The 57671-nt window shown below is 45.5% G+C and carries 44 protein-coding genes and 5 tRNA genes (1 of these 49 running past the window's edge); 6 read left to right on the plus strand and 43 right to left on the minus strand.

The features are described from left to right. Positions 1-173 precede the first annotated feature (173 nt). Both ACSNJE_RS06145 and ACSNJE_RS06150 read right to left on the minus strand, forming a co-directional pair. Positions 174-947, minus strand: a complete 774-nt coding sequence (locus ACSNJE_RS06145; protein WP_495252216.1) for an ATP-binding protein — start codon at positions 945-947, stop codon at positions 174-176. Between the two features lie 333 nt (positions 948-1280). Next, positions 1281-2495, minus strand: coding sequence for an LTA synthase family protein (locus tag ACSNJE_RS06150; RefSeq protein ID WP_474773358.1), 1215 nt, complete (start codon positions 2493-2495; stop codon positions 1281-1283). 335 nt (positions 2496-2830) lie between these two features. On the opposite strand from ACSNJE_RS06150, the gene ACSNJE_RS06155 reads away from it, so the two are divergent. From ACSNJE_RS06155 to ACSNJE_RS06165, 3 genes are all read left to right on the plus strand, one after another. Then, a tRNA-Asp gene (locus ACSNJE_RS06155) sits at positions 2831-2908 on the plus strand. A gap of 138 nt (positions 2909-3046) precedes the next feature. Beyond that, positions 3047-3132: transfer RNA gene (locus tag ACSNJE_RS06160), tRNA-Tyr, on the plus strand. Positions 3133-3203: 71 nt separating this feature from the next. Beyond that, a tRNA-Gln gene (locus tag ACSNJE_RS06165) sits at positions 3204-3279 on the plus strand. Between the two features lie 69 nt (positions 3280-3348). Here the strand turns inward: ACSNJE_RS06165 and ACSNJE_RS06170 are convergent. Together ACSNJE_RS06170 and ACSNJE_RS06175 are read right to left on the minus strand one after the other, a co-directional pair. Further along, positions 3349-3612: a ferritin-like domain-containing protein gene (locus tag ACSNJE_RS06170; RefSeq protein ID WP_013120037.1), complete on the minus strand. Its 264-nt coding sequence runs from the start codon at positions 3610-3612 to the stop codon at positions 3349-3351. A gap of 252 nt (positions 3613-3864) precedes the next feature. Further along, a complete protein-coding gene (locus ACSNJE_RS06175) occupies positions 3865-4023 on the minus strand; it encodes a hypothetical protein (RefSeq protein WP_157723941.1) in 159 nt (52 codons plus the stop codon). 162 nt (positions 4024-4185) lie between these two features. Here ACSNJE_RS06175 and ACSNJE_RS06180 point away from each other — a divergent pair. Next, positions 4186-4272, plus strand: a tRNA-Leu gene (locus ACSNJE_RS06180). Between the two features lie 139 nt (positions 4273-4411). Here the strand turns inward: ACSNJE_RS06180 and ACSNJE_RS06185 are convergent. The 37 genes from ACSNJE_RS06185 to ACSNJE_RS06365 form a co-directional block, all read right to left on the minus strand. Then, positions 4412-6358: an NAD(+) synthase gene (locus ACSNJE_RS06185; RefSeq protein ID WP_495252217.1), complete on the minus strand. Its 1947-nt coding sequence runs from the start codon at positions 6356-6358 to the stop codon at positions 4412-4414. 304 nt (positions 6359-6662) lie between these two features. Then, positions 6663-7418, minus strand: coding sequence for a sporulation protein (locus tag ACSNJE_RS06190; protein WP_495252218.1), 756 nt, complete (start codon positions 7416-7418; stop codon positions 6663-6665). Between the two features lie 181 nt (positions 7419-7599). Continuing rightward, on the minus strand, positions 7600-7800 hold the full coding sequence (locus ACSNJE_RS06195) for a hypothetical protein (RefSeq protein WP_461568798.1): 201 nt from the start codon (positions 7798-7800) through the stop codon (positions 7600-7602). 218 nt (positions 7801-8018) lie between these two features. Continuing rightward, entirely contained in the window at positions 8019-9311 is a 1293-nt protein-coding gene (gene uraA / locus ACSNJE_RS06200) for a uracil permease (protein WP_052216418.1), read from the minus strand. Between the two features lie 528 nt (positions 9312-9839). Continuing rightward, complete coding sequence (locus tag ACSNJE_RS06205) at positions 9840-10508, minus strand: hypothetical protein (protein ID WP_013120031.1); 669 nt, start codon at positions 10506-10508, stop codon at positions 9840-9842. Positions 10509-10634: 126 nt separating this feature from the next. Then, entirely contained in the window at positions 10635-11753 is a 1119-nt protein-coding gene (locus ACSNJE_RS06210; protein WP_461568804.1) for an HD-GYP domain-containing protein, read from the minus strand. A 157-nt stretch (positions 11754-11910) separates the two neighbouring features. Further along, the gene (locus ACSNJE_RS06215) at positions 11911-12108 is read right to left on the minus strand and encodes an aspartyl-phosphate phosphatase Spo0E family protein (RefSeq protein ID WP_013120029.1); all 198 of its coding nucleotides are present in this window, start codon (positions 12106-12108) and stop codon (positions 11911-11913) included. 187 nt (positions 12109-12295) lie between these two features. Beyond that, the gene (locus ACSNJE_RS06220) at positions 12296-14500 is read right to left on the minus strand and encodes a cell division protein FtsA (protein ID WP_495252219.1); all 2205 of its coding nucleotides are present in this window, start codon (positions 14498-14500) and stop codon (positions 12296-12298) included. A 202-nt stretch (positions 14501-14702) separates the two neighbouring features. Then, complete coding sequence (locus ACSNJE_RS06225) at positions 14703-15476, minus strand: CheR family methyltransferase (protein WP_013120027.1); 774 nt, start codon at positions 15474-15476, stop codon at positions 14703-14705. Positions 15477-15510: 34 nt separating this feature from the next. Then, positions 15511-15759: a hypothetical protein gene (locus ACSNJE_RS06230; protein ID WP_013120026.1), complete on the minus strand. Its 249-nt coding sequence runs from the start codon at positions 15757-15759 to the stop codon at positions 15511-15513. An 86-nt stretch (positions 15760-15845) separates the two neighbouring features. Then, positions 15846-17138: a glutamate-1-semialdehyde 2,1-aminomutase gene (hemL, locus tag ACSNJE_RS06235; protein WP_495252315.1), complete on the minus strand. Its 1293-nt coding sequence runs from the start codon at positions 17136-17138 to the stop codon at positions 15846-15848. Positions 17139-17243: 105 nt separating this feature from the next. Beyond that, complete coding sequence (ahbB, locus tag ACSNJE_RS06240) at positions 17244-17717, minus strand: siroheme decarboxylase subunit beta (protein WP_013120024.1); 474 nt, start codon at positions 17715-17717, stop codon at positions 17244-17246. A 2-nt stretch (positions 17718-17719) separates the two neighbouring features. Continuing rightward, entirely contained in the window at positions 17720-18175 is a 456-nt protein-coding gene (ahbA, locus tag ACSNJE_RS06245) for a siroheme decarboxylase subunit alpha (RefSeq protein WP_495252220.1), read from the minus strand. 2 nt (positions 18176-18177) lie between these two features. Continuing rightward, positions 18178-19173: a putative heme d1 biosynthesis radical SAM protein NirJ2 gene (nirJ2, locus tag ACSNJE_RS06250; RefSeq protein ID WP_495252221.1), complete on the minus strand. Its 996-nt coding sequence runs from the start codon at positions 19171-19173 to the stop codon at positions 18178-18180. 1 nt (position 19174) lies between these two features. Next, entirely contained in the window at positions 19175-20158 is a 984-nt protein-coding gene (gene hemB / locus ACSNJE_RS06255) for a porphobilinogen synthase (RefSeq protein ID WP_013120021.1), read from the minus strand. Between the two features lie 13 nt (positions 20159-20171). Then, complete coding sequence (gene nirJ1 / locus ACSNJE_RS06260) at positions 20172-21347, minus strand: putative heme d1 biosynthesis radical SAM protein NirJ1 (RefSeq protein ID WP_495252222.1); 1176 nt, start codon at positions 21345-21347, stop codon at positions 20172-20174. A 75-nt stretch (positions 21348-21422) separates the two neighbouring features. Further along, complete coding sequence (cobA, locus tag ACSNJE_RS06265; RefSeq protein WP_495252223.1) at positions 21423-22940, minus strand: uroporphyrinogen-III C-methyltransferase; 1518 nt, start codon at positions 22938-22940, stop codon at positions 21423-21425. Positions 22941-22942: 2 nt separating this feature from the next. Next, positions 22943-23875: a hydroxymethylbilane synthase gene (gene hemC / locus ACSNJE_RS06270; RefSeq protein ID WP_052216406.1), complete on the minus strand. Its 933-nt coding sequence runs from the start codon at positions 23873-23875 to the stop codon at positions 22943-22945. A gap of 50 nt (positions 23876-23925) precedes the next feature. Next, positions 23926-25302 (minus strand): glutamyl-tRNA reductase, encoded by a 1377-nt coding sequence (gene hemA, locus ACSNJE_RS06275; RefSeq protein WP_495252224.1) that lies wholly within the window; start codon positions 25300-25302, stop codon positions 23926-23928. Next, the gene (locus ACSNJE_RS06280; RefSeq protein ID WP_013120016.1) at positions 25271-25918 is read right to left on the minus strand and encodes a precorrin-2 dehydrogenase/sirohydrochlorin ferrochelatase family protein; all 648 of its coding nucleotides are present in this window, start codon (positions 25916-25918) and stop codon (positions 25271-25273) included. Before ACSNJE_RS06280 ends, hemA begins: the two co-directional genes overlap by 32 nt. 244 nt (positions 25919-26162) lie before the next feature. Next, positions 26163-27023: a c-type cytochrome biogenesis protein CcsB gene (ccsB, locus tag ACSNJE_RS06285; RefSeq protein WP_474658458.1), complete on the minus strand. Its 861-nt coding sequence runs from the start codon at positions 27021-27023 to the stop codon at positions 26163-26165. Positions 27024-27036: 13 nt separating this feature from the next. Further along, positions 27037-28398 carry a cytochrome c biogenesis protein ResB gene (resB, locus tag ACSNJE_RS06290; RefSeq protein ID WP_474658457.1) on the minus strand — a complete coding sequence of 454 codons (1362 nt, stop codon included), beginning with the start codon at positions 28396-28398 and terminating at the stop codon, positions 27037-27039. A 356-nt stretch (positions 28399-28754) separates the two neighbouring features. Next, positions 28755-30644: a cytochrome c3 family protein gene (locus tag ACSNJE_RS06295; protein WP_495252225.1), complete on the minus strand. Its 1890-nt coding sequence runs from the start codon at positions 30642-30644 to the stop codon at positions 28755-28757. After that, positions 30634-31605: a 6-bladed beta-propeller gene (locus ACSNJE_RS06300; RefSeq protein ID WP_495252226.1), complete on the minus strand. Its 972-nt coding sequence runs from the start codon at positions 31603-31605 to the stop codon at positions 30634-30636. The genes ACSNJE_RS06295 and ACSNJE_RS06300 overlap by 11 nt, the downstream gene beginning before the upstream one ends. A 251-nt stretch (positions 31606-31856) precedes the next feature. Next, positions 31857-34829 (minus strand): LuxE/PaaK family acyltransferase, encoded by a 2973-nt coding sequence (locus tag ACSNJE_RS06305; protein WP_495252227.1) that lies wholly within the window; start codon positions 34827-34829, stop codon positions 31857-31859. 74 nt (positions 34830-34903) lie between these two features. Then, a complete protein-coding gene (gene ccsB / locus ACSNJE_RS06310; RefSeq protein ID WP_495252228.1) occupies positions 34904-35755 on the minus strand; it encodes a c-type cytochrome biogenesis protein CcsB in 852 nt (283 codons plus the stop codon). Between the two features lie 6 nt (positions 35756-35761). Further along, positions 35762-36841, minus strand: coding sequence for a cytochrome c biogenesis ResB family protein (locus ACSNJE_RS06315; RefSeq protein WP_495252229.1), 1080 nt, complete (start codon positions 36839-36841; stop codon positions 35762-35764). 149 nt (positions 36842-36990) lie between these two features. Then, on the minus strand, positions 36991-43269 hold the full coding sequence (locus tag ACSNJE_RS06320) for a multiheme c-type cytochrome (protein ID WP_495252230.1): 6279 nt from the start codon (positions 43267-43269) through the stop codon (positions 36991-36993). A gap of 425 nt (positions 43270-43694) precedes the next feature. Further along, positions 43695-45539: a cytochrome c3 family protein gene (locus ACSNJE_RS06325; protein WP_495252231.1), complete on the minus strand. Its 1845-nt coding sequence runs from the start codon at positions 45537-45539 to the stop codon at positions 43695-43697. 256 nt (positions 45540-45795) lie between these two features. Continuing rightward, entirely contained in the window at positions 45796-46857 is a 1062-nt protein-coding gene (locus ACSNJE_RS06330) for a cytochrome c3 family protein (protein WP_495252232.1), read from the minus strand. 21 nt (positions 46858-46878) lie between these two features. After that, positions 46879-47844: an NHL repeat-containing protein gene (locus tag ACSNJE_RS06335; RefSeq protein ID WP_495252233.1), complete on the minus strand. Its 966-nt coding sequence runs from the start codon at positions 47842-47844 to the stop codon at positions 46879-46881. Between the two features lies 1 nt (position 47845). Beyond that, entirely contained in the window at positions 47846-48490 is a 645-nt protein-coding gene (locus ACSNJE_RS06340; RefSeq protein ID WP_495252234.1) for a tetratricopeptide repeat protein, read from the minus strand. A gap of 43 nt (positions 48491-48533) precedes the next feature. Next, complete coding sequence (locus ACSNJE_RS06345; protein WP_495252235.1) at positions 48534-50060, minus strand: cytochrome c3 family protein; 1527 nt, start codon at positions 50058-50060, stop codon at positions 48534-48536. A gap of 405 nt (positions 50061-50465) precedes the next feature. After that, on the minus strand, positions 50466-51689 hold the full coding sequence (locus ACSNJE_RS06350) for a NapC/NirT family cytochrome c (protein ID WP_052216391.1): 1224 nt from the start codon (positions 51687-51689) through the stop codon (positions 50466-50468). 83 nt (positions 51690-51772) lie between these two features. After that, positions 51773-52819, minus strand: coding sequence for an inner-membrane decaheme cytochrome A (imdcA, locus tag ACSNJE_RS06355; protein ID WP_052216390.1), 1047 nt, complete (start codon positions 52817-52819; stop codon positions 51773-51775). A 208-nt stretch (positions 52820-53027) separates the two neighbouring features. Next, positions 53028-53999 carry a polyprenyl synthetase family protein gene (locus ACSNJE_RS06360; RefSeq protein WP_052216389.1) on the minus strand — a complete coding sequence of 324 codons (972 nt, stop codon included), beginning with the start codon at positions 53997-53999 and terminating at the stop codon, positions 53028-53030. Between the two features lie 150 nt (positions 54000-54149). Continuing rightward, a complete protein-coding gene (locus ACSNJE_RS06365) occupies positions 54150-54350 on the minus strand; it encodes a TatA/E family twin arginine-targeting protein translocase (protein WP_013119998.1) in 201 nt (66 codons plus the stop codon). A gap of 215 nt (positions 54351-54565) precedes the next feature. On the opposite strand from ACSNJE_RS06365, the gene ACSNJE_RS06370 reads away from it, so the two are divergent. Continuing rightward, positions 54566-54662 (plus strand) — tRNA-Sec (locus tag ACSNJE_RS06370). A 250-nt stretch (positions 54663-54912) separates the two neighbouring features. Then, the gene (gene glgP, locus ACSNJE_RS06375; RefSeq protein WP_495252236.1) at positions 54913-56538 is read left to right on the plus strand and encodes an alpha-glucan family phosphorylase; all 1626 of its coding nucleotides are present in this window, start codon (positions 54913-54915) and stop codon (positions 56536-56538) included. On the opposite strand, the gene murI is transcribed toward glgP, so the two are convergent. Together murI and ACSNJE_RS06385 are read right to left on the minus strand one after the other, a co-directional pair. Beyond that, the gene (gene murI, locus ACSNJE_RS06380; protein ID WP_495252237.1) at positions 56535-57347 is read right to left on the minus strand and encodes a glutamate racemase; all 813 of its coding nucleotides are present in this window, start codon (positions 57345-57347) and stop codon (positions 56535-56537) included. The genes glgP and murI overlap by 4 nt on opposite strands. Before the next feature lie 167 nt (positions 57348-57514). Next, positions 57515-57671 carry the final stretch of an efflux RND transporter permease subunit gene (locus ACSNJE_RS06385; protein WP_495252238.1) on the minus strand. It continues 2984 nt past the right edge of the window, so the window shows 157 of its 3141 coding nt (coding positions 2985-3141); its start codon lies beyond the right edge, outside the window; the stop codon is at positions 57515-57517.

Here is a 57671-nt window from a genome sequence, read left to right on the forward strand (position 1 = left end):
AAACTAATTGTGTTTCCTAATAAATGGTATTTGATAAGCCGTTAGGCTATTTTGAGTAGTTACTTTCCGATTTCAAGTTTAACCTCCTTAATAATTTTTTTGGCTTTCCCTTCACCCCTACACATTAAAAAAATAAATAGTGTTATGAAGAAAGTAATTCGCCTTTTGTCCTCCTAATCCCTTCCTTTCGCCACCTCCTGTAATAGTTTTTCTTTAATTTTTTTCATGTTCCGGAGAAGTTCCCCCCCGGGTTCAGCAGCTGGCCCTTTATCCATGGAACTTTCCCAAACGTCATCGTCAAAAGGTATAAAACCCAGTATTTCATCGGCATCGAATTGGTTCAGAACAAATTCCTTTTCTTTTTGGTTCCTTATCTTATTTCCAATAAACCTGACTCTTTCGATTCCTAAATCTTTTGCCAGTTGCTTCACTGTCTTGGCAGTATTTACACTGTTTTTACTTGGTTCAATCACTACCAGCATCACATCAACCCCTCTGGCCGTCCCCCGGGTGAGGTGTTCAATGCCGGCTCCCATGTCCATCACCACGACATCATCTTTATCAAGTAACAGCGCACTCATAACGGCGCTCAAAAAGTTATTTTCCCGACAGTAACAGGCAGAGCCACCCTGCTTGATGGCGCCCATTCTCAAAAACCTGATATTGCCCAATGGAATACTATAATCATCCAGAACATCGTCCACTTTTGGGTTTATGGGATATAAAGCGCCTGTTCCCATCCTTTCATCAATTACTTCCTTTAGTTCAACCAAAGGCTTTACAGATTCGATTTGCTCGTCGTCAATTCCGACTGCTGCAGCCAAACAAGCGTCGGGATCTGCATCAACGGCAAAAACGGTATTATGAGTTTCGGCAAAAAGCCTGACTAGAGTTGATGCGACAGTTGTCTTCCCCACGCCACCTTTTCCGGATATTGCTATTTTCATTATGTCTTCACCCCAATGCTGAAAATTATAGGACACATTGTACATAAAAATATATTGATTAGTCTTTTTTAAATATTCACACATTTTTAACTTTTCTACAAAATTTACTCAATTCCTTCCTTCGATGTAAAGAAAATTTAAAGGGATAATTTTGCGTTATTCAGGTAATTTCTTGCGTTATACTAAGAGGATTTCGACAGAAAATTCTAAATTCCTTCTCGCATGTAAAAAAATATGCAAGTTATTTAGTTCACATTTCCTTACAGAATCACTATGTCCACCGCTTTCGGAAAAATAAAAACCCCGGAGGGGTATCTGGTAAGAGTCTCACCTTTAAAACATAAGAAATTTTCTTCTTAATATATAATATTCTACAATGTAACCAGCTCCAACAACCAGAAGAAACATTATGCCGGTCATTTTAAATGCGTTTAGTTTGAATCTTAACCTGTTCACTTCTTCCTGCTTTCTGTTAATTTTATCTTCAACCTCTCTCTTTTCTTTATTAATTTTCTCCTTGGCAATATTAATGCTGGCTTTTTCGTGGTTCAACCTGTAAATCTCAGTTATCGAATCTATATGGGCAGAACTAAGCTCCGTCAATCTTTTCTTCATTAAATTGGCTTCCGTAAATCCTTCTCCCGCTAGTAAGAAATTCCACAAGACCAACCCATCAGGATGCGGATTTAAATATACTCCTACCAATAAGGCAACAGTTGGAGCAACATCAATAATTCTCGCCGGAGGAGCCTGTATCCCTGTTTTTAGCCCCGGCCCTGTCATGATTAAAGGAAGCATATTGTTTTCAATAGTCCAATCCCCTTGCCCAGCGTCATTATATGTAGCCGAACCTGTAATGACTATCAGACTGTTTTCAAATAATCCCTGGCTGCGTAGTTCCCGCAGGAGCTTACCTACTTGTTCATCTGCTCTGTTTAATGCGACCATAGTTTTCTTAGTCGTAGAATCACGGCTTTTTCGTGTCAGTTCTGTGCCCGGCAAAATTAAGCCCATAAAAAAGGGGTGCTTCTGACTAAATTTATCTATGGCTAAATCCACAACTGCCTGGTCAATTTCTTTTATATTTATTTGTTCTTTTACCCGGTACCGCTTTAAACCTCTAAAAAGCGCATCAAAACTTTTTCTGCCGTCGTCTATAAATACAGAGCTTCTCCCACTGCTATCCAGAAGAGCCGGCAATGACCCAACAGCTAACTGGTCATTCCTGATAGCATTACCCGTATTTACTTCAGGCATTTGTCCTTTTAACAGTGCCACCAGAAAAGCTTCCGTTGTTTCCGGCAGAACCCCAATGGCGGACCCTTGTATTCCGCTGGCGGCAATTCCTGATATGTTTGGCGTATAAGCCGATCTTAGATCTTTACTGGACACTCCTTCTAAAATAATAAAAAAGACATGTTTGAGCACTTTTTCCGTATCTTCGTTTTTTTGTGACTGGCCCTCATCAGCAGCATAGCCGGTACCGCCTAAAATTAGGTTAATTGCAAAACATATCAATACTATAAAAGATAATTGGCGAAATTTCATTGCGGATAACCTCCCCGTTTGTACATCGCTATAATATATTAGGCCAGTCCCTTAAGTATGCAAAGTTTTCCCAGATTACTTATGCAAAACGCCCTAAAAAAATTTTTAAAGTTTTTTGTTCTACCATGTATATTTTTTGTTGAAACGTTAAAACTATAGATACTCCGCTTTGGTGAGTTCTATCTCTCCCCGTCCAGTGTTACACACTGGACCTCTTTTTTTCAGTGACCGGTAACCGGCGATCAGTATATTGGTAACAGCCATAGAAAAATAATAATTGATGCTTGACTAACCCTGGAGATTTGATTATAATGAATTTCGTGGCTCAAAAATGCGGAGCAGTGGTCTAGTCGGTCTAGGATGCCGGCCTGTCACGCCGGAGGTCGCGGGTTCGAATCCCGTCTGCTCCGCCAGTATTTTAGTTAACAGTCAACAGTTTACAGTTAACAGTCAATAGTTTATAGTTAGTACTATCAACTAATAACTGTCAACTAATAACTGTTAACTAATAACTGCCAACTAATAACTGTTAACTAACAACTGCTATTCACGGAGGGATGCCCGAGTTGGTCAAAGGGAGCAGACTGTAAATCTGCCGGCACAGCCTTCGAAGGTTCGAATCCTTCTCCCTCCACCATTTATTAGTTGAAAGTTAACAGTTGGTAGTTAACAGTGCTTACAGCTTACAGCTTACTGATAACTCCACATTGGGGCGTAGCCAAGTTGGTAAGGCACGGGACTTTGACTCCCGCATGCGTTGGTTCGAGTCCAGCCGCCCCAGCCATAAGAATACAAAAACAGGTCTTAAGACCTGTTTTTTTGTCATGGTAGCTTTTTAAACTTTGTGATTAAATTACTTTTTAAGAGTTCTTTGTACCCTAGACCTCGGACGAGCATTTTTGTCCTGTTTATCTTCATCCTGAGCCTTCGCGCAGCTCTTTTCGCAACCTTCTAACAGCCAGGCAAGAAAATCGGCATGTCGTTGTTTTTCCCTACTAATGCGAAGAATAACTCTTCTGGATACCTCGTCAGGCGCATTGGCAGCCAAGTGTAGGTAATCGATAACGGCATTGTTTTCTTCCTGCAGGCAACTGGTCAAGTCCTCTATAAAACTCATATTAAAACCTCCTAACCGGACCCCGCCTTTCATTAGTATACGCATCCTTCAACTTAAATGTGCTTTTTGGCCAAGGTAATTATAAATTAACAATCAGACCGCAAAGATTATTTTATCTTCCATAAATACCTACAAAAAAATAAGCCGTAGAGGAGAAAACTGTTTGTTGCGCCATCCAACCGCAATCTCCGTTCTACAGCCTGTTTTTTATCGATATTAACCAGGATACTCCTGGCTCTATCCCAACTATATTCATTCGTCTCTATAATAGGGCCCGATACCTGATGACCTGGGGGACCTCACCGTTCGATTGGAACGAAGCCTCGCTCCGGTTTGAGTTTTCGGTCCTTTGTAGTCCACACTTTCTTTCTGCATCTCCCTGCTAATTCTGCCCACAACCCGTCTGACCAAGCTATCACCTCCCTGTAATACTGGTGTTTCCAACTTAGTCTTCCACAGGAACCATAAAAAATTCTCGTCCATGAAAAAAATAGTGATAAAAGTTGAACTTACCAGACATCGTTAATATTGACTTTTTGTTTCGTTTGTGCTATTATCGTTTATGTATCAAACGCGGTCGTGGCGGAATTGGCAGACGCGCTAGATTCAGGTTCTAGTGGGCATTGGCCTGTGGGGGTTCAAGTCCCTTCGACCGCACCATTTAGAAAAACAAGGGCTTGCAGCCCTTTTTTTGTTGCCCAAATCATGGGCTGTTTTTTGTTTTTGCACCTTGAATAGCAGTGACCGTTACTATGTCGTAACCAGCACTACAGAAGGTTCGGATGAGGCCGTATCACCATTAGTCTAATTCTGCCAGCCAGAGGCGAACTTCCGCATCACTCGGCATACGCCAGTCGCCCCTCGGTGACAGGCTGACAGTCCCTACCTTGGGCCCATCGGGTAAACATGAACGTTTAAATTGCTGGCTGAAAAACCTATTATAAAAGACCTTTAACCATTTCTTTATTTCTTCCCGGCTATATTTCTCTTTAAAGGCACAATCAGCCAGGAAAAGTACTTTTTTCGGATGCATGCCAAACCTGACTGTATAGTACAGGAAAAAATCATGCAGCTCATAAGGTCCGATAACGTCTTCCGTTTTCTGTGCTATCTTGCCGGAAGCATCCGGCGGCAACAGTTCGGGGCTAATAGGCGTATTCAGGATCTTTTGGAGAACTTCGGCCGTCTGTTCGTTTACTATGTTGTCGGCTACCCACCGCACCAGAAATTTTACCAATGTTTTGGGTATACTGCAGTTTACAGAATACATGGACATATGGTCACCGTTATAAGTAGCCCAACCCAAAGCCAGTTCCGACAAGTCCCCGGTGCCAACGACCAGACCGCCGATTTTATTGGCTATATCCATCAGTATCTGCGTCCGTTCTCGGGCCTGCACATTTTCGTAAGTAATATCCAGGTCCTGCGCATTATGGCCAATGTCTTTAAAGTGCTGCAGGCAGGCCGGTTTAATATCGATTTCCCTGATAGTGACGTGCAGGGCTTTCATCAAATCCAGGGCATTGGTATAAGTAATATCCGTTGTTCCAAACCCCGGCATGGTTACAGCTACAATATTTTCCGCCGGTAAATACAAAGTGTCAAAGGTCTGGGCCGTTACCAAAAGGGTCAGAGTGGAATCAAGACCCCCGGATATCCCCAAAACAACGTGCTTCATATTGGTATGTTGTAACCTTTTGGCCAAACCGGCCACTTGGATGTTAAAAATTTCGCGGCACCTTTCTGCTACAGTCAGCGGGTTACCCGGCACAAAAGGATAAGGCGCCACTGGCCGTTCCAGCCCTATATCTTCCATATCATATTCTTTAAGGAATTCCGTTTCTACAATAACAAAATTTCGAGAGCCGGCATTTATTTCGTAGTTATCCGCATATGTCTTGTTAAGCATCCTTTCTGATGCCAGCCTTTCAACATCAATCTCTGAAATAATCAGGGAACTGTCCCTTTTGAAACGTTCGGATTCTTTTAATAAGATGCCGTTTTCAGCAATCATATTATGTCCGCCAAAAACCAAGTCTGTGGTAGATTCGTAAACCCCGGCCGAAGCATAAATATAGCCGCACATGCACCGTGCGCTCTGTTGAAGTATCAGTTGACGCCTGTAATCGGCCTTACTTACCAGTTCGTTGCCGGCAGACAGGTTGGCTATGATATCAGCGCCATTTAAAGCCAGATAAGAACTGGGCGGGATAACTGCCCATAAATCCTCACAGATTTCCATACCTAACAAAAAGCTTGGTTTTTCTGCTTTTATCATAATCCTTCCACAGGGCACATACTGACCTAACAGGTTAATCTCCGAAACACTTTGTCCGAGAACATGGCCGGAAGTAAACCAGCGCTTTTCATAAAATTCTTTGTAATTAGGTAAATGAACCTTCGGAACCGCCCCCAAGATCCGTCCCCGGTGTACCGCTACCCCGCAGTTAAACAACTTATGTTCCACCATTAAAGGCAGGCCTACAATTGTTAAAACATCCAGCGTTTCCGTTTGCTGCAAAAGTTCGCCTAAAAACTCCACGGCTTTTTCCAACAGAAGTTTTTGCCCGAATAAATCAGCGCAGGTATACCCGGTAATGGACAATTCGGGAAAAACCAAGACCGCTACATTTTTTTCGTCGGCTTCTTTTACGATTTTTAATATTTCTGATATGTTATAGGCCGGATCGGCAACTCTTAGTTTGGGTGTTGCAGCGCCAACCCTGACAAATCCATAATTAGGCATACATGAACCCTCTTTCCTAACAAGTCTTGTTTAGCAAAATAACTTGCACCATTTTTCAATAAAAACCATAACTACTTCCTATTATACCCAAATCCCACGGTAGTGGTAATAGATAAGTGTAAAACTCACCGTCAATCTGAATATTCCCTATTTAATTCGACTTTTCTCGTGGTACTCCTTCCCATTTCTTTAAGAAAAGATATCAGCAATACCTTAACCCCCAATTGCTTTATCAATGCACCCTGCCACAAAATGCAAAAAGCCTTTCCAAAAAACTGGGGAAGACTTTTTGAAGTTGAAAAATCTATAATATTTTTCTATACTCTGATTCAATAGTTTCTCTCAGGAAATTGGCAACTTGAGTTACATCGTTCATTTGACTGTACGGGAGGCGAATTCTTACGTAACGTTCATCCAAATCCAAATCGTCAAGCAGGCTGCTAAAAAGGCCCCTGTTCCTCTTATCGATTTGTATTACCACATTCAGTTCCTGCTCTCCGGCAGTTGGGTAAAGTTCAATTTCATCCAGCTCGCGGGCCATAAAGGAAGTCGGCCTGTACTCAAACTCCTGGTAACGCCCATTGTAGTCGCCTGAGTTATGCTTTTCCCTGAAGCCAAGAACAGAAACAGCATCAAAAAGCATTTTCATATACTTATTTGGCAAAATCTTAATGTCATCCAGGTCCGTTGGGTCAAGAGCCTGTTCGATATCCAAGCCTGTCTTCAGGTAATACCTGGTCCGCCCTTTAGATATAGGTATATCGAGAGGAATCTCAAAATTAACCGGGATAGTTTTCTCCTGGCCAGGCGCCAGGGTTAGTTTATCAGTAACCTTAACTGTACCTACTGTCCTGGAGACAGGTTTAGTCTCATCACCGGAACCGTATTTAGAATTCAGAACAAGGTTAATATATATTTTCTCTATCTCTTGCTCCACACTACCGCCTTTGATTTTTACCACGCCTTCCAGTATACCCCCCAGCTCGACCTGAGGATTGGGGATTTCGAGGTCAACTTTGGCAGAACCTATGCCTACACTGGCCAATAATTTTTTTAACATCATGCACCTCCGAAAAACTGTTTTTTATCATTTTTCTTTTTTCAACAATCGGATAAATGATTCCTGCCCACATTACAACTTTATCCCGATTCAGAAAAACCAGAAGGCCGCAAGGGTTAAATACCTTGCAGCCTTCTTGAATTTAGGATGAGGGTTTGGTCACTTTTTAGCTTTGTTAATTCTAGCATCCACCGCAACCCGAATCACAGCATGAACCTGATTTACCGGTATCGTAAATGCTGAATCCTTCGCCCATGTAGCTCTTGACCCAACCAATTTCCAGGTTGTTATAGTCCGTATCATAGGCTTTGCTGATGACTATTTTAAAGCCATCCTGCTCGTAAATATGGTCATCTTCATTAACTGACTTTTCCAAAGCCATTTTGAAACTCGGGCCGCTTCAACCAAAGCCATCTATAAACACCCTGATTATATCGGCGCCGTGTTCATCAAGCACCTTTTTTAACTCTTCCTGAGCTTTACCCGTTACAGTAATCATGTGCGTCACCTCCTTATAGGTAAGAGGTTCTTCTTACCCTATAGGGGTATTATATAACAAATATTTTTGAAACGCAAGGAAATGATAAAAATTTTTTTGTGTTACTCATTCAGCAGATTGAACTTTTCGAAGCTAAGGAAGAAAAGGTTGAGAACGATTGCTACGACTGTGGCTAGGGCCATACCTTTTAACTTCACTTCACCGATGTTAATGTAAGCTCCGCTTAAGCCTATAATCATAATAACAGCCGTTAAGATAAGGTTTCTGGATTTGCTGTAGTCTACCTTTTCTTCGATGAGCATCCGAATTCCGGAAGCGGCAATAACTCCGAACAACAGCATCGATATGCCGCCAATAACAGGAGTAGGAATACTTCGAATTAAAGCTGTCAGGGTACCGGAGAAAGCCAGGACTATAGAAAAAATTGCTGCACCGCCAATGACCCATACACTGTAAACCTTAGTGATAGCCAAAACACCGATATTTTCACCGTAAGTGGTCGTAGGAACAGACCCGAAGATGCCGGACAGGGTGGTAGAAATGCCGTCCCCCATCATGGATCGGTGTAGACCGGGGTCTCTGGAAAGTTCGCGTCCCACAATCTTTTCCGTTACCACTAAGTGTCCTATGTGTTCAGCTATTACCACAAAAGCCGCAGGTAAAATAGTTATAATAGCTGTTAAATTAAATTTGGGAGGAAAATATACTTCGGGAATTTTAACCAAAGGCGCCGTTGACACTGCCTCAAGGCTTACCACCCCCATTAAAACTGAGACAATATAACCAACTATAACGCCTATTAAAACAGGAATCACCTTCAAAAATCCTCTGAAAAGAACTGAACCCAATATAACAGTCAACAAAGTCACCATGGAAATAGTGACCATTTTCGGATCCAGCGCCTTGGTGTTTAGTCCTACCGGGAAACCGGCCATATCAGCGGCCACCGGCGCCAGCTCCAGTCCGATAATGGCAACAATAGCGCCCATGGACGCCGGCGGGAATACTTTTTTCAGCCAGTCTATACCGGCAAATTTAACAATTATAGCCACCGTTATAAAGGTAATACCTGCGGCAATAAATCCGCCCAAGGCTGTACGATAGTCATAACCGGCCATAACAACATAAACCGGGGCAATAAAAGCAAAACTGGAACCCAAAAAAGCAGGTATCTTACCCTTGGTAATGAAAATGTAGAGCAGAGTGCCGACACCATTAAAAAATAGTACTGTTGCCGGGTCGATTTTAAACAGGATCGGCACCAATACGGAAGCCCCAAACATAGCGAACATATGCTGGAGGCTCAGCGGCAGCGCCTTAGGAAGCGGTAACTTTTCGTCAACGTCTACAAAGTTTTTCAAATGAATCCCCCTCTGGTGTCTATTTTTGGGCACGAAAAAACTCACCTTTTCAGCCTCACGGGACCGAATTAAAGGCTTTACCCAAAGATTATAAGTTTCGTTATTTCGGCAAAATATTCCTTCTTTCGACTTAATAAAATTTGTTTTGGTTAGTATTGGCCTTTTGGGATTAAATAAACCTTACTAAGCGTAAAACTGCGATATATTTCCGAACACTTGTTCTTGCCCTTTTTTACTTTTTATGGTATAATTTTAATTGCCCAAAAAAGAACTTCATTCAATCCTCCGGAAAAGCCAATAAATCCTGCAAAACTATACGGGCAGCCAGGAACATCATATGGACAGAATAAATATATAGGACGATAAAAAGGCACTCAAGAGCAAATTAATGAAAGGAGACCCGTTTAATGAGCCATTAACTGAACTGGACATGTACAAGGATCAGCACTTAAGGCTACATAAGCTGGAAAATAAATTTAAGGCGGTAATTGGATAAATTGGAAAAAGTTTGAGACCAGGTATTTTTACCCTGGTCTCATTTTTTACGTTAAACAGACTTTATTAATTTGTTGCGATAGTGGTAGTTGCCCCCCAATACTGTTTGGGCCCATTTGGACTGTTTTGCAATGCCCCTTCCCCTGTTTTTATGGTTACAGGATAATTGATTAAAAAATAATCCAAGTCATGGATTATTTTATGAGCCTGCCAAAGCAGCAAAACGTCCTGTTTCTCCGTCCCTTCCATCAGCAATGACTGGGTTTTCTTAAGGTCTGTCAGCAATGGCTTATATTTTAGCTTCATGATTATGTTTTCAATTCGCGTAATCATGGCAGCGGTATCATTGCCAACCTGGGTCGGGGACCCGGTAAACCCCTGCCAATATTCTGCATTTTTGTTTGCTTTCATGGCCAACACCGCTTCAGGGCGCAGCTTATAATCCAGTTCCTGATGGAGTATACTTATAGAACTCCGCACCGCCCGAATTTGCGGCGTTGTATAAAAAATTTCGTGCTGTAATTTCTTTAAATAAATATGTTCCGGTGGAGCAACAGGGTTATATTCAATAATTTTTTTAAACTCTGTATTAATGTTCCGGTTGCTTACAACAGTCTTCTTTTCCGGCTCAACGTAACCCGCTCCCATACTTTGGAGCGTAAGCCTATAAGCAAAAAAACCACTCATCCCTACCAATAAAACAAAAACAAATATCCACCTGAGAAGTTTTTTCACTACTACCCCGCCCTTTTAAAAGTTCCTTGGAATATCATATTAATCCAAACGCCTTTTCATACTATCCTTCCCTCGAAAATTCAAAATTCATAAGATAAAAATCTAATGTTCCTTAACCCTGCCAACCTATTCTATCGATTCAGTATCGTTTAGCTTATAACATAATTGTATTAACGGGTCATTATCTTTTAAAACCCTATGAATTTCCTCAGAAGAATTTTTAATCACTACTTCCTGTGCATGAACCAAAGGCCTTTTATGTTTATCCAATAGTATAAGAGCTAAGGTTTTGCATGATTCCTGCTCTTTTATATGGTCGCAGATAATGCCAACCTCTCCGGAAGACATCTCTATAAAATCTCCCGCCGGGTAACAGGCAACAATGCGCTTAAAGATAGCTACAATTTCCGGGTCAAATAATTTTCCTGCCGTTTCTGTAATCAATTTCATAGCCTCATGGGGATGATAAGCCCTGCGATAAGGCCGGTCCATGGTCATGGCATCAAATACGTCACATATGGCTACGATCCGTGCATACTCGTGTGTATCATGCCCCCGCAGCCCTCTCGGATAACCGGACCCGTCAAACCGTTCGTGATGTTGGTAAGCGGTATGGGCCGAAAGCAGGCTGATATTTCTTAATTCACGTAAAGGTTCAAAGCCATATTCACAATGTTTTCGAATTTTGGCCATTTCTTCCGGAGTAAGCGGGCTCTGTTTTTGCAAAATTTCTTTCTCCACCAGCATATGCCCAAGGTCATGCAGGATAGCGCCCAAACCGATATCCCTCAATTGAAGTTCATTATATTCCATGTTAATAGCAGTTAGAACAGTCAAAATACAGACATTAACACAATGACCATACAGGTAATCTTCCATGCTTCTGACATCGAGATTGTTAATAACTTTTTTCCTGTTCCGGAGAGCTTCGTCAACTATGTTATTAACATGCCCGGAAATTAAATCTATCCGCAACTTGCCTGTCTTGGCGAATTCCAGAAATACCTTTTTGAGGGCTTTAATAGCTTCTGCTCTGGTTCGTTCAGAAACAGGGTCATAAACATGTATCATTTTATCCATACCCGTTTTAACGTATATGGCATTGATACCGAGACTTGCAAGCTTCCGAATGTATACATCATTCAATTGGGTACCGGCAGCCAATAAAGGGAAGCCATTCGCGGAAAAAATAGTTCTGGCGATAGACATTTCCGGGGTTAGATTTCCAGTCAAAACTCTTCTCATAACTGCACCTTCGTCAAAAAACGTCGAATTTTTGCAGGTTTAACTGCTATATTCTACCTGGAATACCATTTTTCCTGTCAGCATGGCAAAATTAATAACTTTCGTAATAATTTTTAGAAATAATAGCGAAAATCAGCTTTTGGGCAAAAAAAGAGTGTTAACCCTCGTAATTCGGAAACAAAGATCCGATGGTATAACACCCATACTTTTTCATATATTCGACAATTAGGTTGTCCAATTCACAACTTTTGAAGTAGACAGTTGGGTCGGAAACCCCTTTCGACTTGGCCAGGGAGTACATTTCTTTCTGTTTATGCCTAATTTCCTTCACCAAATCCTTTTTGGTTCGCCACACCTTTTTTTCCTCCCATCTTGCGAAACTTCGCATTAAGTAAACCCCAATCGTTTCATTCCCCCATTTTCTCCATTTTTTATTCTATATTCTTCAACAAATTTCCTTCAGAGATATTGTCGAATGTCGTCTAACTTAAATTTTTTCGATAATTTGTTGGAATTCTTAAAATTACGTCTATACTACCCCACTAACTGTACCATTCAAGTTCTACGCGGTCGCCTGTTTTTATAGGCGTAGTAAATTCTGCCGCGTATCCGTTAACTTTCATTCGCAGCCTGGCTCCCGGTCCGGGCGGCGTAAACGGAAAATCTATCTTTGTAAAAATGTCGGTTAAAATAAGGTTATTTCGCGGAATCAAGATTTGTTTATCATTAACGTAAACAATGGTTTGCTCCGGAGGCATGCCTACCGTAGGCTTATCCCCTTCATTTACGGAAAAATTAAGCCTTTCCTGTATCAAAGGCAATTCCTGACCGTCTTGCCCGGCGCTGTTTCCCTTACTTGCATTAATTTCTTCCTGCCCTGTATCCCCGGCCGTCAGGTCTACATCTTGTCCGGCCAAACTATCCGGTTGCCCATCGTACTGTCCTTTTATCTGCCCAAGTTGCCTTTCCGGGATGTCTTCCGGGTTTAATGCCCGCTCTGCCTGGACCGGTTTGTTAACCTCCAGATTATCGCCATAACTAAGTTCGTATAATAAGTCAACACTCTCGCCGTTTACCGTAATCTCGTAAAGAGATAAGTCATCGGTATACCCGGCTTGCTCCAAGACTTCTCCGACTGTACATGGCATATGATAGGTTATGCGGCTATTATCAATCAGATCTGTTTCCATGTCTGCCAACTCGTTATTCATAGTTATAACGGGTTTTACTTCGAACAACCGGTCATTTATACCAATTCTCAAAGGCATAAGATTAGGCAATATATCTTTTATTTTTCCGGTAGCATCCTGACCGTCTTCGGCAGGTATAAACTCTATTACGTCGTTATGCCGGATAGGTGTGTCAATAGAAACTTCCTGGCCATTTAATTTAATAACCGCCGGTTTTCCACGCGTGCCTTTAATAATTTCCAATTTCCCGTTCACGGTAACAGTAAGGGCCAGACCAAGCCGGGGCATAAGTTTTTTCATATCAATGCCTGCCGCCAGGAGAGCGTCCCCAACAGTTCCTTTATTCACTTCAAAAAGCCTGATTTCTTTACCGTTAACAGTAACCTTGGCAAAACCAAGGCCTCTGTTTTCCAGGGCAGTAACCGCTATACCGATAGGGGTAACCGCCTCCGGCCCCGCCAGATTCTGAGCGCCAAGGACTTCCCTAATAGCATCCCGGCCCCTGACCGCCACTCTCTGGGGAGTTAAATTCAAATAATCGGCTATTTTTTCTTTCAGCATGGGAGTCAGAGAGCCTCCGCCTATGCATATGACCGCCTGGGGCGGTTTCCGGTTTAAAGATATAATCTTGTCGCAAATCTGCTTAGCCAAGTCGTTAACAGTTTCCTCTATGCCTTCCAGTATTTCTACCGACTTCACTTTACAACTGTTACCTAAAACATCTTCAAATTCAACTTCAGCTACTTCCAGAACCTGGCGTTTAATTATCTCGGCCTGGTAAAAGTCTACCAGATACAGGTGGGAAATAGCATCTGTTATTTCATCCCCAGCCATGGGGACCATTCCATACCCAATAATAGATCCATCGGAAGTTAAGGCAATATCAGAAGTTCCCGCACCAACATCAACCAAAGCTATATTTAACTGCCTCATACTTGGGGGCACCACAACAGTACTGGCTGCAATAGGTTCCAAGGTGAGGCTCATCATCTCCAGTCCGGCCCGCTGCAGCACGGCAAACAGAGAATCTACAACCACCCTGGGTAAAAAGGTTGCTATAATGTCAGCGCTGATTTCCCGACCCTTTTGTCCAACCAGGTTTCTGATCTTGGCGCCATCCAATGCGTAGTTAACAACGCTATATCCAACACAATTATAGACCAGGTTTTCTTCCTGTATTTCCCCGGCAATCAATTCGGTTTGCGCCATCTGCACCCCCTGTAATTCTAGGCGCAACACATCATCATACTTTATTTCATCAAAATCTTCTAATTCCTGGGATACCTGCGTACGTACTGTTTTCAGCGCCCGGCCCGCTGCCGCTACGGCCACCTGTTTCAATTCATATCCCAGTTTAGCTTCCAGTTTATCTTTAACTGCCTTAACAACGAGGGCAACTTGTTCGATGTCATGGATCTGGCCGTCTATCATCGCCTGGTGTTTATGTTCCATAGACTCGCTGGCAATTATCTCCAACCCTTTCATGGTTTGCTCCATTACGACGCCTATCACGGACCGTGTGCCAATATCCAGGGCGAAAATACTTGTTTCTTTCATTCACATCATCCCCCTCAGCGTAAAAGGCTTTTACCAATTAACATACTTTTTCCAGTAACCTTTTACCAATTCGACTGAATTGGACAAAAATCCTGCATTTTCCGGACTACTCCGTCTTAAATAACTTAATGGTTTCATCGTTCTATCGGTTCACTAAACAATTATTGTGCAGAAAAAAAGAAAGAGCCTAATGCTCTTTCTTTTAGGCTTTTTGATAAAAGAACGAGGAAACCAACCTAAACCCTATATCCCGGGCCTGAAAAATTTGCTCGGTGCTTCCCGTAAAAAGTACCCCTCCGGGTTTTAGAGATTCATGAAACCTTTTATATAGGGCGGATTTACTTTCTTCCGTAAAATAAATAACCACATTTCTGCACAGAATCAGATCAAAGTTTTTATCAAACACATCTTTGAGCAAATTATGCTTTTGGAACCGAACTTTTCTTTTTATTTCGTCCGCAATAATGTAGTTAGACCCTTCCTGCTTAAAATACTTGGTTATATATAGCCTGGGTAGGTTAGCAACGGCTTTTTCATTATAAATACCGTTTTTGGCCTTGGCCATGACCTCTTCGTCAATATCGGTAGCCAAAATGCTGACCGAAACACGCGGAAAATTATAAGCGAATATCATGGCCAATGTATAAGGCTCTTCGCCAGTAGAACAGCCGGCGCTCCATACCTTTAAATTCGGGGAATTTTCCAGCAGCATGGGAATTATTTTTTGCTGCAAAACCTCCCACTGGGGCGGGTTCCGATAAAACTCCGACACATTAATTGTCAGAGTGTCGATAAATTTTCTCCAGTGCTGAGGCTCCTTGTCCATTAAATCAAGATAATCATCATAGCTGTCACATTTCACACTGCGCATTAGGCTGTTTATACGCCGTTCCATCTGGGGCCGTTTATAACCTGTTAAGTCCAGGCCCTTTCTCTTTCGCAGCTTCTCCAGAAAAAGTTCGTAAGCATCCGCCATAGTTAGTCCCTCTCTACTCCCTCGCTAGTCTATATTACTTTACAGGTCTGACACCAGACTCCTTGTGGCATTTATTGCAAAAATTCTCTTTTGTATGCCCAAATTTTTTATAATGACAATCTAAACAAAACTTATCGGGATTTTGGTTCCTGGCAACCACCTCTTTGTGCTTGACCAGCCATTCTTCCTTGGGAGGATGAATCCGTTTAGCCGTAACAGAAAAATAGATTACCAGCAACAATGCCACCACTAACGCTATGGAGATAAAAACCCTTTTGTTCATTGCTCTCCACCTCACGGAATATTTTAATTCGGCAGGAAGGTAATAAATTCCTTTTTAAATCCTCAAATTTCTACAATCACTAGTAATTATTTTACTGCCTCAAAAGCTCTGTAACTGGCCTGTATGGTCCGCTCAATATCCTCATCGGAATGGGCAAGCGATACAAAAGCTGCTTCAAATTGAGAGGGAGCTAAATACACACCCTGCTCCAGCATGGTACGGAAGAAGGTGGCGAACTTATTGGTATCGGAGGTCGCTGCCGTTTTGTAATCAACTACTTCCACATCGGTAAAGAAAGTACATAACATAGAACCGACACGGTTAAAGCAGGCTTTTACACCCACTTCTTCAGCTGCTTTTTTAAGCCCGGCAGCCAGTTTGGCGGATTTTTCTTCTAGCTCTTCATAAACACCTGGTTGCTGCAACAGCTTCAATGTTGTAATTCCGGCCGTCATAGCCAAAGGATTCCCAGACAAAGTTCCGGCTTGGTAAACAGGTCCGGCCGGCGCTATCATTTCCATGATTTCTTTTTTACCGCCATAGGCGCCAACGGGTAAGCCGCCGCCTATTATCTTGCCAAGACAGGTAATATCCGGGTCAATGTTGTACTTGACCTGAGCTCCACCGTAAGCAACCCGGAACCCGGTCATAACCTCGTCGCAGATAAACAATGCGCCATATTTCCGGGTCAGTTCACGCACGCCTTCCAGATAGCCTGGTTTTGGCGGTACAACGCCCATATTCCCCGGTACAGGTTCTAAAATAACGGCGGCAATGTCGTCGCCTTCCAGTTTGAAGATTTCTTCCAGCATATCCAGGTCATTGAACTGAGCGGTTATGGTGTTACCGGCGATGTTTTCAGGAACGCCCGGACTAGTGGGGACGCCATGGGTTAAAGCCCCGGATCCGGCCTTTATCAACAGGGAATCGGCATGTCCATGATAACCGCCTTCAAATTTAACAATCTTATTACGTCCCGTAAATCCCCGGGCCAAGCGGAGAGCGCTCATGGTCGCTTCCGTTCCGGAGTTAACCATACGGACCATTTCTACGGAAGGGAGAGCTTCTACTATCAGTTTAGCCATTTCCGTTTCCAGCTCCGTAGGTGCCCCATAACTGGTACCTTTTTCCAGGTACGCTTTTAATGCTGCAATTACTTCCGGGTGCTGATGGCCCAAAATCATGGGACCCCATGAACCTACGTAATCTATGTACTCATTGCCATCTACATCATAAATTTTTGATCCCTGTGCCCTTTCTATATAAACAGGATTCATACCTACGGATTTAAAGGCACGCACAGGACTGTTCACGCCTCCGGGTATGTAATTTTTTGCTTCCTCAAAAAGCTCTGATGATTTTTGGTAACCTTTATGCATGCTGCGGACCATCCTTTCCTGTAAAAGTATTATATAAGTATTTAAAGCCGGCAGCAATAAAAGAACTTCGGACAATTCTAATACTGCCACCGGCTGCTGTCATACTTATTCTTCCATAAAATACTTCATACTATCCTTCTTTAATTCAGCTGTACTATACAACAAATCATACTTTTTAATACCGGTCCTTTCGGCAATCCTGGCCGCGGTAGCTTCACATTCCTCTTTACTCAGGCCATGTACCATAGTAAACATATTATACGGCCAGCCCGGGTACCTTGGCCGCTGGTAACAATGACTGACCTCAGGAAAACCGGCCATAATAGCGCCTACTTCCCTGGTCTTTTCATCCGGAACGTCCCATACCACCATGGCATTGGCCGTAAAACCAACCTCCCGGTGCCTTAAAGCCGCCCCGAACCTGCGGATAATACCTTTGTCAACAAATTCCTGAACCTTAGCTAACAATTCTTCTTCGGTAATACCTATTTTATCGGCAATAACCTTGTATGGCCTGGATGTTAACGGTAAATCTTCCTGAAGCTCTCGAATTATCTGCTTGTCCAACTCAGTAAACATCATTACACCTCATTCAGGTTAAAGTTTACCTTGATTTTGAAAAAGTTTATGGCCGGCAGGTTTATTAAATCCTTAATCCCGGTGCGCCGGCGCATCTCTTCCAGGATATCCTCCGCGGCCTGGCTGCTTGGCGCAATTAGAGTAAACCACATGTTATATTCATGCTGGCGCAGGTAGTTATGGGTTACCCCAGGGTAACTGTTGATCAGTTCAGCAACTTCGTCAATTCGTTCTTCAGGAACTTTGATGGCACATAGGGTACTGAAATACCCCAGTTTTTTGGAGTCGAAAATACCTCCGATGCGGCGGATAATTCCCTCTTCTTTAAGCTTCTGCAGGCGCGAAATTACGTCTTCTTCGGTGGTCCCTAAAGTTAGCGCCAGTTCCTTGAAAGGTTCCGGCGTTATGGGAAAGTTACTCTGAATAAGGGTTAGCAGCTGTTTGTCCAGGCTATCCATAACTAATACCCTTTCCTTCCGTGGTATAAGCACCATGGCTCTTCGGCCATGTAATCGCCATCGTGATAGAATGCTGCCCGCGCCCGGCAGCCGCCGCAGATTTTCTTATAACCACAGGTGCCGCATCCACCTTTATAATCCATCGTCCTCAGGGTTTTAAACACTTCACTGTTGGCCCATATTTCACTGAAAGGCGTTTCACGAACATTGCCAATCTCCATATCCATATAAGCGCAAGGCTGTACCTTGCCTTTCGGGCTGATAATGCAGTAAGATATGCCGGCCAGGCAGCCGCGGCCAAAGCGCAGGTCCATACCCATTTGCTTGGCTATTCTCATAAACTGCGGCGCACAGGTAGGCTTGAGTTCAATATCTACCTCCTGCTGTTTTTTCATAATTCTGGTCAGGATGTTTTCGTACTGCTCAGCCCGTAAAGATTCTTCCTCAATATTTTTTGCCCTGCCGGTCGGTACAAGGAAGAAGAAATGATGAGCCTTGGCACCGATCTCTACGGCAAAATCAGTAATGGCCTCAGCTTCGTCGTAGTTCCAGTCCATCAAAGTGGTATGAACCTGAAACGGAACTCCCGCATCGCGGCAGTTAATCATGCCCTGTACCGCCCCATCCCAGGCGCCTTTAAGCTTCCTGAGATTGTCATGTTTCTCTTTATCCAAACTGTCCAGACTGATACCAACCCCCATAACACCCAGCTCTTTAAGCTTCTTGGCCACATCCGGGGTAATCAGGGTTCCATTGGTGCCGAAAACAGGATGCAAACCTAATTTTTTAGCGTGAGCCACCAGATCAAAAATATCTTCTCTCATAAAAGGCTCGCCGCCGCTGAAAATCATTATCTTAAAGCCCGCTTTGGCGATTTCATCAAGTAACGCCTTACCTTCTTCCGTATTTAATTCCTCAGTGGCTTTGGCGCCGGCATCGCGGTAGCAGTGGTCACAATACATATTGCACTGGTTGGTCGTATTCCAGGATACAATCATTTTATTTATCCTCCTTTAACCACTTAGCCACGTCTTTGGCGTGGTAAGTGATAATAATGTCTGCACCCGCTCTTTTCATACCGGTCAGAGTCTCTAAGACCACTCTCTTTTCGTCTATCCACCCATTTTGGGCAGCTGCCTTAATCATAGAATATTCCCCACTGACGTTATAAGCCGCCAACGGCATCCTAAACTCCTGCTTCAGTCTGTACATGATATCCATATAAGCCAAAGCCGGTTTAACCATAATAATATCTGCGCCTTCCTCCACATCCAGCCGGGTTTCCCTGATGGCTTCATCCCCATTGGCCGGATCCATCTGGTAACCCCGCCGGTCGCCGAACTGGGGAGCAGATTCAGCCACATCCCGGAAAGGACCGTAATATGCGGAAGCATACTTGGCTGAATACGACATAATGGGAATGTTTTCAAAACCATTGGCATCCAAAGCTTCCCGGATAGCTCCCACGCGCCCGTCCATCATATCGGAAGGAGCAACCATGTCTGCCCCGGCCCTGGCGTAAGAAAGAGCAATTTTAGCCAGAACCTTCAACGTCTCATCATTTATAACATTCCCTTTTTCGTCCAGAATACCGCAGTGGCCGTGGCTGGTGTATTCACACATACAAAGGTCCGGAATAACCAGCAGGTCAGGATATTCCTTTTTAATAGCCCTGATAGCCCTTTGGACAGCCTCTTCATCATCATAAGCAGAAGAACCTTTTTCATCCTTATAGGCTGGGATGCCGAATAAAAGGACAGCCGGAATTCCTAATTCCACTATCTCCTTACATTCTTTCAGAATATTATCCACCGACATCTGAGCAATTCCCGGCATTGATGCCACCGGGTTAATAACATTTTCGCCGTTGGTAACAAACAGGGGATAAATCAGATCATCAACAGTCAGTTTATTTTCCCTAACCATGCGGCGCATAACCTCGTTAACACGTAAACGCCGCATTCTGGTAATAGGAAATGCCATACTGTTCACCTCTTTACGCAATGCCAATTTCTTCGTCGGTCAGGTAACAAGCGGGATCGGACTCCCAGAAGTCTCCGGTTACGGCTTCTGCCCGAGCCCGGAAGTTACCGTTGCAGACGTTCAGCCATTTGCACTTGGCACAGCGTCCTTTTAATAATGGCTTCCTGTCCTTTAGACCGGCCAGAATCGGGTTAGACATATCGGTCCAGATTTCACCAAATTTACGTTCTTTAACATTACCAAAGGTATGGTTTTGGGTGAATTGGTCCGGGTGTACGTTGCCATACCAGTCAACATCACCGATAGCAATACCTGTGCGGTTGCCTCCGTTAGTCATCATCAGCTCATAAGCCCGGTCAGCTAATTCGGGATATTTTTCTTTAGCCCGCAGGTACATGTATACCGCGTCGCAATGGTTGTCCACGGTAAGAATCTCTTTTTGCAGACCGCGGCGGTGGAAATCAATGGTCCTGTCCATAATCAGGTCCATAGCCGCTCTGGCTTCTTCCCTGGTAATGTCTTCCTTGACCATTTCGCTACCCCTGCCGGAGTATACCAAATGGTAGAAGCATACACGGGGAATACCTTCTTCCTCTATAAGGTCAAGAATATCGTTCAGGGCATGAATATTATGGCGATTAATGGTAAAACGCAGGCCAACCCTCTGACCAATTTCAAGGCAGTTTCTGATACCCCGCAAAGCGGCATCAAAGGCGCCCGGGTGTTTACGGAAATTGTCATTGTCCTCTCTTAAACCGTCAAGGCTGATACCCACATAACCTACACCAATCTTCTTGATTCTTTCGGCAGTTTCTTTATCTATCAAAGTACCGTTAGTGGAAATAGTGGGGCGAATGCCTTTGCTGGCCGCATATTCGGCAAGCTCGAAGAAATCAGGGCGAATTAAAGGCTCGCCGCCGGAGAATAATAATACGGGCACTTTAAATTCAGCCAAATCGTCAATGAATTTCTTAGCTTCCTCAGTGGTCAGCTCGCCCTCAAATTTTTTGGCGTCAGCATGGGCATAGCAGTGGATACACTTGAGATTACAGGTTCTTGTTGAATTCCATACAACCACAGGTCCCATACCGTGAGTGGTACCATGTTTGGCGCCTTTTGTATCCGCAGCGTAACGCAAGGTATCACCGAAATAACTTTCTCCGCATAACAGTTTTGTAACGCTAATCACGGGAGATCCCCCTTTACATTAAAAAATTATTGTTCATAAAAAGTTTTTCATCAGGCATACACCTAATATTAAACCTTATTGAACACTTTTCAAAATGGCCTCAACCAAACCGTCGATTGTGTATTCCTGTGCTTCCACATCCACGCGGATCCCCAGTTCCTTGGCCGTATTAGAGGTAATGGGACCAATGCTGGCTACCGTAACATCAGCCAGTAAATCCTGTAAATTCGGTGCATCAAGCATTTGGACAAAGTTTTTCACCGTAGAAGAACTGGTAAAAGTCAATATCTGCAGTTTCTTCTCGGCTAACATATCCCTGAGCAATTGAGCGTTACCTGCGCCCATCACTGTTTTATAGGCAACAACTTCCTCAACTTCAGCGCCCAATTCTTTTAAAGTATCGGGAATAATCTTTCGGGCAATGTCAGCTCTAGGCAAGAGAACCTTCTTGCCGGACATATCCTCGTTTTTCAAGCCTTCAATAATTGCCTCGGCCCGGTATTCATTGGGTACAAAATCGCACCTCAAGCCGTATTTTTCCAGTTCTTCCCGGGTCTTGGGCCCAATAGCACATAAACGAATTCCTTTTAAATCCCTGATATCTTTGGTCTTATCATTCAATCTTTTGAAAAAAGATTTAACGCCATTTACACTGGTCAGAATAATCCAGTCGTACTTTTCTATTTCTTCAATGGCCCTGTCCATGGGACCGAAATCGTCGGGTTCAGCAATATCGATAGCTGGAAATTCCCATGGCTCGCCCCCCAAGGCTTCGATTTTCTCGGACAGAGCGCTGGCCTGCTCCCTGGAACGAGTAACCAATACCCGTTTGCCGAAAAGCGGCTTCTTTTCAAACCAGGATAATTTATCCCGCAAGGTAACAACTTCCCCGACAATAATGATGGCCGGGTTCTTAAACTCAGCAGCCCTGGCTTTATCCACAATGTCAGCCAACGTGCCTACCAGGGTTTGCTGTTCAGGCCTGGTCCCCCAGCGGATCAAGGCAATGGGTGTATCTGCGGGGCGACCGTTGGCTATGAGCTTGTCTACAATATGAGGCAGGTTCGCCATCCCCATATAAAATACCAATGTCCCTATCCCTGTAGATACCTTACTCCAGTCAATAGAGCTATCTTCCTTGGTGGGGTCCTCATTCCCCGTAATGATACCCAGGGTAGAGGTAAAATCACGGTGGGTAACGGGAATACCGGCATAAGCAGGGACGGCAATACCGGCAGTTATGCCCGGTACCACTTCAAACTCAATGCCGTACTCAATCAATTTTTCTGCCTCTTCGCCGCCGCGTCCGAAAACATAAGGGTCACCGCCTTTTAGACGGGCAACGTTTTTACCTGCAAGGGCTTTTTCCACCAGAACCATATTAATTTCGTCCTGCTTTAAGGTATGACGGTCCGGTGATTTTCCCACATAAATAAGTTCGGCATCCGGCCGGGCATAGGTAAGCAGCCTGGGGCTGGCTAACCGGTCATAAACTATAACATCAGCCTTCTGAATGCACTCCAGACCTTTTACCGTTATCAGTTTGGGGTCTCCCGGACCGGCTCCGATTAAATATACCTTTCCTTTTGCCATATTTATTCAAACTCCTGTCTTACAGATTTTAATATCTCTAAAGCTCCCATATCTAGAAGCTTTTCAGCAAGAGCAACGCCCAAAGATGCTGCTTCCGAGGCAGGTCCTTCCACCCGGGAGCGGAGCAGTTCTTTTCCGTCCAGGCTGGCTACCACACCTTCCAAAGTCAGCCTGTCTCCTTCCACTCTGCCCAGCGCTCCGATGGGAATCTGGCACCCACCTTCCAGCTTTTTCAGCATTGCCCTTTCTGCCGTTATTGCGGCGGCAGACGGACCATGATTCAACTTGTCAACTATCCTGGATACCTCTTCATCGCCTTCTCTGATTTCAATACCTATGGAACCCTGACCGACAGCAGGCAAACATACTTCAAAAGGTATACGCTGGGTAATCCTGTCAGCCCAACCAAGTCTTTCAATACCGGCAGCAGCCAGAATAATACCATCCAGATTCTCCCGCTCCAATTTGGCCATGCGAGTATTCAGGTTGCCTCTCAGAGAAATAATCTGTAGGTCAGGCCTGTATTTCAGCAGTTGAGCCGTCCTACGTAAACTACTGGTACCGATCCTGGCTCCCTGGGGCATGTCTTTTAAAAGGATACCGTCCCGGGCGACTAAAACATCCCTTGGGTCGTGTCTTTCACAGATAGCCCCTATCTTAAGTCCTTCAGGCAGTACTGTAGGCAAATCCTTCATACTGTGTACGGCCAAATCTATTTCATTCCTCAGCATGGCAAATTCAAGTTCCTTGGTAAACAGGCCTTTATCGCCAATCTTGGCCAATGCCACATCAAGGATTTTATCGCCCTGCGTCTTCATGCTGACTATTTTAAAAGTATAGTCCGGATTAAGTTTCCGCAGGTTATCGACAACCCAGTTGGTCTGCCACATGGCTAAGGCGCTGTCCCTGGTACCTACCACAATTTCACGTGCCATATCCAATCCTCCATATCTTAATCTGGATAAACCTTATGCATCGCACCGGACTAACCTGTATGAGATTGTCCGGCTTGGCCATGGCCGGCAGCAGCCCTTTCTGCCTGCAGATCCCCAGACTGCGGTTGCCCTGTTTGTCCCTCCAGTATCTTTTGGCCCGGCACATCAAGGTTAAACAGTTTTTGTAGAATTTCAGTATATAAATGTCCCTGATGGGTAGGAGCGTAATGCTTGAGCTGAATAACAGGGTCGTGGAGCAATTGATTAACAATTGAGTTAGCCATGGAACTGATTACCTTTTTTTCCCGGTCCGTCAGGTTACCCAACCTGTTAAAGGCCCTGGTAATTTCTTTTTGCTTGATCTCCTCGCCCCGTTTTTTCAAAGCAGCAATTGTCGGAGTGGCAAACTGGCTGCTTAACCATTTCCAGAATTCATCAATTTCGTTTTTGATTATTTTTTCTGCTTTCCGGGCTTCTTTTTCGCGTTGGGACAGATTGCTGTCCACAACATTCTTTAAATCGTCGATATCATAGAGGGAAACGCCCTCAATAGAACCGACCGCAGGGTCCACATCCCTTGGTACGGCAATATCTATAATAAACATCTTCTTGTTGTTTCTTTTCTTCATAACATTTTCGATATCCTGGGGTTTGAGGATGTAATGAGTGGCTGCCGTAGCGCTAATGACAATATCTGCAGTTTCCATGTAGGTAAACAGCTCGTCGAACTTCACGGCTTTACCGCCAAATACCTTGGCCAAGCAAACAGCCCGGTCGTAGGAGCGGTTCGATACCATTACCGTTGTAACCCCATTGGCCACCAGGTGTTTGGCCGTTAATTCACTCATTTTACCGGCGCCTACAATTAAAACAGAACGACCCTGAATGCCGTCCTCGAATATCTGCTTGGCCAGTTCCACAGCAGCGTAACTGATGGATACGGCATTCCTGTCAATCTCAGTTTCTGTCCGCACTCTTTTACCCACTGTAATTGCCCTGAGGAACAAGGTATTCAATACCCCGTTTGTCGCTCCCAGTTCACAGGCTATCTCGTAAGCCCGTCTTACCTGGCCAAGAATCTGGGTCTCCCCGAGAATCATGGAATCCAATCCTGAAGCTACGCGGAACAAATGGTTGATGACATCAAACAGGGTATAATTATACAGATAGTTCTGTATTTCACTTGCGGACAAACGGCAACGCCTGGCAAGAAACTCCCTGATTCCTCTGAGCCCCTGTTCCACATCCAATACGGCGGCATATACTTCTGTCCTGTTACAGGTAGACAGGATGGCGCAGCCGCGTACTGCCTTAATTTTCTTGACTTCTGCCAAAGCCTCTGCTAAAGAATGTTCAGGAAAACTGAGTTTTTCTCTGATTTCGACGGGAGCAGTCTTATGGTTGAGTCCTACCACGATTAAGTACATGGTTAATCCGCTCCTTTATCTTTTCTTCATTTCCCTCTTTAATCAAGTTAATAATATCTGAATTAACAAGGTCTTCAAACATTTGACGTCGCACCGATTCATCCGGCACGGAACTGATAATTTTCCGGCGCAAATCACCCATGATCTCCAGAAATTTCGCATACTCAGGACCATACTCCTGTTTCAGCTTTTCCTTTATTTTTCTTGCCAACACAGGACTATTCCCATCGGTAGAAATACTGATAGACAAAGCGCCCTGACGGACAACGGCCGGAACAATAAAATTGCATTTCGGTGGGTCGTCCACAATGTTCACCAGCATATTTCGTTCAAAACAATCATCGGCTATCCTCTGATTGGTTTTTTCATCATCCGTAGCTCCAATAACGAGGAAAGAGCCTTCCAAATCGGTAGTGGTATAAGTCCTCCGGACAAAAGTAATTGCCCCCTCCCAGGCTAGCTGTTCCAAAGCAGGGGTTACCTCCGGGCTGACCACATAAACCCTGGCCCCACACTCAAGTAAAGAGCGAACCTTTCTTTCGGCTACCTTTCCTCCACCTACCACAAGGCATTTTTTGTTCCTGAGATTCAGATAAATGGGATAGAAGTTATACATTACAGCCCTTCCCCTAATTTAATTTTTTACAACAAAAAAGGGTCTTTTTTTCCAGCATTCCACATTTACCTGCTTTCTTGCTTTCGACCCTTGTACAAATTATAACTTAAAAAAATTACTCGACCAAGGGTAAATGTTTTCCAAGAAAACAAGCAAAACGAAAGAATTCTAAGTTTTTCACGTCAATACCAATGCCTGGAAAACAGAGACGGAAGTCATGACCAGGCCGGTCATGACTTCTGGTTTAGAAAATTAACGCGTAGCTATGCAGACCGGGCAAGAAATAGTTTACGCCAAAGAAGGTGAATAGAACGGCGACAAATCCGATTACCGCCATAAGAGCAGCCCTCCTGCCTTTCCAACCATAGGTAAAGCGGGCATGCAGGTAAGCGGCGTAAACCAGCCAGGTAATCAGCGACCAGGTTTCCTTAGGGTCCCAACTCCAATATCTTCCCCAGGCAAATTCGGCCCATATGGCGCCGGTAATTATAACCAGGGATAATAACGGGAACCCAAAAGCTACAAAACGGTAGCTTAATTCATCCAACATTTCAGCCTTAGGCAGCCTTTCATTTAATAACCCTTTGGAATTTGATTTTTCAAGGTTTTCTTTAATCAGGTACATTACACCGATACCAAAGGAAACTGCAAAAGCGCCATAGGAAAACATAGCGGTTACAACGTGGAAGGTCAACCAATTACTCTGTAGAGCAGGGAATAGGTCCCCGGGCGCTCTTTGGTCTGCGGGCATAATCATCATTACATAGGCCAGCAGGAGCCAGGCCACAGGCAGTGTAAAAGAACCGATAACCTTTAACTTATATTTGAATTCGGCAAAAAGGTAAGCAATAACGATTCCCCAGGAGAATGACATCAGGAATTCGTACCCATTTGCAAAGGGGGCATGGCCTGACACAATTGTCCTGATCACCAGCGCTGCCGAATTAGCTATAAAACCGATAATTGTAACAACAGTTGCTCCTTTACCCACGGGTTCGCTTTTGTTAATCAGGTAAGCAATATACAAAACAGATGCCACCAAATAAGCGCCGAAGGTTAAATAAAACAAGACATTTTCCATTTGTTCCAATTGTGTAAAATCCACTGTTGCTCCCCCCTTATTTATTTTCTTTAACAGTTCCTACGATCCGGTTGAACTCTCGTTCGAAAGCCAGTTTGTTTTTCAGAGTCATACCGCCAATATCGACCACAGCTTTTCCGGCTTCCTCAGAAATAACAGCCCAAATCTTGCGTTGCTGGATAACAAAAGATAATGTTATCCCAAATACCAGGAGACCGCATCCCAACCAGACAACAGGTACCCCCGGATCTTTTTTTACTTGCAGTCCGGTATATTCCCTGACGGCATACTTGGTGAACTCCAGAGTACCACCGGCCACCTCCACAGGGGTATTTAGTTTGGCCACATCCATGGCAACAGACTGCTGTCCCTGGAAGATTGCATAAACCACAGCCGGGTTATTGGGGTTTGGCGACTTGGATTCAGTACCATACTGAGGATCGTAATCAGGAATAAATTTGGCCACCTTAAGGCTAAACCCTGTTCCGGGCAAAGCCACTACTCCGCCTTCATAGGTGGATATCTCCTGGGTCTCACCCGATTTAGTCTTAAAGGTTCCGCTGATATCGGTAACTTGTCCGTAACTGGATTGGTAAAAGACAATTCCCTTGTATTTCAACGGGTCATTGACTTCAATGGTTTTTTTCAGAACCTCGTCGCCGTCATCGATCACTGTCAGGTCACTGAAATAATCCTTGGGCATACCGTTGGGTCGCATTTCAACCCGGAAATCGTCCACCCTAACGTCGAAATAATCGCTGGGGTCTACGTTTTTAATACCCTGCACATCACCCAGGTTAAAGGTTTCTCCTTCCAAGGCATTGATAAACCCGTTAAACCCGTAAAGGTTCCCGATAATGGCGCCTATGACGATAACGATAAAAGCTATATGGCTGATAAAGGAGCCCCATACCCCGAAACGCCCTTTATCGGCAGCTATAAAAACCTTTTCGTCAACCCGTTTACTGTTTACCCGGTAACCATGACCTTTCAGCGCACTTTCCAGTGTGTTTTCTGCACCGGAAACAGTTGATTTGATTTTTGCCGTAGCGGCGTACTTCAGTTTCTTGACAAATCCTTCGTTGAAATCAGTTTTTGGAGGCTCCATGGCCTTAAGAAGACCCTTGAACCTGGCTACGCTGCATATAAACAGGTTCATCGTCAGCATAAACAACAAAAACCTGAACCACACGGTCCGGTAATACATATATTCACCTGTATTGGGATCGGGCTCCATCAGGGTCCCTACTATAGAAACAACAGCGATGATAATCAGCAGAAAAATCCCCAGTTTCATAGAACTGAAAAAGCGCCAAATAGCATTAACTATGCCTCCACCCTCGTCTTTTGGTATAAGTTCTTCTTCCATCGGTTCCGCATTTTGTTTCTTTTTTGCCACACTATCACCCTTCCTGTATTCCATTTAATTACATGTAATATAATGGTGTTATGAAACGGACTAACTTGTAATTTATTCTATATAAATGGGATTATTCCTCCTTTTTAACGGGTTTTGTCCCCTTTTTTATCCAACTAAAGTGTAGCATAAAATTATGGCAAATGTGTGTCATTTTTTATGCAAATTGCAGGCATTTTAATAATTTTACTATTCCCCGCTGTTAGGAAATTCATTATGTAAAAAACACAAAAGGAAAACAGGCCAAATACATCGATTTATAACGGGATATAGCATTTGACCTGTTCCACACACTCTACTTGTATTCAACATCCTCCGGTATATCTTATCAAAACAATCTAGAATTTACCATCGTGCCTGTGACACCTGAAACAATTCGTCGGGAAACTCTGGCTGTTAATATGGCCGTTTGAGGGTCCGTGACAACTTTTGCAGAAGAATCTTGCGTCCACCCCTAGAGCCGGCCGGCCGTTATTTTGATAGGTCCAACTATAAGTTAGCAGGCCAACCTTATTTACTCCCGTATTGGAAATGGTTTCGGTCTTTAAACTGTAGCTGTTTATGCTACCATGCGGATCATGACAGACAACACAATCAAACCGGGAATGGTTATTGCTGTAGTTTTTAATATTAATTAAAGTCCTTGTACCCGAACCGACACCCGGCGCATATGGCTGTGTCTGGGTATCCGTCGGGAAGGTACCGTCGTGACATTTTAAACAGAAATCATTCCTGGAGCCTGTCCAGAGACTGCTCGGTGAAGGGTTGTCCGGGTCGGTTACTTTTCTGTCCGCAGTCACATTATGTGGGTTGTGGCAGTTTACACAACCTAAACTTGCTCCTGATTTTTGCCGGTCAGTCCCCAACACATCATGCCTGGTGTAACTATCATTCCCGGCAGTAAATTTTTTGTATATATCGGGCGCCGCAGAAGCCTGATTGGAACTATGACAAGCTAAACAGAAATTTTCATCTCTGTAATTTTTTAAGTTTGCATTTGCCGCACCATGGGGTTCATGGCAGGATATGCATTTTATTTCGGTGCCTGACGGCGGATTGGCCATATTTAAATTGTGTACACTGAATTCAAAGGGCGCCTTATGGTCGCCGCCTTTTAAAGTCGAACCGGTACCATGGCATTTATAACACTGTTCGTTACCCTTGTAAACCATATTTCCGTTTATCGAAACGGGGCGCAATACAGCAGGATACAGCCTGTTTCCGCTTAAATCGACAGCTTTTGAATCCAGGTGCGCATCGTGGCAGCTTGCACAGGATAAACCGTTTTGCCCCACAGGGTGTTTGGAAGGATAGTTCCCATTAAACTCCTGATTGATGGCATTTTTGCTGCCGGTACCGTCATGGCAGACAAAACATACTTCCGCCTCGGAAACCTTAGTCAATAAATCCTGTCCTGATGCCGAATGGGAATCGTGACAATAGGCGCATTCCTTGGCATCCTGCTGAAATTTGACGTGCGGAACATTCGCAGCCGGATCAGCCTGGGGTTTAATCCAAATTTCCGCTGACCTGATCCCTTCCTGGTCCTTATCATCAATAGCCGCTACTGTATAATAATAGTCCCTGAACAATGAAACATTATCAGTATAATCTGTAGCAGTTACCAGGCCGCTGTTAAGTTTAACAAAGGTTCCCCCACTGCTGTCGGCGCGGTAAATATTGTACCCTCTGACATTGGGCTCTGCAGATGCATGCCAGGAAATTTTAACTGTTCCGTCATGGTTATCGGTTATGGTAACCCCCCCGGGAGGCCGGGCGGGCAAAGTCTTTCCTCTGGAAAGGACCTCGCGGATACTCTGGCCGTTCTGATTGGTATAAGTAAAGACCTGCACACCGCTTAAGGCCGACTGGCCGGTACCGTCGTAGGCAGCCACTTTATAAAAATACTCGGTAGAAGCCCCTATTGGCTGGATACCGGGAGTGTTATAATCAGCATCCTTATCCACATAATAGGTAGCATCGGCCCCCGTAGTCTGGCCAATTTTCTCGTAAGCACCCGTTTCCGTGGTGCTACGGTAAATATAATAACCCTGCGCCCCAGATACATATTTCCAGTTAATGCCTATTTCTGAGCTACTGATTCCCTTTGCATAGACGTAACCAGGGGCGCTGGGCGCGGCCCAGGCAGAAGAAACTGTAAAAAAACCAAACGAACCGGTTACCACCGCAATCAGTAGTCCGGTTAGGCCAAGTCTTTTACTCTTCATTTTTTTTCACCTCACCAGAGTTAATGGTAAAGGATATCAACCTTTTGTTTCCCCGGTCAGCTACGAAAAATTTCCGTCCATTCCCTGTAATATCGTTGGGAAATGCCATCCCTGCACTTAATTCAACCACGTTGGTTGTTCCGCTTTTAAGATTAATAAAGTACATTTGGTTAGCCAAGGTATCAACAAACAGTAATTCCCTTTTCCCGGTTATGGTCAGCCCCCTGGGAGCAGAAAGGCGGATACCTTGCGGCATTGGGAAAACCGTTTCAAATTTCCCTTTTTCGTTAAATACCTGGATGCGTAAATTATTTGTATCGGCAACATAAACTTTATTACCGGCAGTATCTACCGCAATACCGTTCGGGAAAAGAAATTCTCCCTTTCCCGTGCCTTCTTGGCCAAAGCTGAAAAGAAATCTGCCTGCAGGGTCAAAAACGGCTACCCTCTGCCTGCCTACATCAGTTACGTAAAGATTGCCCTTTTTATCAAAGGCAATGGCAGTCGGGCTGATGGCAGTAACCTCTCCTCCAGGAGCAGTTGAAGGATATATTTTGTGTAATTTTCCGTTGAGATCAAAAGCAAATACCCGGCCTTTATACAGGTCGGCTACATATAATAATCCCTTTGGGCCAAAAACCAGGTCCACAGGGTAAAAAAACCTGCCAAGGTCCCCGGCCTGAATTATTTCAGCCCTTTTTTTATTTTTCGTATTTAAAATTATAACCTTTTGTTTTCCTGCATCGGCTACAGCCAATAAATCACCTTTTGCGGCAACTCCCATAGGCCGCTCCAAATCCAAATTCACCGTATTAATGCCCTGTGCTGTTACCGTCCCATGTCTGACAAATTTCAAATCCGCCTGCAGGAAATAACCCTGGACCTGTTCCAAGCCCCAATAGGTCCCCACAGTTGCTAAGATGACTATTGCTCCAACCCATTTCAAAATCTGCTGCTTCATATAAACTACCTCTTTCTAGAATCGCCATGTTAGCACTGTAACAGCGAAACGATGTTAGCGCTGTAATAGCGAAACGTCTGAGCAATTCTATATTCTAGAACCCCTTTTTAATTCCTGCAAATATCACAAATAAATTGTCTAACAATTTAAACCATGAAACCCTTCTTTTTCTTCTAATACCGGAGTTCACAAATAGTTGTCCGTAAAATGTGAAAAGCCAAATGCGTAAACGCATCTGGCTTATTTGGGATCTATTCCTTTAGCTTTCCTTTCATGATCATCTCGTCAGCTACAGTTGAACACGGGTGGCTGTGCGCTTTCAGCATCTCGTCGGCCACCGTGGAACACGGGTGGCTGTGCGCTTTCAGCATCTCGTCGGCCACCGTAGAACACGGATGGCTGTGCGCCCTCAGCATCTCATCAGCCACCGTGGAACACGGATGGCTGTGGGCCCTCAGCATCTCATCAGCCACCGTGGAACACGGGTGGCTGTGGGCCCTCAGCATCTCGTCAGCCACCGTGGAACACGGATGGCTGTGTGGCATGGAAGGATGATTTCCCCGACTATAGATAAAACCGGCGGTGGCAGCGGAACATCCGGCAGCGCCCTGGCGATGGCCTGCCAGGATCCAGTCTTTCACACTGGTTGGTTCAAGTCCAAATCCGGGTATTTTTCCCCCCGCCCGGCCAACAATCTCAAATCCGCCGTCAGTTTCGTAACCAAGATTATCAGTCTGTACGGCAAAAACTGTAGCCCTGTTGGTAAGGTCGTAGTGCCTGATTAAACCAATCTCTCCTCTGGGCAGCCGCTGGCCTGTGCGCGGTCCGACAACCATGGTTCTCGTCCATGGTAGGCTGACCTTGCGCCTTTCCGTAATGGGTAAACCCAGCAGTTTTTCTCTTAACGTATTATCAAAGTAATTGGTGCCGCTCTCGCTCATGCCAAGGATATTTACGCAGTATTCACCGGACAGGCCGAAATATTTTTCACATCCGGCGTAAAATTCTTCCCGCGTGCAACTTCCGAAGGTTCCCTGGTAACCACCGCCGTCGCAAATCCTTGATTTCGGCGGCAGCTTAAAGGTCAGGTTGTTTTCCTTACAATAATTAAAGAAATAGACAAAACCGGAAGTTGCTCCCACAAGGGCAAGGGGTTCTCCTGTACTTTCTGCCTTCCTCAGCGCTTCCACCATCGCTTCTGCATTGAACCCTTCGGGGGTAATAAGATACATACTGTCTTCCGTGCCAAATGTTTCTTTTAACTGGTTCAGCCCAAAGGCCATAGCCATGGCGGGGGCTACCTTGGGCGAAGGTACCAGCAGCAGAATGCGCATTTTGTCCACGTCGGGAAAAACAAAATGTTTCGTCAACAAATAGTTGCTTTTAATAATCATCTCCATGCTACGCTTGTCACGGTATATTTTGCCTTTCATCCGCGGATCGCTGGTGCCGCTGGTCAATAAAGCCAGCTCTGCCTCTTCCAGGGGAAATGATGCAATAACTGCTTCTTTGAACGCCTGGGTCGGAATGGCCGGAATTTCATCCCAACGTTTTACATTCTCCGGAGTTTTGCCCTGTTTCAGGCAGTATTCGCGATAGTTCGCGTTCGCATGAAACTGGATTTCAAATTCCTTTAAGGCCAGCCGATTAAAGGTTTCTTCATCGTGGTTGTCTATTCCTTTTTCAATAAACTCCATAATCTGCCGGTCCAATTCCTGAACCATCGGTGAATCCACAGCATATTTTTTCCGTTCCATATCAATTCCCCCCATATTCTCGGATAAAAGCCTTTCTATCTCATAGCCCATTTCCTCTGGCAGCTTAATTGTCTGCTTGCCAAAGTTTTCCACAAAAAATTCCCGGTGCATAATCTGAATCGAATTAAGCATGTAGTCTCTTTTGAACCCCGGCGGCAAAGCCAGGCATTGTTTTACTTTCTCCATGTAAAAGACCCGGAAACAGTTAATCAAGTTATCCCAAAGTTCGGTAACGTCCATCTGCAAAGGCTTGACAATGGGATAAACGAAATGGTATTTGCTCAGATCGTGCTCAATAATGTGCGGTTTCAATTCTTCATACAGCGGTGTGTACGGCCACGGCGTGATCAGCAGGAAGTGCGCCAAATCGGGATTGAATTCCAGGGCTTTTTGCAGGGTTTGCTGCATGGTGTCCGGGGTTTCCTCCAGGTTGCCCAATATAAAGGAACATTCGGTAATAATGCCGGCCTCATCCAGAAGTTTTATGGCTTCCCTGGAATTTGCCGCCTCCAGTCCTTTATTGTACCTGTCCAGGGAACTCTGGAATACCGATTCAACGCCGATATACATGTGCATTACTCCGGCCTGCCTGTATTTCCACAGGATATCCCGGTCCCGCAGGACGTCTTCCACCCTGGTCTCCATACTGAAATGAAGGTCCATCTTTTTTTCTATAAGCAAGTCCAGGATTTGTTCCCACCGCCGGCGATTATAAGTTGTATATTCATCGGCCAGCATAATCATGCGGACACCGTATTGTTTATATAAAACCTCAACTTCTGATACGAAGTTTTGCGGCGACCTTTCTCTGTATGTACCCCGCCAAAAAAGATGTTGCGAACAAAAACTGCACCGGTGGGGGCATCCCCTCGACGAACTCATCAGCCCCAACCGCCGGTTGGTTATTTTATAGTAATAATTATTCCAATCTATTAAATCCCAGGCCGGCAGTAAACTGTCCAGGTCGTCAATTAAGGGCCTCTCTTCGGTAATCACCAATCTGTCGCCCTGTAAAAAAGCCAGGCCCTGCACCAGGGTCAGGTCCGTACCTTCGTTCAGGGACCTAAACAACTCGACTGCGGTAATCTCTCCCTCGCCCCGGACAACGAAGTCAACGGCTCGATTGTTTCTAAGTATTTCTTCAAAACAGAAGCTGGCGTGTACTCCTCCCAAAACTGTAATAACGGAAGGATTGACCTTTTTCACAACAGCCAGCGTATCAAGAGCCGCGTTAATACTGGCCGTATAGGCGCCAATCAAAACCGCGTCAGGATTGTTGGCGGCAACGTATTTTTCTATATCCTGCAGGTCATGGCGTAAAGTCATAACATCATAAATTGCAGGTTCAAATCCGGCCTGGCGCAAAGACCCCGCCAGGTAAACAAGGTTCAAAGGAGGCCAGTTTCCGGTAATCTCTATAATTCCTGTATGATAGGGGGGCGTCAGCAACAAAATCTTTCTGATCATGCCAAAACTCCTTATGTCTCCTCATTTTGAATATCCCGTCACGGCAAAGGCCCGGAGGGAAACAGCCGAAATAATCAGGCCAGCCCACTGTATTTTAAGTGTTCGTGAACACTGGGATAAATAAGGGGTATGCCAAAAAAAGCAAACAAAACCAACAGCAGACAAAATATGGACATCCAGGCCGACCTTTTGCCCTGCCATCTGTAAGTAATTCTCAAGTGCAAGTAAAATCCATAAACAAGCCAGGAAATAAAAGCCCAGGTTTCTATAGGGTCCCATCCCCAGTAACGCCCCCAGGCCTTATAAGCCCAGACTGAACCCGACGCGATCATGATCAGCAACATGATGAATGCGAAAACGACAAACCGATAGTTCAGATAATCTAACTTCTTTATATCGGGGAGTTTCTCCAGTAGAGGATGAACCAGGCCCCGCAATTCAGAAGACTCTTTCAGTAAGTACAGGATGCCTAACCCCGCAGCAATTAATGCCGACCCATAGGAAAGCTTGGCGAAAAGGATATGGATGCCTAACCAATAAGTGAAAAAGGTACGAGGAATTTCTTTCACCTCGGTAGAAGTCATGACAGCTATCCCAATCATGATGAATGAGAGGGGAAGGACCAGGGCCCCTAAAATTTTTAAGTTTGGTCTGAATAACTGCACGATCAGGTAAAAAGCCACAGCGCCCCAGGCATAAGAGGCAAAAACTTCGTATGTGCCCCAATAAGGAAAATGGCCTGTCTGCTTCCAGCGCAAAATTAAAGCAGCCGTATGGGCGACAAATCCTGCTGCAGCAATAAAGAGTGACAGTTTTAAGAACCTGCCTTTACCGAAAATAGTAGAACTGAAAAGCAAAATTGTAGCAACGGCATAAAAACCTACCGAAATCCAATAAAGGATGATTTGCACTTTAACAGAATCCACGAGAAATTAAGCCTCCTTAATCCTAAGCTGTAAGCCCTTGAGGAAAAACATGATTAAACCAAATAAAGATACCCAAAACCCGGCAAATAAGATCCGGGCGCCAGGATCATTGACCACTTCCAGTCCAACCCATCGCCGCACTTCACTACCCAGGGCAATTGTTTGCTTGCCCGGCAACAGTACGCCCTGTTTGTCGGAGATTATACCTTCGGCAAGCTTTTTCTTTGTTCTGTCATATACGGTTATATAAGCCACAGGATTTAATAAGCGGTCAGACACGCCGATCAAATTCCCGTTTTTCTGCCTGGCATCAGGGAAAAATTGCAAATCAACTATAAACGGTGTTTCATACAGAGGCTGCCCCGTCACTGAATAAGCAGCCGGTTTTTCCCCTTCCTGGTAAGTATTTAAAAGCAGGAATGTCTGGTAAATTATCTTTCCATTGCTGTCCCTGATAGTCACCATAGGGGCAAAACCCGCCAGGTAATAAAAGAACCTGTAATTTTTATAAATTAATGGCGCCCCCTTTTCTACCCAGTGGGCGGCCACAGTTTTACCCTCTTCTATAATTGCCACCTTTGATCTGATATAATTTACTCTACCCTGGCGGTCGTATACGGGACTCTGTTTCAACAGGGTTACGACAAAGCCCTGGTGCATTTTTTCACTGAATAACGGTCCTTCCTCAATTTTCCTGTAATTAGTATGCACTTCAGGCCTTATTTCCCCTTCGGCAACCATAAAATAACCCGTCATTTTAAACCCTGTTGAAACAAAACCCCCTACCGCCACCAAAACCAGGCCAACATGAAAAACCGTTTTCCCCCATGTATGCAGGCCGGCCCTGCGCACGACAGAAGATCTGAGCTGAGATACGGTGCAAAGAAACAAGTTCAGCAAAAAGACAAAAGCAGTAACTATAAACCACCAGGACGCAAACACACGCCGCAGGGCAACATCGGCGCTATCTCGTGATACAATCATGCCCAGCACTGAAAAGACTGTCAGCAAAAAGATGGTGACCAGAGCAAGTTGCTTTGATTTTAAAAAATAAAACAGCGATTTTAAATAATAATTTTTCGCCATATCAGTCTCTCCGGTTGCGTCATACCTGCCAAAAATTTGGTACTAAAGCTGTGCCCCTGACGGACACAGCTTTAGTATACCAACAAATTGATTCGACATTTCTGTTGCCGTTTCCTTTTCAAGTATACTGATATTATTTTGCAGGTTAATTAATAACCCTTGTGGTCATCACACTGCTTGCTGTCCGAACCGCAACTTCTCTTGCTGTAGTTTCCACTGGCCGGATGGGTAAAGTTCGTCAGCAGGTTGCCTGCGGAATTCGGGTCAGACTTGGTCACGATCAGGTGCGCCTTCGCGGTACCATGCGGTACTGCAGCATGACACCAGGAACACTGCACAACGCCGTTGACTTTGTGGTCACCAATATTGTGCAGGTTCTTTCCGCCCTCGCTGAAACCTGAAGTACCGCTTGTGCTGCCGCCGTAACCGTATGTGGCCCGGTCATGGCAAAGGAAGCAGAGCATATCGGCCTGTCCTGAGTTGGCAGTATATGTGTACGGCCGTTTCAGGATGTTTGCTTGCTGTGCCTTGCCGTCATTGTTATCCCCGTGGCAACCCTTACAGCCAACTACGCTGGTCGCTGTCCAGGGGCTGATATACTTGCCGTAACCACTGGCCTTGCTGGTCAGACCGGCCACTACGTGGTAAGCTGCCCTGGTATCGGCAAATTCTGCCTTCTGGGTATCATGACAGTTCAGGCAGTCAGCATCGGTAGCCGTCGGGAAAATCCCGGTCAGGTGCGGTGTGGCTATATCGGTATGAATAGCTCCCGCTCCATCGGCTGTCCCGGTATGGCAGTTGCTGCACCTCCGGTTGCTGCCGTCGGTGGCTGTACTGTCTATAGCTGCCCTGACCTTGGCTTTGGCGCTGTCATGGCAGGTGGCACAGTTCAGACCGCGTTTGGCATGTTCCTCTGTCAATACGGCGCTGTGGCACTTGCTGCAGTTCCAGTTGTAGGAGGTAAAGCCAAAATCGGGTGCGGTATGCACTGTGGCTATATCTCCGTGAATGTCATGGCAGGCGCTGCAGTTGGCGTTCTTGTTCTGCACGGCCGTCTTCACCCGGTCGGGTGCCGCACTGCTGTGGCATAATGCACAGGTCTGGGCTTCGCTGCCGGCACCTCCGGTATCAGTCGAGGCGGTCCAGGACAGGTCTACCCGGTCGTAGTAATCTGCCCGCGCAGTCAGCCCTGTGGGTACGGACGGCGCTACTGTGTCACCGCTGTTCGGACTCAGGTCACCCGGAGGATTGCTGACGCTGCCTCCGGAAGCGGCATTCTGGGTCAGCACAAGCTGCACGTTGGCAATATAGACGCTGGCCGACTTGCCGGGATCGGGCTTAATCCGGAACTTCATCCAGCCGAACCCGCTCATGGCCTGGGCTGCTTTGGTAACATCGATAGTCTCCGTGATAAATGAAGATGAGCTGGAGCGTACAGGACCGTTGACGTAATAACTGGAGCTGCTGGTATAAATTCCGGTATCGGTGGCATAGGGGTATATTCTCAGGTTGGTGCCGTTGTAGTACCGCACACTGAGCTTCAGTTCAACCTTGGCATATTTCTGTGCTTCCTCTGCCACCCGGACAAAAATATACTGGTCGCTGCTGCCGTTTTCTTTTACTGTGACGTAGGTACTGTTACTGTTATCGGTCAGCTTGGATAATACGTCTGTGGTGGATGATGGATCGTTGGATGACTCACCGTTATTACCGGAAGCATAGCGCGCTGAATCGGGATTAACTGTGCTGACGGATGTGGCAGGCAGGGTCCTGACACTCACCACAGCGCTGTCTGCCGAGTAATTGGGCTTGCCGTCATAGGCCCGGACTTTATAGTAGTAAGTTGTATCAGCCGCCAAGCCGGTATCGGCAAAAGCGGTAGCTGTTGTCTTGCCGATGGAAGTCCAGGGCCCGCTGCTGGAAGTAGCCCGGAATATTTCGTAACCAATTCCCGTTGCTGCAGTCAGGGCCTTGGTATGCTCTGCCGGCAGGTAATTGTCGTGGCAATTGGCACAGTTCATATTCGGGTCAGCAGGGAATGTCGGCTTGTGCTTGGCATCCCAGCCCAGGTGAATTTGGCCATGGCAGTCCTCGCAGTTGTACTCTGGATTGGCCTTTCCAACACCATTGGCTATCATAACAATAGCCTTCTGCTGAGCCGGAGTATTTGAAGCCCCACTGTGGCAGGTATTACATCCGCCAGGGTGGATATCTGTTGACTTAATGTCAACAGCCTGCCCTGCGGCAGCAGTGAAACCGTGGCAACTGTTACAGCTCATGCCGGTAGCCCCGTGTTTGGCCTTGTGCTCGGCCTGGTGTCCTGAGTCCACAGTATTGGTAAGGCTGCCGTTATGGCAGTCGGTACAGTAAATGGGCGCGCCATTTTTCATCATATCCAAATTCCCGTCGCCGGAAATGGGTTTGCCGGCACCTTCGAAGGTGCTGTTGTGGCAGGTGGCGCATCCAAAGTTGGGTATACCGGCTTTACTGTGCAGTTCGTATAGCTCCGCCTCGCCTGTGGCCGTATTGGTGGCGTGGCAGGTGGAACATTCAACCGCAGGCATCGCCTGGTAACCGGTCTTGGCCACTTTATGCTGATGGGACACATTACCGTGGCAATCGGTACAGGTATATCCTGTCCTGCTGAGATTGGAGCTGAGGTTCGCCTTAATTACTGCTGGCGTGTTCGGCAGAACATTAGCTGCGTTTGTGCCGTGGCAGGTATCGCAGTTCAGCCCTGCCTTGAAGCTCGCACTGTGCTGCACCGTTACGTCGGCATTGTGGCAGTTTGTACAGCCGGTGGCCCCGTCATCGGTAAATGCTGTCACCGTATGCATCTTGTTATGGGTTTTCGCCTTGGTCCCGTCATGGCATTCGGTACAGTTGTATGTGCCGTTGGCCAGACCAACCTTGGCGCTAATCACTCCCTGTACGTTGGCGTTGTCATGACAGGTATTGCAGTTGTTGCTGCTGTGGATTGCGGTCACGTCAACGGGCGTATTGGCTGCGATATTAAAGGATCCCTGTACTGTTGTCCCGTCATGGCAGGTGCTGCAGGTTACTGCTTCACTCTGCATTGCCTGGTGTTCCGGAGCGTGCCTGGTTTCCCTGGTTGCCGGGTAACCGTTGGCTGTATCGCCGTTATGGCACGTACTGCAGTAAATCGGTTCGGTACCGTTCTTCAGCATGTCTATAGTACCGTCCTTGGCTATTACGGCTGTCTCAAAGGGCGCGGTGTGACATGCTGAACAATCTTTACCGTATTTACTGTGCAGCTTGCTCAGTTCGGTAGCCTTGGTAGTGCTGTCGGTGGCATGGCAGTTGACACAGTTTACATCTGTATTGGCTTCATATGCTGTTACATCGTGGTTGTGGCTTACATTGGCATGGCAGGCCTGGCAGCTTATGTCATTTGCCGCCACTGCCGCCTTGACTTCTGCCCGGGCATTGGCGCCGTGGCAGGTATCGCAGGTGACGGTGGAATTCGGGTTCTTCTTATGCACACCCAGCAAGCTCTGGCCGTCAACTGTGGCGTCCTTGGCATGGCATTCCAGACATCCGGCTGTGGCCGGGTACTTGGCAGTATTGGCGTTATGGAATGCCTTGTGGGTTTCGGTCATATCCATGCCGGGTTTGACGGCATTGTCATGGCAGCCGGCACAGTTGGTGCTCAGGCTGGTGACCGCCGGCTTAAAGGTAGTATCGTTGTGGCATTCGCCGCAACCCACCAGGTACTTGGAGTGCAGTGAATCAACAGTCGGCACAGACCCGAGAGTACCGTTGTAGTGGCATGTGACGCAGTTGGGGCTGTACTCGGGTAAAAACTCGGGGAATACAGCCAGGTGCCTGGGCACATACTGTTTGCCCGGGTGAACGGGATCCAGGGTAACACCGTCATGGCAGGCAAAACAGTCTTTCTGCCCAAGCTCTACCTTTGTCTTCACCGGTGAAGCCGCACCGTGACAGGTAGTACACTGCATGGTTTTGGCCAACTGAACAGGCGGATTCAGGTGAGATGTTACCAGATCACTGCTGTGGCACCATGCACAGGTGATCATACCGCCGGTCAGTACTGTCGGACTGGTGTGCTTGGCTGAAACATCGCCGTGACATGTCTGACACTGATAACCTGTCTGCCCCTTCAGGTTCCTGATGTTGGTATCTGCTGCCGTAGTATGGCAGGTAGTACAGGCCGGGTGCAGGGTTAAGGTGTCGAAGCTCTCCGCGTCAAGTACGGCTGAGTGATTGGGCGTATAAGGCGCGCTGGTACCGTTATTATGGCAGTCAGTACACAGGTAGCCGTTTCCACTCTTCACCGCGGAGAAAATAGCGGTCATATCAGCAGCCACCAGGTCATTGTTATGGCACTGGAAGCACGACTCTGCCGCAGTTGCCGATAACTTCAGGTGGTACTGGGTTGTCTCCTGCTCAACAGCGTCATTGGCGTTCAATTTGGCTGCGTGCCTGGCTGCCGGAACTACCTGGCCGTTGTGGCAATCGGTACAGTTATAGCCTGTGGTACTGCCGCTCAGACTGTGAATTTTGTCGGTTACTGCCTGATTGGTGTTGGCATGGCACTGGGCACAATCCTTGTGGAACTGAGTAGTCTCATATGCTGTGCCATTGGTCCACTTGGCATTGTGCAGGGCAGCCAGCCCGCCGGTATGGCAGTCAGCACACAGATATGGCGTGGTGGTGCCGGACTTGGTGTTGATGGTATTCACCACATTGGCATCGGCGCTGTCGTGACAGGTTCCACAGGTCGGATGGAAATCAGTGGTCACATAAACGGTGCCCTTGTCATCCTGCGCCTTGTGGTAAGGAGCGTTAGCCACCAGACCGCTTTCCGTCACTGTCCCGTTATGGCAGTCAGTACATGCGTATCCCGGCGCAGGCAGTTTGGACCTGAGACCATCCAGGTTTATGCTGTACTTGCCGTTAACTACTCCGTGACAGGTGTTGCAGGATGCCGGGTGGAACCCAACAACGGCATCATTTCCAGCCTGGTGTACCGGGTAATAAGGTGATACCCCCTTGGTGGCGCCGGCACTGTGGCAGGCCGCACAATCGTAGCTTAACCCGAGTTTAACCTGTTCTTTCAGGCTGGCTATAGTACTCTTGTAAGTATCGTTGTGACAATCAGTACATGCCAGGTGGAAGGCAGTCGTGTCGTTATAGGTTACTCCCTCAAAGGTAGCCTTATGGCCGGCAGTACCGGTATGGCACTCAGTACAAGAGTAGCTTCCTGCTGGGTCAGCCTTCAATGCGGCAGCGATAGTTGCAACCTTGGCCGCATAGGTGGTGCCGGGAGTGTGACAGGTAGCGCAACTGGTATGTACGTCCATAATAGCCATCTGCTGGCCGTTGAAATCGGCCTTGTGCACCGGAGCCTTCGGATTGCTGCCGCCTGTATGACAGTCTAGACAGGAGTAGTCTTTTACACTACTGTAGGCGAGGGTTTTGATAGTACCCTGAATTTCAGCCCTGTCATGGCAGGTATTACAGCTTGTATGCGGTCCTCCGACCACACTGAGGCCGTTGCTCTTGTCGGCCACGTGGTACAACGGGTGACTCAACGGGCGTGTCGGCAGCACAGCCATGTTAAAGTGGCACTTTTCACAGGCCCGGTTGGCCTCAACACCGTTGGCGCTGTCAACCACAGCTTTTACCTCAGCAGGCGTAGTGGAACTGTGGCAGGTGGTACAGTCGTTGCTGTTGTTGTAGTGTTCCCTGTTCAGATAACTATCGTGACAGCTCGTACAGTTAATGGGTTCGTTGTTGGATTCAGGAATCAACGTCTGCGTGAAGGTGGTTGAGTGTTTGGCGGCAAGGCTTTCTTCGGTGTGCCCTGATTTATCGTAGCTGTGGCAATTGAGGCAGAGCTGAGTGCCGTCGGGGTTGGTTCTTAGTATTCCTCCGGTTGAATAGAACTTGTGGCACTGCGAGGTGGCACAGGATAATACTTGCGAACCATAACTTGATCCTGTAGCAACATTAAAAGTCGGAAAAACATAGCTGGAACTGCTATGTTGTTTATGGTTTACCGGTTGGTGACATGTTTCGCAGTTGACTGACTGGTGACACTTGGCACAACTGCCTGTCATCGCCGGCGTGTTCTTGCCGTTATGATATGTATGCACGTCCGGCGGGCGTACATTTACACTGTCGGGCGATTTAAAATAGCCTATCCCCTGCACATATACCGCCGTCCAACTAGGATAGGGATGGCTAGCATTAACTGCATAATGATTATGACAGGTAGCACAGGTATTTTGCGGCACCGGCGGTGCTAAATCAAAATTGCTCACTACATCTCCATGGCAGGTTGTGCAATCAGTTGTAGTCTGCGCTGCTGCAGGTTCAACTGCGACATAACCCATAATACCCACAAGCAACATAATTAATAAAACCACTTTTCTTTTATACACGATTTCACCTCCTTTTTTTAATATTTTTTCAGTTACCTTCTGCACTCCTGATTTCACCTCCTTCATAAAAGCCCTACATTAGAAAATTACATATTTAGCCACTTTTATATCATAATATTTATCGCTTGAATTCTCAACTTATCTTAACTGGATTTATGTTACAATACCTTTTAAATTCTGAAAAATACTTAATATCGCTAATTTTTTCGACTTATTTCCCTCAAAACGCCCGTTTTCCATAATTACTTAAATATTATTTTCGCATAAAATATGCCTGTTATCACGCCCCTTATATCTTAAGCAGGTTTCATAGTTTAGTAGCTCTGGCTCCAATAATACTTGTATATAAATACATTTAAGTAAATACAAAAAAAGATATGCCCAAATAATCAGCATATCTTTTTCAATAAAATCAAAAAACAATATTATTTGTAAAATATGTCAATTTTTATCCCTGCCGGAATTGTTGTTTGCCCTTCCGGAACCTCGGAATCGTAAATCATAACAGACGCATATCGTTTGCCACTGTTGAATTTGAGTATTATAGTTCTATTTATAGTTTCTTCAGATAAAGACATCCACCCCAGAGTAGTCATATTTGTCAAGTAAAAGTCCTTTATCTGTTCTGAATTAACATCTGAGCGCCTGTTTGATACAATCCGTTTGGAATTAGCCTGATAAGTCACATCAAACCATGGTTCGCCCAGCCAAATTTCTGCATTTTGAGGAGTAGACCACTCAAATCCTTGATACAATGGTATGTTTGCCGGAACCGGCTGAACTATATTTAAATTATGAGCCTGGTAGTGGCAGGCAGCACAATCAGTATCTCCTATAGCTATTACAAATTTTACGCCTGGATTCGCATGACATGTGTTACATGTTAATGGATTTTCTTGATTATTTGCCTGCGTAACAGGATTGTTCAAATGTTCTGCCGTTAAAGTGCTTTTATGACAAGTCTGGGTACAATTCGCATCAATTTTCCCTGCATGTCCTGCATCAAGCACATCCCCGGTGTGGCAATCCACACACTCATAGCCTTCAGCCCCATTTTTCAACTCATCAATAATTTGCGCTACTTTCTCTGACGGCTTAGTACCCGGAGTGTGACACGTATTACAGCCAGAGTGCACCTCATTTACGTCAGACAACTGTCCATCAAGTCCTGCTTTATGTACCGGAGCTAAATTAAATTGTTGGTTATGACACACAAAACAATCATATTTCCGTTGATCTATGGGCGTTCTGGCCAAATTGCTTATAGTAGAAAACAATTTAACGTTAGCATGGCAGGTATTACAGTCTTTATGCGGCCCTCCAACAACACTTAAATTATTACTGTTAACAGCTATATGATAAGTCACATGCTCGGAAGGTCTTGCCGGTAGTACAGCAATATTAAAATGGCATTTCACACAGCCGCGGTTTTCAGCCTTCAATTTCGGATCGTTAATTTGTGCATTTGCGGATTTTATGTCACTGACTGCAGCCGCAACAGTTGATTGAGCCGTAGAACCGTGACAGTAGCCACATTCACTGTCCTCCGGCTGGCCCAGCCTGTCGGCCGCATTCTTATGCTCCATCGATAATGAAGCAAAATGGCAACCCTCACACGAAACCTGATAATTGGTGACCCCGATATTCAAGGTGGAAGAGAAAGAATCATGCAAAGGCCCCAAATTCGTTTCATTATGCCCACTCTTATCTGTGCTGTGGCAATTTACACACAGTTGTGTCCCGTTGGAATTAGTGCGTACAATACCAGGTGAGTAAAACCTGTGGCAATTTGAAGCTGCACAGGATAGCTGTTGCGAAGCATAGGCTTTTCCGTCAGCAACAACATAGGCAGGGAAACTGGTTATTTCTGAGCTTCCATGTTGTTTATGCTTGACGTTTTGATGACAAGATTCACATTTGACTGCCATGTGACACTTACCGCAACTGTTGGTACCGGCCGGAGTATTCGAACCGTTGTGATAATTGTGTATGGCCGGCGGACCTGTTAACACACTGTCTGCACTCTTAAAATACCCAATACCTGTAATATATTGGGCCGTCCATTTAGGATTAGGGTGTTTAGCGTTCATGGCATAGTGGTTGTGACACACAGCACACGTCGACTCAGGAGTTGGCGCATCCAGTTCAAAGTTCTTTACCACGTCACCGTGACATTTACTGCAATCATTGGAAACCGCGCCGGCTGTGCCGGTTAACGGGAATAAAACCACAGTCAATACCATAATGAACAGTAATATGCATCTTTTCAATTTAATACCTCCCTTCTATATCGATTCGTCTATTGTCTTTTTTCTGTGGGTCTAATAATTTCTATGATACAATCACTATACTAATACCATGTTTTTTTAATGCTAAAATTTATAGAAACTGCCTAACAGCAATTATAGTCACGCTCAATTGTCTCTTTTTTGAACTAATAAAAAAATTTTACACAAATGTCGAAAACCCAAAAAAAATGCAGAAAGTGCCCAGAGAGGACCTGGGCACTCCTGTAAAAGTTGTTGATTAAGGCCCTTGCAAAGAAGGTGTATTGTACTGAGCAGCACCGTGGCAGTCATAGCAAACGTCTCTGTCCTTCTCTCTTAACAAGACACTGGACTTCTGCATATTAGATGCTGCAGTCCCGTCCCCGTGCAAGTACGAAGCGGCACGCGGGAATACCAGGCCGGCGTTCACAGAGGAAGCAGTACCGTGCGCCCTGTGACAGGTGAGGCAGGTCAGTGTCTTGGCACCGGCGTTGTCAGCCAAAGCCAGTTTGTCAATAGTAGCATGCTGAATGTTGGTAACCTGACTTGCATTAATGACAAAGTTCATCCGGTGCATGTATTTACCGGTGGTAGCTTCCTGTGCCTGACCGGCATTGTGGGCAGTCTGATTGAAGAGGTCATGGCAGCCTGCACACCATACACCGGCATTTACGCCATAATCAGTAACAATTTTGGACCTGAAATCACCGGTCGGAGAAGCAGCAACGGCAGTGAACTCCCAGTCCTGATGATTGGCCGGGTCAAGTGTAGCAGCCGGCAAGGTTTTCTTCAACAGACGCGGCATCACACCCGGTGTCGGATAAGTACCGCCGGCGTGAGGGTCATGGCAGGAACCGCAACGGAAGTCGCCGGTCAGAGTATTGCTACCGCCGGGAATCTGCACTCCGTTAAGCCAGTCATTGCTGTCATAATTTTCTACACCGTGAACGGATGTGCTATAAACATAATTGGCAGTGTTGCTGTCATCAGTGCCATATACTTTGTTGTCAAAGTCAAAGGTCTTCAAGAAACCACCGGCCAGGGAAGCATGAAGTCCGGTACTTGTTTCTATCTGGCCGTTTTCAGCATCATACGGACTTTTCAGTATACCGTTATGACAGTAGTAACAGAAATCAGTCTGCTTGGGACCTGCAATCAACAAGGCCTTGGCAGCACCGGCGTGGGTAACGTGACACTTGGCGCACCCTGTGGTATCAGCGGCAAAGTCGCCATGATAATACGGCTCCAGGGCAAATGCGGTTCCTGCTGCCATCAGTGTAATCAGACCAGCCAGTAAGGAAATTAATAATGCCTTTTTCATCATAGTCACCTCCTTTCCAGGCTATTTTCTTTTATAAACCAGTATGCGCTTAAACCCGTGTTCTAGGACATACAGACGGCCGACTTCATCAAATGTAACGTCCGTCGGGAGAGTAATATCCATAACCTCATCTTCATTAATGGGCTGACTCTTGGTAAGCTGCATAACAATTTCACCTTTATCGTTAATGGCAGTAACTCGGTGAGCCATACCCTCAACAGTATACAATATGCCGGATTTATCAAATGCAAGACCGCGCGGGACAGACAAACCTCCCTTTTTCGGATCATCGGTCCGTTTGGGCAGGGTCTTTATAAATTTACCGTCCAGGTCATAAATATTAATCCTGTTATTAAGCGAATCTGCTACATACAGTTTTCCGTCTCTGACCGTAAGGTCATAGGGATAGTAAAGTTTTCCTTCCTCCTTGCCGATCCCCCCAAAACTCTTAATAAGTTTTCTGGTATTCAGGTCATATATCTCAATCCGCATGGCCCTTGTATTGATAAGATACAATTTGTTTCCATCGACGGCAACATCGGCAACCAGAACTTTTTTGTCCAGTGAAACTTGGTCAACCATGTTCCCGTCCGCATTCATGACAAGGACCTTATGGTTCTGGGGTTCGGCCACCCACAAACGTTCGCCGTCCCAGTACATACCTGCCGGATACTTCATTTCCTTGGAAACAATGTCTTTCAAGTGCTTGCCGGTTCGGTCATAGACGGCAATCCTGGCATTTTTACTGTCAGACACGTACACTGCATCATTAAAAGCCAGTATCTCATACGGATTATTGAATTCCTTTTCTCCCCCATAAATCGGAAACATAAATTCATATTCCGGCAAATTGGCTGGAACTACTGTCTGCGCTACTTCAACAGGACTTACTCTCTTGAAGTAAAAATATCCGAATACAAGCACAACGATTAAAGCAGCTCCCAATATAATGTTCAGCAGGGTTGATCTCGATATTTTTTTCGCCATATTATTTACCTTCCTGTTCCAGTTGTTTCATAAGTTTTTGTGCCTCTTCATAATTGGGAACAAATTTCAGAGCCTTTTGCAAACACTCCCTGGCTTTCTGATTATCCTTCATCCCAATATAAATTTTTGCTTTTTCGAGAAGAATATCAGCAGCAGCAGGTTCAATCCTCAAGGCATTGTCAATCTTCGTCAGAGCCTCCTCATATTTGCCCTGTTCACGTAACAAAACCGCATATTGAACATTGGCCGGTACAAAGTACGGACTTTTTTTGAGCACCTTTTCGAACAGTTCTGCAGCTTTTTTCCTGTCACCGGTGTCTTTCTTAAAAATTGCATAATTCACAAGAACTGCGTTGTTGCCCGGATTTTTTTTTGCCAATTCCTTAAACAGCCTGTCCGCAGCACTGTTTTCTCCTTTATTATATAATGCAATAGCATAAGCCAAAGCAGCCTGCGTATCCTTGGGATTCTTTTTGTAGGTGGACTCAATGCTGTCAAAGCGTTTTTCGGCCACAGTTCTGGCGTCAACAGGATTCCAGAAAAACCTGTTGCCAACATATAAACCAATTGCTACCAATACCGCAATAACTGCAATTAATATAATTAGCGCTGTACGAAGGGAAACTTCCGAATTTGTCTGCTCCATGTCTTATCCCCCTAAACCTTTATGTTTCGTACCAAACCAACTACTATGGTCCTCCAGCCTTCTTGTTTACAGCCTTCGTCTTATTCGCACTCCTCGGCGGTACCTTTGTTTCCACCTCTTTTGGCTTGGGCTCATTTTTCGCCGGTACCAGACGGTGTACTGTATAGTACTTTGCATTGTCCTTTCGTTTTTCACCGTGACACTTCAGGCAGAACCCATCATCAGGCAACAACGTAAATTTCTTATAAGGCGTCCCATGCGGCCCATGGCAACTGGTGCAGTGCATGGTCCCGCCGTGCCACGGGTCTTTATACTGTTCCCCGAAGGGATGGTTAATCCTGGCCTTGGCAATCTTGGTATGGCAGTTATTGCACATGGGCTCTTGCTTGTCTCGCAGCAATGGTTTCCATTTGGACCCATGCGGTACATGGCAATTGGTACATGCCCCTACCCCACCCGGGCCCTTGGCCTTCTTAGCGTGGGCCAGTTGTTCATAAGTGGACTCCAGCCCAAGGTGGCATAAGTAGCATAATTGATTACCCTTTTCTCTTTCCAGTTTCGGTCCTTTCCCTACATGCGGGTCATGGCAACCGTCGCACTCCAGAAGTCCGTTACCCACAGGATGCCTGGACGCTTTCTGGAACTCCGGACGCAGGTCACCGTGACACAGGTAACACAAGTTGGTCCTCTGTTCGGGCAGCAGAGCCGGGTACCTGGATGCATGCGGCACATGGCACTCGGTACATTTTCTCTTCACCGGGGTATGTACATAACCCGTTTTCAGTTTTTCATTCATGCCCACATGGCAACTCAGGCACAAACTGTTACCCGGCAACAGAAGCAACGCATCGGCATTGGTGGCATGGGCGCCGTGGCAGTTGGTACATTCACCCGTACTGAAGGGCAGATGCTGTACGGGCTGCAGGGTCTCACTCTGCCGGTCATAGTGGCAGGTGAAGCACAGCGCCTTACCCGGCAGCCTGGTCATGCCTCTGTATTTTGAAGCATGTGGGTCATGGCAATCGGCACAGGCGCCAATTTCATAAGGTTTATGTTTAACAGAAAAATTCCAGAAAATTTCCATTCGGTGACAGCTTGTACAAAGTTCCTTTTGTGGCATACGTAGCAAGTATTCGTAATCTGATGCATGTGGGTCATGACAATCGGTGCAGTGGCCTTTCTGGTAGGGCATATGTTGGTATGGATAAAGCGCGTTTGGTTTCCGGTTAAAGTGGCAAGTGGTACAAAGCTTATCAATTTCCACCACGTACTCGTATTTTCCGCTGCCCACGGTGTGGGAAGCATGGCAGTCCTTGCAGAACCACTTGGCAAAGGGGGCGTGTTGATACTTTTTACTGAAGTCCCTGCTTTTATCGGAATGGCAGTAACCACATTCTTTTTTATCGTTTTCCCTGTCCGGCAGCTTGGGACCGGTGGGGTTATCGCTAATATAAAGTTGTATAGTATTAAGTATTTGGCGTAGCTCCTGCCGGACCGCCGGTAAGGATACAAGAATCCCAACCACTACTACCGTAAGGAGACCGAACATCAATATCCTGTTACGCCCCATTATTATCGGCTCCTTTCGCCACCTTTCCACAACAACTGGTGCGGCTAATCTAGATTTCTATCTATATTTATATATCGTATGGTTGGTGAAAAAAGATTAGGGGGGCAGTGGATTTTATGTTCAATTCTTCTAATTAATTGATTCGCCAAAAATTTATAAACCCCTTCTAAATTTTGGTTTTGGTACGCACATAGGGCTTTTTCAAAGTCCGCCAACTGAGGTATTTGGTGGTCCCAGAGGATGAAAATACCAGTCTAAAAAGGCCTGAAAAAGCAGGAGAATGATAATTCTCCTGCTCTTCAATTTTCTTCTGCGGTTAATTATATTATAATCCTAAAACACCATAAAAATCCACTGCTTTTTTCCTTATTCCACCAACTTTTTATTTACATAATTCGACAAATTTTAATTCGTTCCCGTATGGCACCGTGAACAGTTGGTTGTATCGTGGCAGGAGAAACATCTGCCCCTGGCAATCCCTTCAGTCTTAATAAACTGTGGGTGCTGTTTTCTCCAGCCTGGCGGGTGGGCTTTGGTTTTCTTAAAGTCGTCAGCCGTGTTGCCCGGCTTCGCCGCCTGCTTCTCCGCTTGCGGAACGCCGCTCTTCTGTACAACACCGCTGTTAGATGTTTCAGCTTTGGCTACAGCACCATGGCATTGCTGACAATAGGTCGGAGTCGCCAGGTCCTCTTTCCTGGGCGGAGTATTGTTATGGCATACTAAGCATCCGTCAACATTGTTTTTGGCAGACCGCTTATGAATGACACGCCAGTCTTCAGTATGGCCATCGGGTCGTTTCATATGGCAGTTGTAACAGAAGGAATTCCCCCTGGCATATTCGGCAACTTTGCTGACTCCGGGGATTTCATTTCCGGCCACTGCATAAGAGTGACACTTGTTACAATAACTTATATCCTTCTTAGCCAGTTTCCCGTGGGTGACGCCAAAACCCTTGACTTTATGGTCAGGCGGCATGGTAATCGATGTATGGCAAGCCTCGCAGGCATTTGTTACCTTGCGTTTACTGTGGCAGTCCATACAGACATTCATTTTTGGCTCGGTAAAATCCTTGGCCATTTGCTGTTTCCCGACAGCAGTGGTCCAGGCCGCATAATTCCCGTCCCTGGTTAAACCCCGTCTGACAATATTACCGTGGGCCACTCCCGAATGGCATTCCACGCACATTACACCTTTAGCCGCGTGGCGCTCATGGGGAATTATCAAATCACCCGACGGAGTATATTCACGAAAGGTTGAATGGCACTGCGTACAGACCTCATCGGGAAGCTTATGGCTCATTTTTATCGGACGATCATAAGTGTTCGTAAAATACAGGGCCAACTCCTTGAGCGCCGCAATCTTATGTATAATCAGGTTGCCCAGACCCGGCTTAATGTGACAGTCGGTACAGGCAACCTGAACGTGGGAGGAAGCCTCCCACGTTACATATTCAGGCCTCATTACATGGCATTTGCCACAAAATGATGGTTCCATGGTAACCCGAATGGCGCCGGCCACAGCTATTAACATAAAGGTACAGACAGCAGATACAAGAATAAATAGTTTCAGCCTGTCTTCCGTCTTTGAAAGATCCAGTTTTTTAAACAAGCTCCATTGAGGTAACTTCATCAAGGTTCCTCCCTAGTGGACATTCAGCCAAGTCCCCTGGTGGATATCGTGCAGTAAATAAAGCGCGTCAGGTGAAATGAATTCTACTTGAACCAGTGACACTTGTTGCAATAGAGACCGGCGGGTGCAGAAACCTTTCCTTCGGGAGCCTTCAGGCTGTGGCATGCTTCACAGTTCTTCATGCCCTTGGTGGCCACAACTTTTTTGTGGTTCGGCATCCAGACATCTCTCTGCGCATGGCTTGGCGGCAGTTTGGCATGACAACTGGAGCAGAACTGATTACCCCAAGCAAAGTCCTTAACCTTGTTGCCGGTAGCAATCTTCTCGGTCTTCACACCGATGCTGTGGCACATTACGCAGCCCTTGAACTCTTTGTCGCCGGACTCGGCGCTCACACCATGTAAGCCCTGGGAGGTCCAGCCTTTGTCTTTATGGTTTTCCGGAGTAAAGATTGATTTATGACAAGCTTCGCAGCGGAAGGTAACGCTTTTAACCCCTTGCACGCCGAACTTGGCCGGGTTCATGTGACATTCCACACAGACATCCATATCCGGCTGAGTAAATTGCTTAGCCATATTTTTCTTTCCGTCTTCCAAGGTCCATGCTCCAATGTCGCCAACACTGACACCCCTCTTGTAAATATTACCATGGGCAACACCGGAGTGGCACTTCACGCATCCTACTCCTTTTTCTCCGTGCAACTCGTGCGGCACAATGAGATCACCAGAGAGTGTGAAGTTCCGGTTCTTCACATTATGACACTTCTCACAGAGATGGCTTGGCAGTTCGTTTTTCATGTGCAGAGGTTTCTCTTCCTTATATTCCTTGGTTATGGCATAATTAATTAAGTGTTTGGAAGCCATTACTTTTTCTATTAATATGTTAACTACACCTGGCTCCATGTGACAGTCCACACAGCGAATATTACTGTGTGATGATACTTTCCACGTCACGTATTCGGGCTGCATGGCGTCATGACATAAAACACAGAATTCAGGGGACATGGTTAATGAAATCCCCGCCACAGCAGCAACCAGGATAAACAAAAGAGCGCCGCTTACCAGGATAAACAGTTTCAGTTTATCCTCGGTCTTTGATAAATCAAACTTAAATTTGTCTCGGATACCCATCCCAAACTAGCCTCCTCACCCCAAAATTTCTTGTAATGCAATTCACATATCAAAACAAAAGATAAAAATAAGAAGCACAAAAAATAGATAGAATTAAAAATACTAAGTTTTGGCCTCTCCTAATAAACAATGAATTTCTACAAAAATTGCAAAATCCCTTCTTTGGATGTAAGAATTTTTTGATTCATTTCTCAATTGCCAATTTTCTCTAATAAGTCCTGATGTTAATAAAATCTGCAATAAGCGCTAAACTCTTTTTTGCATTACTTTCAGGCAGTATTTCCAGCCGTTGCTTAGCCTTGATCAAATATCTTTGGGACACGCCAAAAGAATATTCGATGGCCCCGCATTTTTTTATTTCATCAATAGCCTCTAGGACTTCACCCTCTTTCTTGTCTGGTTTTCCAACAACTTCAGCCAGCCATTCTTTGCGCGGGCTTTTTTGTAAAGCAAAGATTACCGGTAACGTGACAACCCCTTGCCGCAAGTCGCTGCCAACAGGTTTCCCCAGTTCTTTTTCTTCGGCAATCAAATCTAGGATATCATCAGTAATCTGGAAAGCCATCCCCAGGTAATATCCGTACCAGCGCAGCGCCCGGACAAAGTTTTCCGGGGCCCCGGCAGCAAGCGCACCCAATTCGCAACTGGCTGAAATAAGTAGGGCAGTCTTTCTTTTGATCCTAAACAAATAATCACGCAAAGACTGCTTGGGGTCAAAGGTTGTCCGCAACTGGACTATTTCTCCTTCACTCATTTTTACGCTTACATCTGCCAGTATTTCGGCAATTTTCTTGTTGTTGCACCTGGCAATCTGAATCAGGGATTGGCCAAAAATAAAGTCGCCGGTATAAACAGAAACCTGGTTTCCCCATTTTGCTTTAACAGTTGGAATTCCCCTTCTGGTGACAGAGGCGTCAACTACATCGTCATGGACCAGGGTAGCCATATGAATTAATTCCAAGGCTACTGCTAATGGCAACAGTTTTTCCAGGTCGTATTGAAATGTCTTTCCCGCCAGTAAAGCAAAAGCCGGCCGAAGGCGTTTACCGCCGGCATTCAATAAATGACCTGAAGTCTCTGACAATAATTTTTCTTCCGGCAAATTTGCAATTTTTTTTAATTCTTTCTCTACCAGAACAAGATCATTGCGGATCTCGCCGAATAATTCTTTAGCCTTCATCGATTCACCTGCTTGGAAAAGAAAACTTATCTTTTGTTATGAATACTAGCATATCCATTTGCAATATATTCGATAATATCGAAAAAATTCCTGCCAAATTTGCCAAAATAAGTCGCTATAAAAAAAGAGCAGATTGTACCTGCTCCTAAGTTATTTGGCTTCATTATCAGAAGTATTAACTGCTTCGTGAATTTCCTTTTGCACTTCTTTGGAAGCGCTTTTAAATTCCCTGATACCTTTGCCCAGAGCCTTACCCACTTCGGGTAACTTACCGGGCCCGAAGATTATTAACGCGATAACCAATATTAATATCAGTTCAGGGAACCCTATGCTTGGCAAAAAACCGAACATCACTTTAAACCTCCCTTGTAAGCAAATATATAGTGACAAAACTGGGGGATATTTCGATTATATTATCTCATACTCTGACGTAAAAGTAAACCCATGTCTGACCGACGGGAATCAATATTTTTATAGATGTCCTCCATTCCTGGAATGTTTTTTCAGGCGCCGAATATGTTTGACTTAAAATGTCGGTTATATTATAATAATTGTTGTCCTCTTGCGGGAGCGGATTTGGCCTGGTGGCTTGCCCGGACTTCAAATCCGTTGGCGGGCAGTGATCCTGTCCGCGGTGGGTTCGATTCCCACACGCTCCCGCCATATATTTTCAATAGCGATTAGCTTGGATATTTTATTAGTTATTATTTGATCAGCAACGAAGACCAACAGGTCTTCGTTTTTTTATTATATCGAATAAATTCACCTCCCACCAAGCAAAATAATATAAGCATGGTCTTGACGTTATAACTAGGAGGTGAACACTGGTACAGGTACAGGTAGGCATATAAACTGTACCAGGCTTATATTGGCTGAAATCATAAAAAAACAACCCAAGGTAGCATATTTTTGCATGGAATACGGACTTAGCCATGAGTTACCGATATATGCCGGTGGTCTGGGGGTCTTGGCTGGAGACTTCTTGAAAGCGGCTCATGACCTGAACCTGCCTGTTGTCGGTATAGGCATTCTTTGGCGACAGGATTATACGGAACAATTCATAGGAGAAGACGGAAGGCCTTACGACCTCTACCCTGATTACGATTATTCAAACATAAAAGATACAGGAAAAACCGTCACAGTACGGATCAGGGGTGAAGACGTAATCTGCAAAATCCGCTTGGTCGACCAATACGCAAACGCCCCTCTTTACCTTCTTGATACCAATTATCCCGGCAGCCCCCACGGTTGGATTACCAACAGGTTGTACGGTGGCACGGCCCAAGACAGAATTGCGCAGGAAATGGTGCTTGGTATAGGCGGTATACGGGCCCTTAAAGCTTTGGGCATAGAGGTTGACGTTTATCATTTCAATGAAGGACACGCCGTTTTTGCAGGTATAGAATTAATCAGGGAAAAAATGCATGGTCAACATATGTCTTTTGAGGATGCCTGGCAGGAAACCCGTAGACAGGTATGTTTTACTACCCATACGCCCGTTGCGGCCGGTAACGAATCCCATGACCATGCTCTATTACAGCATATGGAAGCTTATAACGGCTTAAACCACGAACAAATGAGCAAGCTGGGCGGCGACCCCTTTAATATGACGGCTGCAGCCTTACGCCTATCTACCGTGGCCAATGCCGTCTCTAAACTCCATGGCCAGACTGCCAGGTCAATGTGGAAAGAAGTGCGTGACGCAGCGCCTATTATCTCTATTACTAACGGAGTCCATACACCGACATGGCAGGCCGATGACATAAAGGAGGCCTTTGAAAGAGGCGAGGACCTGTGGGAACCTCATATGCGGCATAAGAAGGAACTTCTGGCTTATATCAAAGAACAAACCGGAAATGAGCTGAACCCCGATGCCCTGTTAGTAGGTTTTGCCCGCCGGGCGGCCGCTTATAAGCGAAGTGACCTGATATTCCGCAATGCGGAAGTTATCGAACCTTTATTGAAAGAAGGCAAGATCCAGTTAGTCTTTTCCGGGAAGGCCCACCCACGTGATACGCTCGGCAAAGAAATCATCACGGACCTGGTCAAAATGGACCGCAAATACAGTAACAGTGTGGTTTTCCTGGAAAATTACAATATGAATATTGCCAGGTTGTTAGTACGCGGTAGCGATGTTTGGCTGAACAATCCCAAACGGCCGCTGGAAGCCAGCGGCACTTCGGGCATGAAGGCCGCGATGAACGGAGTTTTGAACGTTAGCGTTGTTGATGGATGGGTAGCCGAAGGTTGTCAACATGGTGTCAGCGGTTGGCTAATATGTACCGTGTGTAAAGAACCTCTCACCGATATAAACGAAGACGAACTCGACGTGCAAAATTTATACAGAGTCCTGTTTGACGAAGTCATCCCCACCTATTACAACAACCGGGAAAAATGGCTGGAGATGATGAGAGCAAGTATTGACATGTCACACTATCAATTCTCTGCACAGAGAATGATCAGGGAATATTATGAACTTTTGTACAACAGGACTTACCGCGAACAAGAGGAAAAAAACCGGGAGCCAGCCATGGTTTAAAGGTTTAAATTTAAAAGGCATTGGCACAGCGGTATGACGTGGTGGGGGTCCCCTGAGGTATAAAACTCAACTTCCATTTTCCGGACCTGCATACCAATTTCTTTTTCCCCTTTTTTCTCGGGGGCCCGAAGTCCGGCATCTTCAAGCACTTTCAGCAACCGTTTGGCAGTCCCGCAGTTCCCGTCAATAACCGGAATTTGTGACGGAAAAAATTGTTTTATGGTATCCCGGACAAATACGTAATGGGTACAGCCCAGGACCACAACTGCAATCTGTTCCCGCTGAATATTGGCTAACAATTTAGATAAATATTCCTTTATTTCTTTTCCCTGAGTGATTCCCTTCTCCACCAGTTCAACCAAACCCGGGCAAGGTAAAGGAATTACTCTGGAATGCTCGTCATATCTATGCAGCAGCTTATTGAACTTCTCCTGTTTCAGGGTAACAGGCGTGGCCATAACCAAAACCTTGCCCTCCTTACCCAACTCAACAGCAGGCTTAACAGCGGGTTCCATCCCAATAACAGGTATATCCAGTTCCGCTCTCAATTGGTTTATGGCTACAGCCGTCGCTGTATTACACGCTACCACTAAAGTTTTAATGCCTTTATCGACCAGGAAACGGGCAACATTTCTTGATAACCGGGCTATTGTTTCATTATCTTTGGTACCGTAGGGGGCATTCAAAGAATCAGCATAGTAGATAAATTTCTCGTTGGGCAGTAACTGGACCATATCCTTTAATACGCTGATCCCACCTACCCCTGAATCAAATATCCCTATTGGCCTGTCACTGATACTGCTGCTCATTATATCCTCCCTCTGCTTCTTCGCCAACAGCTACCGGATGTTTTTTCCGGCAATGCATATTTGACCTTTTAGTGTTATTCGATAAAGCCACAGCTTTCTCCTCTTTTTAAGAAACAACGGTATTTTTATTCTCTCAATAAACAAAGGGCCAGCTTTTGCTGGACCCTCTAGCCTGCCTGAACCTCTTTCGATTTGCGCCGGCTGATGAACCCGGTAAACTTTTGTTTATAATCGTCCATAATGGTATAGACTACCGGTATTACAATCAGGGTAAAAACAGTAGATGTAATCAAACCCCCGATTAAAACCCAGGCCATACTTGAC

It is taken from the genome of Thermincola sp. GK-1 (genome assembly GCF_059412445.1).

Bases quoted from the DNA above. Each gene is read 5' to 3' on its own strand.
- ACSNJE_RS06145 (WP_495252216.1), bottom strand. From the start codon at position 947: ATGAAAATAGCAATATCCGGAAAAGGTGGCGTGGGGAAGACAACTGTC.
- ACSNJE_RS06150 (WP_474773358.1), bottom strand. From the start codon at position 2,495: ATGAAATTTCGCCAATTATCTTTTATAGTATTGATATGTTTTGCAATT.
- ACSNJE_RS06170 (WP_013120037.1), bottom strand. From the start codon at position 3,612: ATGAGTTTTATAGAGGACTTGACCAGTTGCCTGCAGGAAGAAAACAAT.
- ACSNJE_RS06185 (WP_495252217.1), bottom strand. From the start codon at position 6,358: ATGCCTAATTATGGATTTGTCAGGGTTGGCGCTGCAACACCCAAACTA.
- ACSNJE_RS06190 (WP_495252218.1), bottom strand. From the start codon at position 7,418: ATGTTAAAAAAATTATTGGCCAGTGTAGGCATAGGTTCTGCCAAAGTT.
- ACSNJE_RS06195 (WP_461568798.1), bottom strand. From the start codon at position 7,800: ATGGCTTTGGAAAAGTCAGTTAATGAAGATGACCATATTTACGAGCAG.
- ACSNJE_RS06210 (WP_461568804.1), bottom strand. From the start codon at position 11,753: ATGAGAAGAGTTTTGACTGGAAATCTAACCCCGGAAATGTCTATCGCC.
- ACSNJE_RS06220 (WP_495252219.1), bottom strand. From the start codon at position 14,500: ATGAAAGAAACAAGTATTTTCGCCCTGGATATTGGCACACGGTCCGTG.
- ACSNJE_RS06225 (WP_013120027.1), bottom strand. From the start codon at position 15,476: ATGGCGGATGCTTACGAACTTTTTCTGGAGAAGCTGCGAAAGAGAAAG.
- ACSNJE_RS06230 (WP_013120026.1), bottom strand. From the start codon at position 15,759: ATGAACAAAAGGGTTTTTATCTCCATAGCGTTAGTGGTGGCATTGTTG.
- hemL (WP_495252315.1), bottom strand. From the start codon at position 17,138: ATGCATAAAGGTTACCAAAAATCATCAGAGCTTTTTGAGGAAGCAAAA.
- ahbB (WP_013120024.1), bottom strand. From the start codon at position 17,717: ATGTTTACTGAGTTGGACAAGCAGATAATTCGAGAGCTTCAGGAAGAT.
- ahbA (WP_495252220.1), bottom strand. From the start codon at position 18,175: ATGGATAGCCTGGACAAACAGCTGCTAACCCTTATTCAGAGTAACTTT.
- nirJ2 (WP_495252221.1), bottom strand. From the start codon at position 19,173: ATGATTGTATCCTGGAATACGACCAACCAGTGCAATATGTATTGTGAC.
- hemB (WP_013120021.1), bottom strand. From the start codon at position 20,158: ATGGCATTTCCTATTACCAGAATGCGGCGTTTACGTGTTAACGAGGTT.
- cobA (WP_495252223.1), bottom strand. From the start codon at position 22,940: ATGGCAAAAGGAAAGGTATATTTAATCGGAGCCGGTCCGGGAGACCCC.
- hemC (WP_052216406.1), bottom strand. From the start codon at position 23,875: ATGGCACGTGAAATTGTGGTAGGTACCAGGGACAGCGCCTTAGCCATG.
- hemA (WP_495252224.1), bottom strand. From the start codon at position 25,302: ATGTACTTAATCGTGGTAGGACTCAACCATAAGACTGCTCCCGTCGAA.
- ACSNJE_RS06280 (WP_013120016.1), bottom strand. From the start codon at position 25,918: ATGTATAACTTCTATCCCATTTATCTGAATCTCAGGAACAAAAAATGC.
- ACSNJE_RS06295 (WP_495252225.1), bottom strand. From the start codon at position 30,644: ATGAAGAGTAAAAGACTTGGCCTAACCGGACTACTGATTGCGGTGGTA.
- ACSNJE_RS06300 (WP_495252226.1), bottom strand. From the start codon at position 31,605: ATGAAGCAGCAGATTTTGAAATGGGTTGGAGCAATAGTCATCTTAGCA.
- ACSNJE_RS06305 (WP_495252227.1), bottom strand. From the start codon at position 34,829: ATGATCAGAAAGATTTTGTTGCTGACGCCCCCCTATCATACAGGAATT.
- ACSNJE_RS06315 (WP_495252229.1), bottom strand. From the start codon at position 36,841: ATGGCGAAAAATTATTATTTAAAATCGCTGTTTTATTTTTTAAAATCA.
- ACSNJE_RS06330 (WP_495252232.1), bottom strand. From the start codon at position 46,857: ATGAAAAAGGCATTATTAATTTCCTTACTGGCTGGTCTGATTACACTG.
- ACSNJE_RS06335 (WP_495252233.1), bottom strand. From the start codon at position 47,844: ATGGCGAAAAAAATATCGAGATCAACCCTGCTGAACATTATATTGGGA.
- ACSNJE_RS06340 (WP_495252234.1), bottom strand. From the start codon at position 48,490: ATGGAGCAGACAAATTCGGAAGTTTCCCTTCGTACAGCGCTAATTATA.
- ACSNJE_RS06345 (WP_495252235.1), bottom strand. From the start codon at position 50,060: ATGGGGCGTAACAGGATATTGATGTTCGGTCTCCTTACGGTAGTAGTG.
- ACSNJE_RS06350 (WP_052216391.1), bottom strand. From the start codon at position 51,689: ATGAAGTTACCTCAATGGAGCTTGTTTAAAAAACTGGATCTTTCAAAG.
- imdcA (WP_052216390.1), bottom strand. From the start codon at position 52,819: ATGGGTATCCGAGACAAATTTAAGTTTGATTTATCAAAGACCGAGGAT.
- ACSNJE_RS06360 (WP_052216389.1), bottom strand. From the start codon at position 53,999: ATGAAGGCTAAAGAATTATTCGGCGAGATCCGCAATGATCTTGTTCTG.
- ACSNJE_RS06365 (WP_013119998.1), bottom strand. From the start codon at position 54,350: ATGTTCGGTTTTTTGCCAAGCATAGGGTTCCCTGAACTGATATTAATA.
- glgP (WP_495252236.1), top strand. From the start codon at position 54,913: ATGGAATACGGACTTAGCCATGAGTTACCGATATATGCCGGTGGTCTG.
- murI (WP_495252237.1), bottom strand. From the start codon at position 57,347: ATGAGCAGCAGTATCAGTGACAGGCCAATAGGGATATTTGATTCAGGG.